A 45,409-nucleotide genomic window follows, 5' to 3' on the forward strand; every position below is an offset into this window, starting at 1 on the left:
TTATGAATGGAATTACGCTCGCCAAATGATTGAAATCCGCATGGCGGAAGCGGCCCATGATGTTGATCGAAAAGCTTTGGGCGCAAATATTTTTTCTGAAGACTTTCTCATAAAACGTCCGATTATGCAGGCACTCGAAAATACTGAGGTGGGCGCTCCGGTATTATTGATTGATGAGTTGGACAGAACCGACGAACCATTCGAGGCTTATCTGCTCGAAGTTTTATCTGATTTTCAGGTTACTATTCCTGAGATGGGGACAATTAAAGCTGCAGAGCCCCCTATTGTAATTATCACCTCGAACAGAACCCGTGAAATTCATGACGCCCTGAAGAGGAGATGCCTGTACCACTGGGTGGATTATCCAAGTGCCGAACGGGAAAAAGACATCATTTCTCGAAAACTGCCGAATGCAGACAAGCGTCTCTCCGATCAGATTGTAGCATTTGTCCAAAAACTGCGCGAAGACCCTTCTCTATTCAAGCTGCCGGGGGTTGCGGAAAGCCTTGATTGGACAAATGCACTGACAGAGTTAAATGTTGTGTCTCTCGATCCGGATGTCATCAATGATACACTAGGTGTATTGCTGAAATATCAAGATGATATCAGTAAGATACAGGGCCACGTAGCCGCAGAACTGATTTCGCAAATCAACGCGGAAATTGGGGATCGCAGTGACTGAGAAAGGTAATTCCAATAGAACAGTGACGGCCCCACCCGGAACATTCGCGGAAAATATTATCCATTTTGGCCGCACCTTGCGACGCGCTGGTTTACCTGTTGGTCCCGGCAAGGTGCTTGAGGCCATTAAAGCCGTGGAATGCGCGGGTCTTGAGCGGCGCGATGATTTTTATTGGACATTACACAGCATATTCGTCAATCGCCATGATCAATGGGCCCTCTTTGATCAGGCATTCCACATATTTTGGAAAAACCCTGACATCTTGAAAAAGATGATGGATATGATGCTGCCCACCACCTTTCTCGATCAGGTCAACAGTGATGCGGATGAGATTTCCAAAAGATTGTCTCAGGCCCTTGCTCCGGATGAAGCCCCATCATCTGATACGGAAACAGAAAAAGAGGAAATCGAGATCAACGCCGAACTGACAACCTCCTCCAATGAATTGCTTCAAACCAAAGATTTTGAGGATATGAGTGTCGAGGAAGCAGAAGAGGCAAAGAAGGCAATAAAGAGCCTTAAATTACCAATTCGCGACGTGAAAACCAGGCGATTAAAGCCTACCGGACGTAAAGAACGTGTTGATATGCGCCGGACACTTCGTGCATCGCAGCGCGCTGGCGGAGCCTCAATAGCGCTGAAATTCAAGGCGCCCGTGAAAAAGCATCCCCCACTTGTTATTCTGTGTGATATTTCAGGCTCCATGTCCCAGTATAGCAGAATGCTGTTGCATTTTATTCATGCACTTACGAACGATCGCGACCGGGTTCATACATTTGTTTTCGGAACGCGCCTTACAAATATTACTCGGGTTATGCGCTATAAAGATGTCGACGAAACTCTAAACGAGCTTGGCGAAAAAGTTGAAGATTGGTCAGGTGGAACCCGAATTGGCAGCACGATTTCAGATTTCAATAAAAACTGGTCAAGGCGTGTCCTCGGTCAGGGTGCCGTGGTTTTATTTATTTCCGATGGCCTCGACCGCGATGAGGCTGACGGATTAGATGTAGAGATGGACAGACTTCATAAATCCTGCAGGCAGCTCATATGGCTCAACCCTCTGCTACGCTATGACGGATTTGAGCCCAAGGCCAGAGGCATAAAAGCAATCCTGCCTCATGTTGATATTTTCAAATCCGTTCATAACTTAAAGAGTCTGCAAGACTTGGCCGATGTCCTGTCCGCCCCTGAAAATTCAGGTAACTCCATAAGAAGGCTTGCCGCATGAAAATCGATCTTGATAAAGCCGCAAAAGATGACGTAATCGCCCATGCAATTGACTGGAAGTCTGCCGGTAAAAAAGTCGCAATTGCGACAGTGATTCAAACATGGGGATCTGCCCCTCGCCCAGTTGGTAGCCAGCTTGCCATTGATGAGAGCGGAAATATGACCGGCTCAGTCAGTGGCGGATGTGTTGAAGGAGCTGTCATTCAGGAAGCTTTACAGATCATGGATACAAACGAGCATAAAATTCTGGAATTTGGTGTTTCAGATGACCAGGCTTGGGAGGTCGGTCTGGCTTGCGGCGGAAAAATTCGCGTACTGGTCGAGCGATTAAATTGAGGCGGTCATGAAACTTGAACAAATTCAAGAGCTGCAAATAGCCCGCTCTCAAAAGAAACAGGTAGCATTGGCAACCAACCTGACAAGCGGTGAGAGCAGTATCCTCTATCCATTTGATACAAATGATAAAAGTCAACTGGTTGACGCAGCAAGGCGAGCCCTAATTCAAGACAGGCCAACAGAAATCGAAACAGAAGATGGGCCGGTTTTTATCAATATATTTAACCCACCACTGCGCATGCTGATTGTAGGGGCTGTTCATATCGCCCAGAAATTATCGGAAATGGCGGCAAGCACGGGGTATGATGTCACCGTGATAGACCCGAGAAGCAGTTTCGCATCCGAATTTCGCTTTCCCAATGTTAAAATGGACACCCGCTGGCCAGATGAGGCGTTACCGGAGCATGCTGCTGATCGGCGTACTGCCATTGTGACGCTAACACATGATGCGAAACTGGATGATCCTGCCCTTGAATATGCACTCAATTCCAACGCTTTTTATATCGGTGCTTTGGGCAGCACACGAACCCGCGCCAAAAGACAGGAACGCCTTGAGCAAAAAGGATTTAATGTCGATCAGATATCACGAATTCATGGTCCCGTCGGCCTTGATATTGGCGCCCAGTCCCCCGCAGAAATCGCCATTTCAATCATGGCTGAGGTCACGCAAGTACTCCGTAAAGGCAAAGCAGCATGATTTTTGGACGGCTGGAGGTAACTAAAGCAGAGGGCGCCATTCTGGCGCACGCTGTGGATATGGGTGAATCTGGCCTACTGAAAAAAGGGACAATTCTGTCACAGGACATGATTTTAACTTTAAAGGATCATGGCATAACGCAAGTCCTTGCCGCACGTCTTGAGAATGAAGATATGGGCGAAGATCAGGCTGCCCATGAAATTTCGGCTGTCCTTGCGGGTCCTAACTGTAGCGCAGAAGCCCCTTTTACAGGCAGATCCAACCTTATTTCCAATGCGTCCGGTGTCGTCAGAATAAACCGGGATTTATTAAATAAAATCAACAATATAAATGCTGATATTACAGTCGCGACTCTAAAAGATATGGATGCTGTTGAAGCGGGCCAAATGATCGCGACGGTCAAGATCATCCCCTTTGCCACCAAATCAGATAATGTCAAATCCGTTATTGGGTACACGGAACTGGCGTCACAAAAACTGATCAGTGTCGCGCCGTTTAAAAAGAAAAAAATTGGGGTTATCTCAACTCTTCTTCCCCATACTCCCGAGAAAATACTCAAAAAATCTGAAAAGGTTTTGGAAGATCGCCTGAATAGCTGTGCGAACAGCATTAGCCATAGGGTTCAGACAATTCATCATGAAGAGGATCTAAGGAACGAAATTCAGGAAATGAAAGCAAAGGGTTGCGACCTTATTCTGATATTTGGTGCATCAGCGATTACTGACGTTCGCGATGTCATTCCAACCGCCCTTTGTCAAGCAGGGGGAAAGGTCCTGCATTTTGGTATGCCGGTTGATCCGGGAAATCTTTTGTTATTAGGATCTTTGGACGATACGGTGGTTATCGGCCTACCGGGATGTACAAGATCCCCCAAACTAAATGGCTTTGACTGGGTACTGCAGCGTATTCTGGCCGACATACCAGTTGAGGCAACCGATATCATGAATATGGGTGAAGGCGGACTGTTAAAAGAAATCAGCAGCAGACCACAACCGCGGGAAAGCCGAAAAACAACCGGCTCGCGACAGCCGGAAATTGCCGCTTTGTTGCTGGCAGCGGGTCGCTCACGGAGAATGGGTCCACAAAACAAACTGTTGGCGTTAATCAATGATACCCCAATGGTCAGACATGTGGCGCAAACCCTGATGCACAGCGATTTGAATGAAGTTCTGATGGTCACTGGTCACGAAGCTGAAGAAGTTTTGAAAACCGTCTGGGACCTTAATATACCCAGCGTACAAAATCCCAATTATTCTAAAGGCTTATCTACTTCACTGAAAGTAGGATTTGAAATACTTAAAGACAGGTCCGACGGCATTCTTGTCTGCCTGGGCGATATGCCATTTGTCTCAGAGCAGACAATCCAGAAGTTGATTGCGAAATTTGACCCGGCAAATGGCAAATCTATCGTTATTCCAACAACAAATGGAAAACGCGGAAATCCTGTCCTTATTTCCACACAATATTGGCCAGAGATTAAAAACATTGCTGGAGATATGGGCGCGAAAGCACTTATTTCGGCGAATGATCATGCGGTTGAAACAGTTGAAATTGACAGCCGTGAAATATTTATGGATATAGATACGCCTGATGTTCTCGCAACCGTCACAGATGCGAAGAAGAGTTCAGACAATAGTGAGTAAGTCGTGATCGAAGAATTATACCAAAAAAACCTTATGCGTCTTGCTGCAAACGCGACGGGATCACAAAAACTGGAAAATCCGCACTTCACGGAAACACTGGATAATCCGACCTGTGGTGATCGTATTACCCTCCAGGTAAAGCTGGAAGATGGCAGGATCACTGAACTGTCGCAAGATAACAGATCCTGCCTGTTATGTCAGGCTTCTGCTTCACTGCTCGCAGAAAATGCCGTGGGTCTGACAGCTGAGGATCTGCATAAAGTGATTGCTCAAATTCACAAGATCCTGAACGGCGAAGAAGAGCACGCAGAAACACCATGGGAGAAACTGGAATATTTCACACCCGTTCACGCCCATAAAAGCCGTCATCTTTGTGTTTTACTTCCCTTCCACGCCTTGAAAAAAATCCTCCAACAGGAATCTGCAGATGCACCGTAGAGTTATAACAAAAGCCCCAAAAGGGGTAACAATCCCCTCACCTTGTACCGGTGTCTGCACAATGGACATGAAAAACGAATATTGTATTGGCTGTTTTCGTACCCGTCTGGAAATTGGTGGCTGGATGCACCTGGGCAATGATGAAAAACTGAAAATCATCAAGGAACTGCGCGGCAGACGGGAAAAAGCGAAAGAAAGCTGAGCTCTTTCCATCCCCCTTTTATTCGGTCATTCAATTGGCTAGGGAATTCAAATCAGTCCACAGAATTTCTGCATCTGGCGCGTTCGTGATACGCATCACATACTTATCTTCATCGATCTTTAATATATAGGTTCGATATATATCGAGTGTGTATATGGTAATCGAGGGCGCTACCTCTCCTTAGTTAATACTGGAAACCTGATGGATGTTAGAACCCTGTGTCTGGGGATCCTTACTTTTGGCGATGCCACTGGCTATGAAATAAAGAAGGCGTTTGAAGACCGTCTTGGTCTTCTCTATGACGCCAGTTTTGGCTCAATCTATCCCGCCCTGAACAAGCTAACAGAACAGGGATTGATTTCCTGTCGGGAGGAAAGTCAGGACCATAGACCTGATAAAAAGGTGTATTCAGTCACTCAGGAAGGTCAGCTTGAATTTATCAAGCATCTGCAACGCAAACCAAAAGCAGATAAGTATCGCTCAGACACACTTGCGACGATGATGTTTGCCCATCTGCTTTCACCGGGAAAAGTCGCCACACTCTTGGATAATTATATCGAAACATGTGAGGAAAATATTGCAACGCTGTCTGAGGGTTGCGATATGAAATCTTCGCTTTCTGAAAAATTTTTATGTGGTTTTGGAATTGCGGTTAAAACGGCGTCCATAAACTATATCCGCGAAAACAGACATTTAATCGAAGCTGAGTCTCTGCTGGCTGACAGCGCCGCAGAGTAATGAGTTAAAATACCTTAGGGAAGAGGTGCCAAGTGAACCGCTCTATATTTATTGCAATCCTGATCGCGGTAGGCGTAACAGGATGGATTTTATCCGGCCAGTTTGAAGCAGATGGCGATGGCACTTCCGAAGCAGCACCAACGGCCGATGCGGCCAAAACACCCACGCAGGAAATTGCTGCCCCAAAAGCGGAAAAGAAAGTACCTCTGGTTCAGGTCGCTGTTCGAACTTTCAACGGAGAGCAGAAATCTGAACCTGTTGTTGTTCGCGGAACAACAGAAGCCATTCGTATGGTGGAGATAAAGGCCGAAACTCCCGGGCGTGTGTCAGAAATACTGGTCGAACGTGGTGATCGGGTGAAAAAAGGGGATGTGCTTGTTAAATTTGCTGTGAAAGACCGCAAAGCTCAACTTGCTGAAGCTGAAGCCCTCGTCCGCCAGAGGCAGATTGAATATGACGCCGCCAAATCACTGAATAAAAAGGGCTTTAGTGCCAAAACAACACTCGCTGGCACCAAAGCGTTGCTCGACAGTGCATTGGCTCAAGCGGAATCCGTTCGAATTAAGCTGGAGGATCTGGTGATCCGGGCTCCCTTTGATGGATATATCGAAGATCGGGCTGCGGAACTGGGCGCCTTTATCAAAGACGGAAATGTAGTCGCGACACTCGTTGATGAAAACCCAATCCTTATCGTTGGGCAGATATCCGAACTAAATGTCAATAAAATCAAAGTCGGTGATGAAGGATATGCCAAACTGATCACTGGTGAAGAAGTCTCTGGTAAAGTCCGATTCATTTCAAAAACTGCAGATCCATCAACCCGCACATTCCGAGTTGAACTTCTCATTAAAAATGATGAATTTCGCATTCGCTCTGGCGTGACGGCAGAAACAACATTCATGACTGACCAGATAATGGCACATTTTATCTCCCCGGCCATTCTGACGTTAAATGAAGCTGGCGTGCTTGGCGTTCGCTCCGTTGATGAAAATGATGTGGTGCAGTTTCATCCGGTACAGGTCCTTTCCGATACCAGCGAAGGAACATGGATAACCGGGCTTCCGAAACAAATTAATCTGATCACTGTTGGTCAGGAATTCGTCAAGGATGGTGAAAAAGTGCTGCCTCAGAAACTGACCGCAGGAGTGCAGTAATGAATGCAATTATCGATGCAGCCATCCACCGTTCGCGAACGGTAATCAGTGCGCTCATACTCATCCTTGTTGCTGGTTTTACCGCCTATGTGGACATTGCCAAAGAGGCTGATCCCGATGTAAATATCCCGATTATTTATGTGTCCATGACGCATGAGGGAATTTCCCCGGAAGACGCAGAAAGGCTTCTGGTCCGGCCCATGGAAGTGGAATTGCGCGGGATTGAGGGCGTGAAGGAAATGCGCTCAACCGCTGGCGAGGGACATGCATCCGTATTAATGGAGTTTGAAGCCGGTTTCGATGCGGATACGGCACTGGATGATGTCCGCGAAAAGGTCGACATTGCCAAAAAAGAACTTCCTGAGGAAACAGATGATCCAAGCGTTCATGAAGTGAATGTGGGTTTGTTCCCTGTTCTTGTGGTAACGCTGTCGGGTGATATTCCCATGCGTTCGATGATCCGAATTGCCAAAGATCTTCAAGACGATATCGAAGGGCTACCGGGGGTTCTGGCGGCTGATATTGGGGGGGATCGCGAAGAAGTTCTTGAAGTGATCATCGACCCTGTAAAACTAGAAAGCTACAAAATCTCTAATGCCGAACTGATTAATGCCGTTCAGCTTAACAACAAACTGGTGGCGGCGGGCTCGATGGATACCGGCAAAGGCCGTTTCTCCATCAAAGTGCCGGGCCTTTTTGAAAGTGCAAAGGACGTTTTTTCAATCCCGCTTAAAGTAAATGGAGACGCGGTCGTCACCCTTGGTGATGTCACAAGCATCAGAAGAACTTTCAAAGATGCTGACAGTTTTGCGCGCCTTGATGGCAAACCAGCCGTCGTTCTTGAGATAAAAAAACGCCTTGGTGAAAACATCATCGACACGATTGAGGATGTGAAAAACCTGGTCGCTGAGGAGCAGAAAATCTGGCCGGAAGGACTTGAAGTAACCTTCAGTCAGGACAAATCCAAAGACATCCGCACCATGCTCAAGGACTTGCAAAACAACATCATCAGCGCCATTATTCTGGTGATGATTGTTGTGATCAGTGCCCTTGGTATGCGAACTGCGGGTCTAGTCGGTCTTTCAATTCCCGGCTCTTTCCTGATCGGTATTCTGTATCTGTACCTATTTGGCTTTACGATTAACATTGTTGTCCTTTTCGGACTGATCCTTGCGGTTGGCATGCTTGTTGACGGTGCGATCGTTGTTACCGAATTTGCTGACCGTAAAATGGCGGAAGGTTATGACAAGGTTGAAGCCTACGGATTGGCTGCCAAAAGGATGGCATGGCCAATTATTGCCTCAACCGCGACAACACTTGCCGTATTCATGCCACTCTTGTTCTGGCCGGGTGTGGTTGGGGAGTTCATGAAATTCCTGCCCATCACGCTGATCACCACATTGACCGGCTCCCTGTTGATGGCCCTGATTTTTGTTCCAACCCTCGGATCAGTTTTTGGAAAAGCCGGTTCTGCCAACTCCAAAACTCTGGCGGCGCTTGCTGCAGCCGAAACGGGAGATGTTCGCGATATTGGTGGCTTCACAGGACGCTATGTGCGGGTGCTGTCTTTCTGTCTGCGTCATCCAGCCAAAATTGTGCTTGTAGCCGTAGCGGCATTAATAGGCGTACAGATGTATTACGCAACTCATGGTAATGGGGTCGAGTTTTTCCCTGATGTTGAACCTGAAATGGCACTTGTTCACGTTCATGCACGCGGAAATATGTCAACGCTCGAAAAAGATGAGCTGGTTCAGGCCGTTGAGCGCGAAGTTCTGAAACTGGATGATTTCTCCTCTGTCTATTCGAAGACGGGAGGCGCGGCAGACGGTCAGGATATTGCCGAAGACGTCATTGGGGTTATGCAACTTGAATTCAAGGACTGGTTTGAGCGTCGCCCAGCAGATGTCGTGTTTGAAGACATCCGGGCGCGAACCGCTCATATCGCCGGTATTACAGTTGAAACTCGTGAACCTGATGCAGGCCCGCCGACAGGTAAAGATGTCCAGATTGAACTTTCTTCGCGTTTTCCGGAAAACTGGAACCTGAGATTGCCAAAATCCGCGAATATCTTGAGAAAAATGTCGATGGACTGATTGATCTTGAAGATAGCCGCGCCATTCCCGGCATCGCATGGGAAATTGTCGTGGACAGAACTCAGGCTGGTAAATATGGCGCTGATGTCACCACGGTTGGTAAAACCATTCAGCTTGTAACCAATGGCATTAAAGCGCATGAATACAGGCCTGCTGAAGTGGATGATGAAGTAGAAATTCGGGTTCGTTATCCAGAAAGTTATCGAAGCCTTGAACAGCTTGATAATCTGCGTGTCAGTACTGACAAGGGAATGGTTCCATTATCCAACTTTGCAGTCCGCACCCCAGAGCAGAAAGTGGGAACAATCAAGCGAGTGGACTCTCGCCGGGTGATGACCATTAAAGCCAATGTAAAACCAGGTATTCTGGTTGATACAAAGGTGAAGGAAATCGAAGAATGGATCAAAAGCGAAGCAAATATTGATCCAGCGGTATCTTATCGGTTTAAAGGTGAGGATGAAGAGCAGAAAAAGGCCCAAGCCTTTTTGGGTAAAGCATTTGGCGTTGCCCTCTTCATGATGGCAATCATCCTGGTCACACAATTCAACAGCTTTTACCACGCCTTTTTGATCCTAACTGCCGTTATTATGTCCACAATCGGGGTCTTCGTCGGCCTGATCGTAACCGGCCAGCCATTTGGTATTGTGATGACCGGGATCGGTGTGATTTCACTGGCGGGTATCGTTGTGAATAACAATATTGTTCTGATCGATACCTTCGCTCACCTGCGAAAACAGGGAATGAATGCTATGGAAGCGGTACTGAGAACAGGTGCGCAACGTTTGCGTCCGGTCATGCTGACTACGATTACGACAATCTGTGGCCTGCTGCCAATGACATTGCAAATGAACATCGACTTCATTACCCGTGAGGTTCAGATGGGCGCTCCCTCCTCACAATGGTGGGTTCAATTGTCAACCGCTGTTGCCTTTGGACTGTCCTTTGCAACATTGCTGACACTCATCGTCACGCCTAGCCTGTTGATGATTGGTGCAAATGTTGGCAGTTTTTTCGAACGTCGCAAAGACAGAAAAAAGCAGAAAAAATTGAATGTATCCATTAAAGGGTCAACAGCAACTCCTGCTGAATAAAGAAAAAGGCGGCTCAACTGGCCGCCTTTTTTATTTTATGGAGAACCATCTTTCCCCTATTCCCTTAGGTATCCTCAGGATGATCTTCCTGATCAAGCGCTTTCGCTGCTTCTTCTCTTGCCAATTTACGATGTGTCGCAATAGCAAAGGGAATAGTCCCAAGATAGAATACCGCAATCACTGATAAAAGCTGCCAAGGATAGCTTGCCATTACAGCAGCCAAACCACCAACAACCAGCAGCATGGGAATGATAAATCTACGCGCGATACGAACGCGTTTGATTGAGAATGTTGGAATACGACTTGCCATCAGGAATGCCATAAAGAGCAACCATGCGGCATTTAAAATTCCAGACTTGAAGATTTCCGCATCTGAATAAAAGCTGACAACCATGAACAATAACGAAATAGAGGCACCCGCAGGCGCCGCAATCCCAGTGAAATAGCGGCCTTCCCATTCAGGAACATCATCATCCATCATTGCATTAAAACGGGCCAAACGCAGACCACAAGATACGGTAAAAGTCAGCGCAATGATCCAGCCAAGACTGCCAAGACCACTATCCAATGTCCACAGATACAAAACGAGACCTGGCGCCACACCAAAGCTCACAAAATCAGACAATGAATCCAGTTCCGCGCCAAATTTTGAACTTCCCTTCAACAAACGCGCCATGCGCCCGTCAAGTCCATCCAAAACCCCTGCAACCAATATCGCGGCCACAGACAGTTCCCATTTTTCTTCAAGTGCAAATCTGACAGATGTAAGCCCGGCACATAGCGCGAGCGTAGTCAGCATATTTGGTATCAGGGAATTGATGGGAAGTTCCCTGAATTTCCGCCGCCCCATAGGCATTAGCGCACCTCTACAGAGACACCAAGTTTATTGTCTGCGGCAAGATCCGCAATGACTGTCTCTCCGCCAATCATGCTTTGGCCAACGCCCACTTGAGCTCCACGCCATCAGGCAAATAAATATCTGTACGGCTGCCAAAACGGATCAGACCGAAACGCTCACCGGTGCGAACTTCCTGTCCATCAACCAGATCACACACAATCCGACGGGCAACCAGCCCTGCAATCTGGACGAAGACAATGTCACGTCCATCTTCGGTTTTCAAATGAACTGCATGCCGCTCATTTTCCTCTGACGCTTTGTCCAGAGCAGCATTTAAAAACTTGCCCGGACGATACACCTGCTTAACAACTGTGCCAGAGAGTGGAACCCTGTTTACATGAACATTAAACACGTTCAGAAAAACGCTTATGCGAAGCATCGGATCATTTCCCAGCCCCAATTCCTGCGGTGGAACAGCACGTTCGATCATCTGTACGACACCATCAGCCGGGCTTACCATCAATCCTTCGCGTGTGGGAACATATCTATCAGGGTCCCGGAAGAAATAAACGCACCACAAAGTCAGCACGACTCCTATCCACCCCAGAAAGGATCCCAGAAACAGAAACAGCAGCAGGGTTATCACCGCGAAAATTGCAATAAACCTGTAGCCTTCCTTATTAATCGGAACCAGGACTGACTTTAAAGTATCCATCGTATTTTTCTCTCAATCGAAATTGAATTAATGACAAAGCCCTATAGCGCATGCAGCACGGAAAAAGAACTATAAAGATAAATATTCCTGTATTTTACCTTACTCCTGCACTTGCAGCAATTTCTCTTGATAATTCGCAACTTCCTGCTGTCTTGTCCACATTTCACTATATTGCTTGCCCTGCTCCAGTAGTGCTTGGTGTGTTCCGCGCTCCACAATCTTACCGTTATCCAAAACCAGAATTTCGTCAGCGTCTACCACGGTTGACAGGCGATGAGCGATAACAAGCGTTGTTCTGTCTTTAGAGACCGCCTTTAAACTTTCCTGTATTTCACGTTCGGTGCGCGTATCAAGCGCCGAGGTTGCCTCATCAAATAGCAGAATGCGAGGCTGCTTTAAAATAGTTCTTGCAATAGCAACACGCTGTTTTTCCCCGCCGGAGAGCTTCAACCCACGTTCTCCAACAATGGTGTCAAAGCCATCCGGCAATTTTTCGATAAAGCTGTCAATGCTGGCCAGTCTGGCCGCTTCGCGTATTTCCTCTTTGCTCGCATCTGGACGTCCATAACCGATATTATATTCGATGGTGTCATTAAACAGCACCGTATCCTGCGGCACAATTCCAATAGATTTGCGAAGTGAAGACTGTGTCAGATCACGGATATCGTGCCCATCAATCGTTACAGCCCCATCGTTCACATCGTAAAACCGAAAAAGAATTCGCGAAATCGTCGATTTACCGGCGCCCGAAGGACCAACAATTGCAACTTTTTGACCGGCCCCCACCTTAAAACTGACGTCATGCAGAATTTGTCTGTTATCTTCATAGCCAAAATTGACATGAGAGAATTCAATCTCTCCCTGACCTTCAGGAAGATCAACGGCCCCCTCTTTGTCTCCGATTTCCTGATTGACACTCAGAAGCTCGAACATTTTCTCCATATCAACAAGGCTTTGCTTAATCTCCCGATAAACAAACCCCAGAAAGTTGAGGGGTTGTACCAACAGCATCAAAAACGCATGCGCAGCGACAAAATCCCCAACCGTCATGGCGCCAGACGCAACACCATTGATGGAAATAATCATCACAAGAACAAGGCCGGTTGCGATGATAAAGCCCTGCCCGACATTAAGATAGGCAAGCGATGTCTGGCTTCTAACCGCAGCTTTCTCGTAACCGGCTATCGCCTTGTCATACCGATTACTCTCATGCTCTTCATTGCCAAAATATTTAACCGTTTCAAAATTGAGCAGACTATCGATCGCCTTGGTATTGGCCTCGCTATCTTTATCATTCATTTTGCGGCGAAATTTCAGCCGCCACTCGGTAACCGCCAATGTAAAATAGATATACCCCACCAGTGTAACCGCTGTAACCGCGGACATGGCAAAACCATACTCAACCCACATAATCCCGCAGATAAACACGATTTTCAGCAACGTCGGAATGATATTGAACAACATGAAACGAAGCAGGAAATCTATACCTTGGTGCCACGCTCGATAACGCGGCTTAAGCCGCCTGTCTGGCGATCCAGATGAAACCTGAGCGAAAGACGATGCAGGTGACGAAATGTTTTCAGCGCTACCTGCCTGATGGCATTCTGACCGACTTTGGCAAAAATGGCGTCCCGTATCTCACCAAAGACCTGCTGGAATAACCTCGCCGCGCCATATGCTAGGGCAAGGGCCACTGGAACAATCGCCCAGCTTTGCAGACTGCTGGTATTGGATGTTAAGTGGTCAACCAAAAATTTAAGAATATAAGGCGAATAAATCAGAGAAATTTCGGCTGCCAGCAGACACCCAACCGCCAAGATGATCCGACGTTTTAAATCGGGTCTGTCCTTAGCCCAGATATAAGTGAGTAATGTAAATGCGGTTGATAGATGGTTACGTTTGTCGCTTTGACTATGGCTGTCAAATTTCTGAGCCGTCATGCAGTATTCCTGACATAATTGGTTTGCATCTGTATTTTATAAGAGTAATTACCCTTTTATTAACCTCTTGGTCAGCATACTGCTGGTCTCTGTTAGAGCATAAAAGCAAAAGTATGTAATTACATGTCCAGTTTCAAGACCACTGAACAAAGTGCCAGTTTTAACAGCCTCCTTGAAGAGGGAAGTGAAAAACTCGTCTGGATCACTCCAAAAGCCCCCCTGTCCTTCAGATTTACTTGGGAGAAAGTCCAATTTACGGGCAAGCTAAGCAAAACTGGAAGTGAACACAGGCTGCTTTTGTTGGGTGACATGGGCCCTTTGCCTTTCTCCGCTGAAGATCCTGGCTTTCGCGAGCGCCTCCTTAAACTTGTATCATGGAAACCAGCGGAAAGAATCAAGTTTGTTATGGAGCCTCAGCGACAACGCATTTACATGATGATCGATGATATCATTAAACGGGAATTAACTGGTCAGATTTTGATCGCATCCGCTGTAGCCTCGCTGTTTCATGCCCGTCCCTTCATGGAACTTGCAAAAGAAATTGGCTGGCAACATCCGGCGGACGATCCCAAGCTGTCTCCCAACATTGTTCCCAAGGCAGTTGTTGAACTGGACTAGTTGACCTTGTCTTTTGACGGCAGTGTAAAAATTTGTCCCGGATAAATTAAATCAGGGTCCTTTATCTGTTTTTCATTCGCCTGATAGATCACAGTGTAATGGGTCCCCTCGCCATACATTCGCCGGGCAATTCGCCATAAACTGTTTCCCGGCTGCACCACTGCGCGAATTTCCAGTCCTCCTTTGGCAAGGATCACATCTTCCGCAGATTCCCGCTGAAACGGAATTTCAACGCGCGAGATTACATCGCCGTCCCGGTCAAGCTGATCTGCACGCAAATCATATGTACCAGGTGCAATTTCTTCCTTGGGAACAAGTTTCCAGTTACCCTTGTCATCAACTTGCGCGGTTCCAATCGGTTTGTTTTTAAGATAGACTTGCACGTTGTTACCGGGCTTACCCTTACCAGACAACGCAACATTGCCTTTTTCATCATAATCAATACTGCCGACATTCAGATTTTCCGCAGCCTCAACATTTCCTTGAGGTTCAGGCATTTGCAGCAATTTGCTAACCCTTTCCTCAATCGCTGTTTTCTGATCAGACTCCTTTGGTGCCAAAACCGCAAGTGCCGGTGCACGCTCCTTTTCGTCCTTACTGCAATCGGGAACTTGCATAATCACCATACGGAGGGTTTCCAGCTCCTGTTTGTTGGGATTTACCGCAACAGCGTTAATCTGCTGCGAGCCTGCTGGTAAAGGCTCGGTTGACAAAAACACCCACTCTCCGCGCCGACTGGCATATGCGTGTCCCAGCTCTGCTTCATTGGCATAAATGGTCACTTTTGCGGCAGGCTCGGCTCTGCCCGCAACGAGGATGCCGCAATTCTTGTCTACGCGCACAACATCAAAGCTTGGAATTATGGCGGAATTTTCCGCGCTCTTACCACTTTCGCTATTGGGGGCCTGTTTCTCGACGATCACTGGCTTTTGGGCTGTAGACGTCGTAGTCGCCGCCGTTGATGAAGCATCAGTGGTATCCGCAGAAGAAGCAGAAGAGTTTAGGTCATTGGTAGTGCTGTTTTGCGTTTTGGGTGCTGCCTTCTTCGCGGAGGCGGCGGGTTCATCCTGGGTAGCTACTGTTCGCTCCTGCGGTTCATCGTCCCAAAGCAGGAACCAAAGCCCAACACTCACTAAAACCAACAAGACAAAAACGAATAATGCCCGCACGATAGATACTCCCATAACCCCAGTTGCCCATCAGTATGAACTCTCATACGTTTCGGTGCAAGCGACACAACTCAATAAGTCAGCCGCCACGCTTATCGGGAAGTTTTGTTATGGATTGGGTTTAACGATTTCAGGTATTTGGCCATTGCCTTCAAATCTTCATCGGTAAGCTTTGATGTGCCGTGATTGATCACATCAGCCATGGTCCCCTGCACATCGTCAAAATTCGGTTTCATGCCCGATTTCAGAAAGCTGACAATATCACTTTCGCTCCAGTCACCAATACCGGTTTGCATATCCGGTGTCAGGTTCGGAATTTCACCCGCTGTACTGTCATATGGCATACCCGCAAAAAGCGCATCCCGATCAAGACCACCCAACATATTTCTGGGAGTGTGGCACTCACCGCAATGACCTAGGGCATTGACCAGATAATCCCCGCGCTTCACAACTTCGTCATTCCCGCTATAGGGAGGCGCAGATCCATTTTCATCGAAAAACAGGATTTTCCAGCCAAACTGCAGCCATCGCCACGAAAAAGGCGGCGAAATCATGTGCTCACTAACTTCATTTCGCACGGGCTTTAAGGACATCAAGTAAGCATAGATTAGTTTGACATCCTCATCCGTCAGCCGCACATAGCTTGTATATGGAAATGCCGGAAAATAATGCGCCCCGTCTGGGCGAATACCCTGCTTCATCGCCTTGATAAGGTCATTGGAAGTCCAGCTCCCTATTCCGGTTTCCATGTCCGGTGTAATATTTGGCGTAAAAAACGTACCAAAAGGCGTTTTCAGTGCATGCCCACCCGCATAAGGTACAGCGTCACTCCCTTGCGCGGTATGGCAACTCATACATCCTGCCGCAGCCGCCAGATATTCTCCTTTACGGACATCTTCGACCTGCGCGAAAGAGAAACTGGTCACGGAGATACATGTGAAGATCACCGTAACCAGGATTTTCAATAACTTAACCGACAACTACTCGCCTTTTAGTCTTTAGGTTCACGGAATGGCTTATGACATCCACCACAGGTTTTTCCGGTAGCGCCCAACGCAGCACCAATTTTACCCTGATCACCTGTTTCAACCGCGGCTTTTAGTGCAGCAGATGCCTGTTCGAAATCTTTGGAAACAGCTGTAAACTCACCAGCCTTCGTCCAGATTTCAGGTTTAGCGCGGTCCACATCAGTATCTGATCCTGCTGGAAACAGATCAGGCATCATGACCGCAATTTCGTGAATACGTTTGGCATTTTCGTTCAACGCTGCGGAATAGGCCGCCTCTCCCTTGGCAACCGCTGCGATTGCTTTCATGTTGGCCCCAAGCTCCTTCATCATCTGAATACGCTTGTCAGCTTCCGCATTACCGGTACTTGTTGAGTGGGCCGTTACAACCGTTACCCCCATAACACCTGTTACCAAAACCGCAGACAGCACTGTTTTAAAACTGTTTTTCATATACCTCTCCTAGCTTTTTAAATGTTATCAGAGATAATTGTGGCAAAAATGCAGACAATCAATCCCCGATCTACATTGGCAAATCCACATCAATAATGGCTCCGCCATATCCGTGAACACTGTCATGTGCTCTGATCCGAACTCTTTTGATATGCATGGGAATGGAAATCTTCATGGAACGGGTGAAGGGTTGTTCATCCACATGTGGATGCATCAATACGCGCGCAGCCAGAACATTTCCCTGCAAATCCAGCACCTCCCATTTGTCTGCATAATGGTCCCAACCCGTATCCGTGTGTGAAACAGTCACAGAAAACCTGTACATATCGGCACCAGCCTCACGACCTTAACGTCCAGTACATCCGCCTCTCCCGCCAAAACAGGACTTGACGCCAGCAGCACAGTCCCGCAAATACACAGATACAAGCCAATACATACTCTTTTCACGAAAGTGGTCAGTTTCATCATGACAAACATTACTTCTCTTTGCGTTTACTGTGGCTCCAAAATGCCTGCGGACAAAGCCTTTGCCGAGGCCGCTCGTGAACTGGGACTGGAACTTGGCCGCAACAATATTCAGCTTGTATATGGCGGTGGCCATGTAGGGCTGATGGGCATTACGGCTGACGCGACACTTGAAGCTGGTGGTCAGGTTATCGGTATTATTCCCGGCCATCTACATGATATTGAAGTCAGTCACGAGAATTTGACAGAGCTCCATGTCGTTGACAGCATGCATACACGAAAAATGATGATGTTTGACCGGTCTGACGCCTTTGTTGTACTGCCCGGAGGGCTTGGAACACTGGACGAAACTTTCGAAATGATTACCTGGCGTCAGTTAAAACTTCATGACAAGCCCATTATCCTTGTTGACTACAAAGGTTACTGGACACCCTTTTTGCAACTGATTGATCATATGATTGAAGCCGGATTCGTCGAACCCGCTGCGAAAGAATATTTCACTGTGGTTCAACAACTGGACGAGGTGCTTCCGACCCTGAAAGCTGAACCATCGGGTTCAATCACCCCGGATATGAGCAAAATGTAGTCAAATACGGACTTTTTTACATCATAAACTTGCGCCTTTCGTCAGCAGTGCTATTTTGCGGCCACTGAATGAAATATGTTAGGCAAGAAGGATCTCGAAATGCCAAAGATTCAAGTCGCTAATCCGGTCGTTGAACTGGACGGAGACGAAATGACCCGGATCATCTGGGACTTTATCAAGAAGAAACTCATCCTTCCTTATTTGGACATTGATCTGAAATACTATGATCTGGGCATGGAATCCCGTGATGCCACCAATGACCAGATTACAGTTGATGCGGCAAATGCCATCAAGAAATATGGCGTTGGTGTAAAATGCGCGACCATCACCCCTGATGAGCAACGCGTAGAAGAATTTGACCTGAAAGAAATGTATCGCTCACCAAACGGAACCATCCGCAACATTCTGGGTGGTACTGTATTCCGTGAGCCAATCATCTGTGACAATGTCCCTCGCCTCGTTCCAGGTTGGACAGATCCGATTGTAATTGGCCGTCATGCTTTTGGTGATCAATATCGTGCAACAGATATGTTGATCCCTGGTCCTGGCAAACTGACCATGAAATACACACCGGCAGACGGCGGTGAAGAACAGGAATTTGAAATCTTTGATTTCCCAAGTTCCGGTGTTGCCATGGGCATGTACAATCTTGATGACTCCATCCGTGGTTTCGCACGCGCTTGCATGAACTATGGTCTGGCCCGTGGATGGCCTGTTTATCTATCGACTAAAAACACCATCATGAAAAAATACGATGGACGTTTTAAGGATCTGTTCGAAGAAGTTTTTGAAAATGAATTCAAGGCTGACTTTGACAAGGCCGGTATTACATATGAACACCGCCTGATTGACGACATGGTGGCCTGTGCAATGAAATGGTCCGGTAAATTTGTCTGGGCCTGCAAAAACTACGATGGCGATGTGCAGTCTGACACAGTGGCGCAGGGCTTCGGCTCTTTGGGCCTTATGACATCCGTATTGATGACGCCCGATGGACAGACAGTTGAAGCAGAAGCCGCGCATGGCACTGTGACACGTCACTATCGCGAACATCAAAAAGGCAATGAAACATCAACCAATCCTATTGCCTCCATTTTCGCTTGGACACGTGGCCTGCTGCACCGTGCGAAGCTGGATAACAATGCGGAACTGAAAAACTTTGCCGAAACTTTGGAAAAAGTCTGCGTGGCAACAGTTGAAGGCGGACAAATGACCAAAGATTTGGCATTGCTCGTCGGACCAGATCAGTCATGGTTGACCACAAACCAGTTCCTGGAAGCGATTGACAGCAATCTGCAAAAAGCTCTGGGCTAAATCTACCCAAGTCACAAATAAAAAAGGCCGGTTTCATTCCGGCCTTTTTTTGTCTCTTCCTCATAAGTCAAGCTGCCTCGAATAGCTCTCACTGCATATTTACCAATTTTTAACCTTTCCCATTGAAGCAGATTATTATATACTTGTTTTATCATGTAAAGGTTGTAGGGAGGAATTGAAATGGGCGCGATCAGGACCGGATTAAGTTCCTTTTTTGCGGTGATCACGCTGGCTGGTTTCGCCAACGCGGCCACACTTGATTTTTCAGAAATTACAAGTGATCCATCAACAGCAACTTCCATCACCCTCTCAAATGCGACCCTTACCCATTATGACACCAACGGCGGATATTTATATCTGCCTGATTTCGGCGCCTCCACAGACAGTACAAATGGCCATGGATCCATTTGCGCAATGGCGCAATCCAATTGCCTTGGCAGTATGACCATTACCTTTAATCAAGATATTCAGAATCTTGAAATAGGCTTTAGAGGAGCTGATGCCGGGGATGAGGTATTTGTCTCTGGCTGGAACAACGGAGCGCTCACCAACTTCACCAACATCACCAGTGACGGTATCGTCGACTTTTCCTTCTTTGGAATTATTGACGAAATAAAACTCTTTAACGATAGCGCCCATAGCGGTTTATTGTATCAGGACTTCACATTTGACTATGTGAATTCAGAGGACGTCATCGCAACCCCCCTCCCGGCAGCCTTTCCCATGTTCGCCGCCGCGCTGTTATTTGGTGTATATCTTCGTATCCGACGGTAAGTTTGATCGAATAGAAACTCTCTCAGTTTAAATTCTCTGGCAGTTCTGAATGCTCCCCCAGAAATTGTCGCATCCTGCCACCTTCATGTAAACGTGTGAGTTGGCTGTTCATTTCGCCCAAAAACTGCTCGGTCCTTGGCGATTTGTGACAAATAATGTGCGTTGTAAATCGAACCGGGTTTTTAAGAGGATATGATCGCAGCGAGTTTGCTGGTTATCCCAATTTTTCAAGGGCCAGCACAATATCAGGATGATATCCGATAAAACCGACGACCCGGCCCGCATCCAGCATTAGCGACAGGTCATTGTCAATATTTCATCGGAACACGCCCCCATAAAAGCGCATTGGAATACCCCTTCCCGTTGGCCGCAATTTGAGGATCGGTTTTCAGAAGCAGATCATCTCCCTTCCACTCAATAGAGCGAACCAGAGGACCGCCAATCCATTCCGGGATCGTGGACAGGCTGACATCATGGATGACATTTTCGCCCTCCAATCGGTAGGTTCCGGCATAAGAAAGACAGATTTCCGAACGAGCAGGAGTGCGCGGTGTATTTTGGGAATAATCATTGCGCATGAGAAAACCATTCATCATGCCCTCACGGGTATATATCAAAAGACCCTTGGCATCTTCACCCATCGGGAATTTATGAAATTCACCATCCGCGTAAACGCGCCAATCCTTTAACTCCCAGGTTCCGATTAAATCTGAAATTTGTGTCATTGCAGTTTTCCTGTTCTTGTTTTTCCAAAAGAGTAAGGGAATACCAACCGGCGGTGCAATAAAAAAAGCCGGCCCATTGGCCGACTTTTAACTACAGCGTCCTGAATGCTTTAAGCATCCATGTCAGCATCCTCTACAGGGTTACCCTGTAATGCTTCGCTCAGAATGCCTGCATTTTCACGGATTTTACGCTCAATCTCCGCTGTCATTTCAGGATTTTCCTTGAGGAACAGTTTCGCCTGCTCCCGCCCCTGACCAATCCGTTGACTGTCATAGGAGTACCAGGAGCCTGATTTTTCAACGATATCAGCTTTCACCCCAAGGTCGAGAATTTCACCCATCTTGGAGACACCTTCGCCATACATGATGTCAAATTCCACCACTTTAAACGGCGGGGCCACCTTGTTTTTGACCACTTTAACACGCGTCTGGTTACCGACAATCTCATCCTTGTTTTTCACCTGCCCGATCCGGCGAATATCCAGCCGAACGGATGCATAGAATTTCAACGCATTTCCGCCAGTTGTCGTTTCCGGGCTCCCAAACATCACGCCAATTTTCATGCGTATCTGGTTAATGAAAATCACCATGCAATTGGAACGTGAGATGGAACCGGTAAGCTTACGCAGCGCCTGACTCATCAACCGCGCCTGCAAGCCGACATGGGTATCCCCCATCTCCCCTTCCAGTTCTGCCTGCGGTACGAGCGCTGCCACACTATCCACCACCAGCACATCAACAGCCCCGGAGCGAACAAGTGTATCCGCAATTTCAAGTGATTGCTCCCCCGTGTCCGGTTGAGAGATCAGCAATTCATCAATATCCACACCAAGTTTGCGTGCGTAAACCGGGTCAAGGGCATGTTCCGCATCCACAAAGGCACAGGTTCCGCCCGCTTTCTGGGCTTCTGCAACCACATGCAGTGCTAGTGTCGTTTTACCAGAGCTTTCCGGACCATAAACCTCAATAATTCGGCCTTTGGGCAGACCACCAATTCCCAGAGCAATGTCCAATCCCAGGGATCCGGTTGAGATTGACGCGATATCGAGGGCTTCCTGCTGTCCCAGCTTCATAACCGAGCCCTTGCCGAAGGCACGCTCAATCTGCCCCATCGCTGCTTCTAACGCTTTTTTCTTGTCCATGCCACCTGCTTCAACGAGTTTGAGTGCTGACTGTACCATTGTGATCCCCTCTTATTTCATAGGACTGCCTCGGATGCAATATACTCAATGTACATGTTTTGTTCTCTTTCGCAAGTTTTTTTTAAGTCCTTGTTAAAAGTACAGGTTTCGCACCTGTTCTATTTTTGTTCAAACTCCGCATTCTTGGTTAAATTATATGATTAATTTTGGATGTGCCAGAATCGATCCAAATCGCACCCGACATAAATTACGTCCATGCAGATCATCTCGGCGCGCCGCAAAAAATGACGGATAAAGACCGGGTTGTCGTCTGGGATGCGTCCTTCCTGCCCTTCGGTGAAGAAGACAGCATCCTCGGCTCCGCGGTCAACGACAACCGCTTCCCGGGCCAACGCCTCTCCCCCGAGACAGGGCTGCACTACAACTACTGGCGCGATTATGATCCAACGACTGGACGCTATCTGCAATCTGATCCGATTGGGCTTGCCGGTGGTATCAACACTTACGGGTATGTTCATGGCAACCCCGTGAATTATGTGAATCCGGATGGGAAAATTGCTCTTGAAACAGTAGTTGTTGTTGGTGGAGGAGCAATTATTGTTGGAGAAGCAATTAGACAGCATTGTTTAAAGACGAAATGCGGTCAGAGAATGGCTGATTCATTGCAAGGTTTAGTCGATGAATTAAATACTTTGTTAAATGAAAGTTCTGATGATGATCAGGATGAAGAAGTTGCTCAATGCCCTCCGTTACAAGATGATCTTCTCGGTGATAATGTAAAGGAGGGATCAGGCAACCGGAAAGTTTCTGATTTACCTGGTGGACAAGAGGCAGCTGATGAGTTGTTCGATAAACTCACAGGTGGTACAGGTAAGCCTGATCCAAATAATCCGGATCATTCAGTCGGGGAAAATGGTGTTCGAAAAAGGCCAGGTAAACCTGGGCAAGGTCCAAGAGTTGACATTCCAGCTAAAAACGGGAAACCCCATGAAACCATTCATTTCTATGAGTAGGTGCCTTTGTTTGCGGGAGAGTCTCAATTGAAAAACTATAACTTTCACCTAGATAATCGAGATGTAGAGATATGCAGAAAGCTTGAGAGACCAATACTTGGTTATGGAATGGATGAAGTTGCCTCAAACATTTATAGCGCAATATATCTGTCTACAAAGGATACAGTTTTTAAGTTCAGTGCAACTCATTTTGAATTGGAAGATGATTCTGAATATTTCGGATTGAGTGTGAATCAGCTTAATGATGGTTGGGATAAAATTAGCTATCCAATTGATTGGGCAGAAGAACAAAATGAAATATTTGTTTTGGTGAGGTCTGAAGGGTTGTTTCCGGATGGCTCATTCAAAGATACTTCTACGATAGGTGTTCCGAGATCGATACAAAAAACTTTGATTGAAAAACATCCTTACGAAAAGCCTATATCAGTTTGTAATGTAGCATGTGGAATAAGAGTTGTGAACTCAGACAACTCCCAATTATTGCTCTACGCAGATACTCTTCCCTTTAGTTTATGCTTAGTGTTGGGAGAGACCGATGTGCAGGAGGATCTTAAGTTTTTCTCTCAAATCCCTCTTGAGAAATATAATTATTAGTGTTCCTGAGATTAGATCTTAGGAATGTGGTTAAGGCAATTATAAAGGATCAAGCTGGTCTCTAACGATGGGTAGGACATAAACTACGTCCATGCGGATCATCTGGGCGCGCCGCAAATAATGACAGACAAGGACCGGAGTGTCGTCTGGGATGCGTCCTTCCTGCCCTTCGGTGAAGAAGATAGCATCGCTTGGACTCTCTACCCCATTCCCAGCGTCTACGTGACCAGATTGAATATTAAAAAAATTGGATACCCGGCAGGCCGAAAAATATCCTGCTCATTGGATCAGAACCATTTAGGCAATTGGTTTCCATCGAACCCTTTGAGTCCATCCTTGCCTTAATGGCTGGAGAATATAAGCGAAGTATTAATGCCGCCGAATGCGAAATTGTTGCTCATGAACAGATCGAAATTAATATCCCGCCCCGCCCCGGTAATATGGTCAAGGCCTTGGCATTTCTCGTCAATCTCTTCCAGATTGGCAGTCCCTGGAACCCACGCATCTTTCATGGATTCAATACCCAACCATGCTTCAATCGCACCGCAGGCACCCAAAGTATGTCCAAAATACCCTTTCAGAGAATGAAACGGTGTGCCTTTATCGAATAACGCAGTTGTAGCTTCACATTCAGCCACATCGCCTTGATCAGTTGCTGTCCCATGACCGCTCACCATCTGTATATCCGATGGATCGAGGTTCGCATCCCTCAAAGCGAGCTCCAGCGCACGCTGCATGGTCGCCGATGTTGGCTGTGTAATATGCCGACCGTCAGAATTGGTGCCAAAGCCTCTTACCTCTGCCAAAATGGTAGCGCCGCGCGCAAGCGCATTCTCCCGCTCTTCCAAAATCAGTGTCGCGCTCCCCTCTCCAATAACCAGTCCATCACGATTTACATCATAAGGTCGCGGAGATAGATGGGGTTCCTGATTCCGTTGACTCGTGCAAAAAGCGTATCAAAAACGGCCGCCATTGTCGGACATAACTCTTCAGCGCCCCCGGCAATCATAAAATCCTGTTGCCCCGTTTTAATTGCCTCATAGGCGTAGCCAATCGCCATACTTCCTGATGTACATGCAGAAGACGTAGGAATGACGCGGCCCGTCAGACCGAAATGGACACCGATATTCACCGCCGAAGTATGGCTCATCATTTGAATATAACTTGTCGCAGTCAATCCTCTGGCTTCGCCTGTTTCCATTAACTTTGCGAAAGCTTTTACAGGTTCAGTGCTTCCAAATGATGATCCATAGGCCGTTCCAATTCGGCCGCTGGCGAGTAATTCCCTGTCTTCCAGCAAACCCGCGTTATCAAGGGCCTTCTCTGTCGCATAAACCGACAGCTGGGAAACTCGTCCCATGCTTCTCAGCATTTTTCGCGTGTAGTGTTTTGGCAGCTCAAATGTTTCAACAGGGCCTGCAAGTCTTGTGGCGATATCATGATACCGCTCCCAATCCTGCATATAGCGAATACCTGTTTCGCCTTTCTTCATTTTTGGTTTGATTTCCTCCCATGTCTCCCCAAGAGAGGTAACCCCAGCCATCCCAGTAACAACGACCCGCCTGCTCATACCATGCCCCCGTTTACCGAAATCACCTGCCTTGTAATGTAGGAAGCCTCACTTGAGCATAAAAATGCCACTACGCCCGCCACCTCTTCTACTTGACCAAATCTCTGCATGGGGATCTGATCTTTAACAAATTCAGGAATTTCACTCGTCATCTGAGTTTCGATCACTCCGGGGGCAACACAGTTCACTGTAATCTTGCGCTTGGCAAGCTCGATCGCCAGTGATTTGGCAGCTCCGATAATTCCGGCCTTCGTCGCAGAATAGTTCGTCTGCCCCCTATTTCCGGCAATTCCGGAAACTGACGTCATAACAACTATTCTACCAGCGCTACGTCGCCGGATCATAGGCATCGTCACCGGCTTCAGCACGTTGTAAAAACCGTTCAGATTAACGTTAACAACGCTATCCCAATCTTCATCAAGCAAAGCAGGAAAAGCGCCATCGCGTGTTATCCCCGCGTTCAATACGACACCATAATAAGCGCCATGGCTCTTCATATCGCTCTGTAATATTTCGGCGCACTGATCGCGGTTGGATATATCGAAACCAATCACTCGCCCTTTTGCTCCAGCAGCTTCAATTTGCGCTAAAGTCTCGTTTGCCCCGTCTTGGTCACTTCCGAAATGAACTGCTATTTCATAACCATCTCGTGCCAGCCGCAGCGCTATAGCACGCCCAATTCCCTTGCTTGCCCCTGTTACCAGAATCGTTTTTGAACTCATTTTATTATCATTCCAATGTTACTTGACGGGACTAGTTACGTTGCACAGATTTTATGAAAGCTATAGGATCTCTCGGCTGGAAAGCATTAATGCGTGCTTTTACAAAAACTGCATCACCCACTAAAACCTCTCCATCGAATACAGCCATTTCACCATCGTTAAAAGATGTTTGTACTCGAACTTGGGCGCATGTTCCAACAGCAATAAAATCTGAGAACAGCTCAACTTTTCGGCTCCCAAGTAAAAAACCGGGCTGTACATTTTTCCCTGATTGCCTATCCCGAAGGCCGTTGAAAGCGCTGACCGCTTGAGCAATATATTCAATACCAATGTATGCTGGAACACCGTTTAGAGGATCACAAAACTGACTATCAGTCGAATATCCACCTCCGCTATCAGTTGGATTTCATTCGAAGAAATAAAGCGATCCAGCAAAACCATGGACTGATCATGCGGCAAGAGGTCTTCAATTCGTATCTGTTCTGGCATACTCAGTCTGCCCCCATAAGAATACTCACATTGCTGCCACCAAAGGCGAAGGAATTACTCATCAGAATATGTCGCTCGCTCCCGTCGATTTTTTCAGCTTTTCCGGTTAGTCGTAATCTGGGCAAATCTTCATCTACAACACTATCCCACACATGTGGTGGTAAATAGCGTTGTGATTTTTCCTGAGAAAGGATAAGCCACATGCATGCCGCCTCGATCGCCCCCGCAGCCCCCAACGCATGCCCTGTTAATGGCTTGGTTGAACTGACAGGTACATGCTCTGGAAACAGGCTGGAGATTGCCAAACTTTCCATCTTATCATTAAGCTCTGTCGCAGTGCCATGCATGTTGATATAGGAGACTTGCTCTGGCGCGATGCCGGCTGACTGCAGAGCCAACTGCATCGCTTTCCTTGCTCCGCTGCCATTTGGATCAGGCGCGCTGATATGATGCGCATCAGAACTCTCACCACTGCCCAGATACTGAATTGCAGCTGGTTTCATCGACATTAAAAAGACAGCAGCCCCCTCACCGATATTTGTCCCGGACCGATTTTGGCTCATTGGATTGCAAATCTCATCTGAGATTGCCTGCAGACTTCGAAACCCGCCAACTGTCATATGGCAAAGACTATCAGCCCCGCCGACGATTACCGCATCGCAAATTCCCGCTTTGATTAACCTTGCACCCGCCGAAAAGGCTTTGCCACCAGATGCACAGGCGGAAGAAACTGTATAAACCGGCCCTTTCACACCCAAATAATGAGCCGCAAAGGCTGAAGGGGTTCCAATTTCCTGTTGGCTGAAGTGGTAGTTTTGCGGAAAACTTCCGTGCTTTTCGTGAAACTGTATTGCTTTTTCGCTCTCCTCCACACCGGAAGTGCTTGAGCCGAGAACCACTCCTACTCGATATTCACCAAATTGAGAAATTGCTTCATTAACTTCGTCAGAAATCTGATCCAATGCAGCCATCAAAATCTGATTGTTCCGTGACTGAAAAGCTGGCTCCTTGGATTTCAGAATGGGTAACGGCTCAGTTACCTGTCCAACAATTTCTTCAACGCCCGGTGTCCAATGATCGCTACGGATCATTCCGGACTGATCACCATCCAAAAGTAATCTCAGTGTCTCTTCACTCCCCAAACCCATGGGGCTCAGAATTCCCATCGCATTCAAATAAATAGACAAACCCATCAGTTCACGCCTTTCAGTTGCGAGGAAATTACCAAGCGGAATGCGGACCCAGGTTGATCGATCACAGTTCTGCTATTCCAAATGTCTTCTTCGCTATATTGGATTTTTATAAATGGCTGATCGGAATAAGTATAGAATCTGGATAGCGGTTTTTGTATCAATGCCATGTTATCAGTTAGGCCTGGTTCAACTTCGCGTGCTGGCCAATACGCCAAAACTATTCGGGCCAAGACGTCTGTTGCAGACACTTGTTCAGGTAACCATGCCGCCCTTTCTACAAGCAGATTCTGTTGTGTCCATATCAAATCCAGCACACGCTGCCCTGTCATATCCAAGAAAATGACTCTGACCTCTCCTTGCCTTAACCGCAGAGCAGCAGTTAATTGAATCTCCTTATCAGCAAAAGATAGGCTGACTTGCTGATGCGCGTTGATATCATCACCTTTCCACGGAACTTCGGGGAGTGTGTAAGTGAGGGTTTCATTCAGCTGAGCTTCATGTCGATTTGTCGCGGCGCAAGCGGTGAGCACGAACACAGAGGCAACTATGCAGAGGAAGATCTTCATTCGCAAAGCGCCTTTAATAAACGCAAATATCTTTTAGGTTTTTGAACCAAAGGATTGCTCATAGACCATGCATAGCCGCTAAGAATTGATACCATCATTTTACTTAAATCCAGATCACCTTCAGGATGACGGAGAATGATGTCTTGCAAAGTGCCTTCGTACCATGCCTCCACAAATACGCGGAACACATCCACTCCCCCCTTAAGAGGATCAGCAAATATACTTTGCCAATCAGGCTCTTCGCCCCGTAACTCTTTGACTACTGCAGGAACAGCCAAGTTTGCAGAATGCAGGGCAATGGTTACGCCAGAGGAAAAAACAGGATCAAGAAATTCAGCGGCATTACCCAAGAGCGCAAATCCAGGCCCATGCAACTTACTGACATTGCACGAATAACCTGACATCTTTCCAATATCGCGAATGGGTACAGCCTCATTAAGAAGCTCTCCCAAAGCAGTCTGGTTAATCAGCGTATGGAGTATCTGTTTGTCGGATTCAGCTTTTCTTTCCCTATCAGTTTCTAGATACACAACACCGACAGAGGAAGTACCGTTTGAAAACGGTATCAGCCAATACCACACATCCTTTCTCTCCGGGTGTACGGTAATCAATATTTTATCCCGGTCAAATTGAGGATCAGAAATATGATCCTCCACATGAGTAAAGACAACCGACCGCGCGGGCAATGAAGATGGCGTTTCAAGAGATAACAATCTCGATAGAACGCGTCCATAACCGCTAGCATCCAACACAAAACTAGAGGTCAGAGTTTGGACGCTTCCATCCGGCAACTCACAGTGCAACTCGCAGTACCCTTTTGATAAGACAGCCCCCTTCACAAAGCATTTGTATCGAATATCTGCACCGGCATCTGACGCACAATCTGCCAGCAACTGATCAAATAATGCCCTTTGAACCTGATAAGCAGTCCCCCATCCATCGTCAAAATTTTTTCTAAAGTCGATGCTACGCTTCTCGTCAGAACGCTCGAACACAGCACCGTCCTTAAATTGAAAGCCCGCATCCTCAACGGCCTGCAGCATTCCAGCTTTTTCAAGAACATTCAGACAATTCGGCAATAAACTTTCACCGATGCTAAATCTGGGAAACTGGGCACCTTCGACAATAGCTACAGAATACCCTTCATCACGAAGCATCTTCGCTGCAACCGTGCCGGCTGGCCCTGCACCAATAATTGCTACATCATACTTTTTGTTAAAATCAACAACGCCAGATTTTCTCACGCCCTCTCCCCCACAGAAAAATTACTGGCAAGCGGGGCAATTAACCAGGCAATCAAAACCCCGACCACGATTACACTCCCCATCATTTGCAGAACCGGTATCGGGGATATCGAAGCCAAAATAAAAACCAGCAAAGTACTCACAGTGGACATAGTAACTGCTTTATATGTTCGCCCACGATCATCGCTCTCCGCTGTTTGTTGAAAAAGCGCATAATCTGCACCCAAAGCATAAACAAGATAGGCTGCCATTACGGAAAACAACGAAAGGCCCCCTGTTAAAAGGCCGCAAATCAACAAACTAGCCAATGAAGAAAAAGCTGGAACCAGCGCTATCGATAATCCTTTGCGTGGTCCAAGCAAAACTGAAAACAACACCGATATTCCTGCAATCCCTATTAACAAGGCGTAAACTGCTTTTTCCCGGGTCGTCTGAAAACGTTGTGTAAAATCCTTTGCAATGTCTAGCTCACTTACATGTGCCGAACTCTTTAGTATTCGTTCCAAGTCGGCGTCAACAGGAGCAGATCTTACATGAGTGATGAGACCAATCGTCCCTTTATCTGATTTAAGCAAAATCAGATTTTTGACAAAAGGGGGTAAATCCTCAATCAAATCAACACTTGGTTCAATAAAATCGCAACCCGACGTGGAAACCGGTACCATCTGTTTTAAAGGCAGTGCTGCATTACTTTCAAACACAGCAGCACGGAGCTGACAAACTTCCCGCTGCCGCTTCAGCGACGGAAGAATTCTGGAAACTCCCCATACACCATAGAAGCGATCTTTACCTCTTATTGCATCAATAATGCGTTCTTCTTCTTGCAAGACTTCTTCAAGAGAGTTGCCCTCTATAAAGAAAGTCCTTCGCATGGCATTTCCACCATATTTTGCGATGTCCTGCTCGTGCGCACTAAGCTCTGGGCTTTTTATTCTTAAATTACGAACACTGTCATTCACAGGCACCAAGCCAAAGGCCAAAGCGATCACACAAATGCCTGTTCCAATTCCGAGACAAGGTTTGTACCAATATTTGTTGAACCTAAAATGCCAGCTTCGTAGGTTTCTACTAGGCTCATCCAAGCCTTTACCGGACATATGAAGCTTTGAAGCGGGGATCAGGAGCAGAACTGTAGTCATAGCGCCAATAACGCCAAATATTGCATAGACAGAAATCTGTTTCAGAATTCCGATATCTACAGTAAACAACGCCGCAAAGCCGATACAGGTTGTAAGCACAGCTAGAAGAAGTCCGCGACGTATTCTTTTAGCTGTTTTTGTAGCCACTTCACTGGCACGACGGGTAAAATAAAAATGAATGGCATAGTCGATTACAACGCCAACTAAAGACGAGCCGAAGGCAATCGCTATGACGTGAACAGTATCGAAAATAGCGATCACTGCCGCTGCCCCAAAAATGATACCGGAAGCAATCGTAACAGTTGCGCCGATAATTGACTGAACTGATCGGAAATTCCACAAAAATAGAAGCAAAATGCCTACCAATGCGAATGCGGTTATATTTACAGCGGCAACTTTCGAAGTTTTTGCAATCTGAGATGAGTAAAAAATCGATCCCGTGTAAGAAACCTGAAGACCTGTAAACTTAGCTTCCAGATCCTTGGCAGCAGATTGCAGAACAAAAGCAAGATCGTCTCCATTTATTTCTGCATCATCCTTCACATTCAGCAATATCTGCAGATAAAACTCACCATTTTCCCCAAAATTTACGTGGTTTCCGTTGAGTTGACTCAGTTCGGCTATATAGCTCTGCTGAAACCCCAAAAGATCCTTTGTCAGGTCGCGTCCATTCACAGAACTACTGGGCGAGTACAAATTCATCAAAGCTTGATTTATCAGTGTTTGATACTGACCTGATCTGAGGTTGTGTAGATTTTGTTGGCTGACCACCAAACCCAATATTGGGCGCTGAAGGTTAAACACACTTTCAAGATCCTGAGCGTTAATCTCCTTTTTATTAAGAGAAGGGATTTCTTGAATAATTGCTTCAAAGTGTGACTGAGTTTCCAAGAGTGTCTGTTCCGAGACGTGCCTCAATTGGAAGACAATGTTTTTTTCCAGTTGTTGTTGAGAATGCTTCTTGCCGTTGAGCGAAGATCATCTTCAGAGTTACTTGGAAAAATATGGTAAATATCTGATGCTAAGGAAGCTTGCCCAACCAAGATCCCGTATGCTGCATACCCAAAAGCCAAAATTAAGGCCACCAACCATATGATCGCGTACTTATTCAAACTTTTTACTCTTTATTCAAAATAAACAACGCTTCAATATTGGATGGCACTTGGGTCACTAATTGTTGTTGAGTAAGTGTAATCTCATCCTTATCACCAGTCGTTTTTAGAACTTTAATTTCACTGGTAAACTCCTTGCCAGAGACAGAAATCTGTTTCACAAATTTTCTCATGACTTCGGACTTTGGCTCAAGTTGATACGACCAGACTAGTCCTTCTGCTTTGTCCACATTTTCAGTGACCATAAAGTCTTTTGATATTCTCTTATGATCATTGGCCAGCACAGGTATAAATAACTTGGTTACCAATTCTGCAATCAAATGGCCCCGCTCGAGCTCCGCGAGGCTGCCGTTGACGTCCTGATAGACACTTCCTTTTGTAACAATCAAACGGCTGGGAAATGGATCTACCGTCTTCCACACAAAACCGGCCTCGGAATTTATTGCAAATATACCGCTAGAAATTAAAGGGTGTTCAAAACCATCCAAAAAGCGCTTTTGAATGAATTTCCCTAAAAGCGTTTCCGTTTGTTTCTCCAAGGAGAACACTTCCATTGGAAACAACAATAAAAAAGTGCAAATCAGCGTGGTTAATTTTATCGAAAACAACCTCATAGGAGTGCTTCAACCTTATCTACAAATATCCTTGGGGATTCAAACTGCATCTCGTTCTTTATGATATCGAGCGCGACCATTTTTGTTTGCGCCTTTGTAAGGATCTCCCCATTTTCGCGATCGGAAATCTTGTAATCAATTACCATGCGATTTTCGTATTCAACCAGTTCAGCGGTAATCGTAATAATTTGTTTAAAGGACACTGACTTGACGTATTTAATACGCATATCAACTATCGGCCAGGCATAGCCAGAAGCACGCATTTCTTCGTAATTATATCCAATCTTGTCGAGTAACGCACAGCGCGCTTTTTCAAGAAATCTTGGATAATTGCCATGCCAGACAATTTCCATTGGATCCAGATGGTAAAACTGTATTGCAACATCAACACTGGCTGAAAGCCTGCTCTTATTTGGCATGATCCAACTCCACTGGTTTAGACCAGAAATCAAAAAAATTGTACCACTGCTCTGGGTATTCTTGGGCCAGCTCTTCTAGCCATGAGGAATACTTCACCGCCCAATAGAAGACTTCCTCTTCTCTATTTTTCCTTGATAGCTTAATCTGGTCAGCCATTTTTTCCCAGATCACGTTATAAACCCCGTGTTTCAAAAGGCAGGCCACTGTATAGACAGGACATTCCAAAATATGAGCCAGAATGTACGGCCCTATAGCAAAAGGCGCTCTATTCCCCAAAAATGGAACTTGAACCACATTGTGTCGGTCTCGCACCGGCGGCCGATCAGCAGCAATAACAACCCACTCCCCTCGATCGATTTTACTTTTCAAATCAGCAGCAACAGCGGGATTTACCTCAGTGACCTCGATTAGTTTCAACTGAGAACCGGGATTAAACTTCTTCAGTATGTTATTAAATTTTCCGGCATGCTTTGTGTGCACCAATACATTCACAACTCGATCAAAATTGAGGCCAGCCACAGCCCGAATAACTTCTACATTTCCAAGATGTGAGACAAAAAGCAACACACCCTTTTCATCGGGATCCAGATCAAAAAGGCTGTCTATACCACCAGTCGTATTGACATCTTCAACTCTTATGTCGCCGTTCCAAGCAGCCAGTTTATCCAAAGCAGCTGTCCCAAAATTCAAGAAATTTGAAAACCCTGACCAAAAACTCACAGTTTTTGTCGGCGCAGCATCACAAAGCTTTTCGTAAAAACTCAGGATGGATGATCTTTGGTTAGTTAGAAATATGTAAAAAAATACCAGTACGGGAAACATAGCGATTTGGCATATCAATCGCCCAAACAGTCGGTAAATCCAGGCAAGGAATTTCAATCCCCAGTAAGCACCTGCCTCCTCGATATCGGCCCAATGGGATTGACCTTCAACCTTTTGCTCCCCCCTACTCATTTATCTCGACGACCTTTTAAGGTGAGTAGTCGGAATATGAGGCCAAAAACCAACTTAGTATGCATCCAGCTAATACGGACATTGTCACGTAAAACATCAAAATTTGAAGTATTTCCTTCTGGATAAACAACTTTAGAAGGAATTTCTATAACATCCACGCCACGCCAATAGAGATGCACCATGACCGAGGTGTCAAAGTCCATTCTACGGCCAATCGAATTCTCTTTCAGAACTTCCAATGTCTTAGAGAGCGGGTAGATACGATATCCGCACATACTATCAGTGATATCGAATGATAAAGTTTCAATCCACACCCAAACATGGGTAATCCAGCGTCCTATTTTTCGGCCCATTGGGATGCTATGATCATAGACAGGTTTCGCAGTAACCAAGGCATTATTATTTCTATTTGCGGCATCAACTAGTTTTAGAATGTCTGTCAAAGCATGCTGCCCATCCGCGTCAATTTGCAGCGCATGTGTATAACCGTTTTTCACGGCTATTTGCGCACCATAATGAAATGCTGCCCCCTTACCCACATTTCGATTCAGGCGAATAACGAGCACATTTTTCTCTGGCGCGTGAAGGTTACTGATATGCTTTGCCGCAACTTCTTCAGAACCATCATCTATCACAAATACATCAAGACCATTGGCTTTAACTGCATCGATAACTTTTGAGATTGCCTTATAGTGATTAAGCGTCGGGATTATTGCACAGCATTTGAAATTCACGATGCAAATTCCTCAAATTTCAAAACGCCAGAACTGTGCTCTACATTTTTTCCATCGGTCTGTTCACTCAGATACCTGAAACTGACCTGATCCTGTTTCATCTTCTTTAGCTCAAGTATTGTTTGCACTTCAGGAAAAATAAATTGCTTGAACTTGAGTTTTTCAACGAACTTGGGAGAGCCGGACATATTGAATTCTTCTTGTGCCTGCCGAACTGCCCAGTGTATTTGCACCACGCCTGGAAGAATAGGCTCCTCTGTGAAATGACCTTTGAAATATTCAAGATCAGCAGGAGCGACAAATAATGTACGAATAAAATCCTCGCTACATTCTTTGTCAATAATGTCGAAAACTATTTTACGCGCTTTTTCAGGTTCGCTCTTAAAAACCTGCTCCATTTCATATGCACTCAGCTTACCTTGTGCGTTCCTCGGTAATTGCTTAAGAAACTTCCAACGCCGCGGCGCAACAACCGCATCCTCAAATTCCGCAAGGTAACGTTTTAAGCTCCGACCAATTCTAAAGGAACCGACAGAGTTTATTTCATGTTTTCCAACCTCATTGAGTTCAATTGCAGCACCCAGAATTGCTGGTGGACCTTCCAATGCTCGGACATGTACATCCTGAACCCATTCATGCTTGCGTAACAATTCTTCAATTCTCGGCAAAGAGACGCGCTTGCCTTCAATTTTTACTATTCTGTCAGCGCGGCCGCCCAATGAAAATAATCCATTTTCATCTATGATCGCCAAGTCCTCGGTCTGAAAATTTGGCCGATCCATTTCCAAAAATTGCGAAGAAACCGATAGGCAACCCCGATCATCCAATTGTATATTAACCGTCGGCAATGGATGCCACTTTCCGTTTCCACCGTTACTAAAACGGCGCGCAATACCGCCTGTTTCAGTGCTTCCATATATTTCCTGAACAGCTGTGCCCAGCAACTCAGACGCCTTTTTAGCGTCATCGGGAGGAAGAATTCCACCGGAGGAAAATACGAAAATCGGTTTCAGTTGTGTATTGGATGCCGCCAAAGCGTCCAAACGACATAAGTGGGTTGGGCTTGAGAACAAAATATATGTCTGGCAGCGTGACGTCGTTTTAATGACCTCATCCCAATTCTGACAAATCTGATCCGCAAAAACCCTTTTTGTGCACAATGGCCACAAAATCCTAAATAATAGTCCGTATATGTGCTGATGACCGACGGTGGCATGGACCTCAGCATTCTCGGCCTCCTCACCGATCAAGCTTTCCCACTCGCGCACTTCGTTATCTAGCTGGTATAGATATTTCGGGACTTCTTTTGGTTTGCCTGATGATCCTGATGTAAAAAAGACCATCTTTTTGTTCAGATCTACTTCACCCGACAAATCAATTGTTCTGTACTCTTGCAATCCCTTATCAAGCACTTTTTCCAAGTTAAGCGAGGGTATTCCTGATATTTTCAAATCGGTTAGAAGTATATCGAAACAGCCTTGGATCTCTTCAAGCGCCTTGGGTTGAGCATTAGATGGCAATACGATTTTATGTGCCCAACGCATCGCTGCCAATAAAGCTACTGTTTCATATTTCGTTGACTGGCAGAACACCGCAACTGTCTTACCCTTAACGTAACCAGAAAGTTGTGAAGCTAATGCAAACAGGTCTCGCCGGCTGATACATGAACCATCCTCATGAACGATGGCAGCGCTATCCTCCAAAGCGCTATTCCAAATATTTTGTAAACTCAGAAATCGTTTACTCTGCATTACCTGTTCCTTGACTTCATAAATCGCCGCACAATCATTTCCATAGAAAAAAGTAACCCGATAAAGCAGTAGGATATCAATCCGTTATAGAGTGTCCATTGCTCCAAACTGCCAAAGCAAACCGTCCAATATGCAACGCTTCCATTGAACAGAAAAAAAACAATCCAGAGTATTGTTACGTTCCGAGTATAAAGAATTCCACTTTGTCCAAGATCCGGTTCTTTCAGCCTGGCAATCATTTCAACTATTGTCGGAGGGAACAAAACTGACCAGAGAAATACCGCGGCAAATGTATAGCTGATTGCGACAGGGTAAAGTCGAACCGCAAACTCTGCCTCAATGAAAAACGCACTCGCTCCCATCGCAATTAATGCAACAATAGGCGGAATAAACTGAAATGGGCGAAGTCTCAGCCCACTCACCTCAATTTTGGAAAAAAATGCAGCTCTGTAAATCATCAAACGAATAACAAAAGCTAGAATTATTCCCATCAATAAAACACCTGGCGAGACCGCCCCCAGACCCAGATAAACAAGGAATGGATAGCTGATACCTATCAACACCGAAATCAAGAGTAAGAATTGACGGTTACTTTGAAACGACATTGTAAATCTGATCAATCACATCAGAAACTGTTTGAACAGATTTAAAATCTTCCGCTTTAATTTTTTTCCCGATCAGATCCTGAAAATTTACAATGAGATCAACAGCATCAATACTATCTAGATCTAAATCATCGGCAAGCTTCGCGTCGGGTGTAATTAATTGTTCGTCTACTTCAAACAGCTCGACGAGAAACTCTCTGAGTTTGATTGCAATTTCATCCCGTGTCATGCGCTCTTCCCCTGCATTTGCAAATTGTGAATAAAATCGGCCAATGCTTTAACATTTGCAAAATGATCCGTCAGATCATTTTTCTGGCTATCGATTTTAACACCATATTTTTTTTGCAGTGCAACTCCCAGCTCAAGCGCATCGATTGAATCCAATCCCAGCCCTTCACCAAACAGTGTTTCTTCGTCGCCGATTTCATCAGCTGTTATGTCTTCCAACTCAAGCGAGCTGATGATTAACTCTTTAATTTCTCTGTACAACTTCTTCACCTAATATATTTGTTTCCAACAAGTGTTTTATTGCCGCCGTCATCCTTCTGGTATTCAGAGAATGATGCTCTGTTTTTTCTGTTACCAAATCAACTGACTCACATTGCTTTGAAAATCTGATCGTAAATGCCAATCGAGTCGGGGGTATACGATACCACGGCTCCCCTTTTGCCAAGGTTCGATGATTACAATGGATAGTAACCGGTAAAATTGGGGCCGTGCTGCTCACAATAATATTGGCGACGCCTCTTTGCAGTTTACCAAGAACTGACCCCGGAGGCGTGCGTGTTCCTTCCGGAAAAACAATCAAATTGTCACCGCGCTCCAACACATTTACACAGTCACGAATAAGCTTCTCTGGGTCCTCGTCATTGCGAATATAATTCGCAGCCCTCATTACGCCCCCAAGAAAAAAGTTGTTCCAGAGTTCGTGTTTCACGATACATTGAGCGCGGTTCATTTGCCCCATCAGGATCACTGTATCCAACAAGGATGGATGGTTGGCAATGATGACTGTTCCTTTTACACCTTTTAAATATTCTTTATTCTCAACAGTGATATCGCAAACACCAATAAACTCAATAATAGACAAATAGTAACCAAAAGATCGATGGATTGTTGCCTGAACAACATTTGCTTTTCGATCTTTATCCCGAATAATTATTTTCAGGATCGGAAAATAAAATATGGTCATGAACAAACCACCCAATCCAAATAGAGAAAATGCAAATCCGGTTACCAGAAGGCGCCAGAACCAATCTAATTTACGCAACATTTCCTATCACTTCCCAACCTATCCCAGTTCCCCCAAACTGGATCTTGTTCCGCTTACCTAACAAGACCTCCTCAAACGCCTTTACTTTTTCATCTTCAATATCAGCCTCACCTACCTCGTATGTTTGCAGATCAAGGCAAAGTGAAGAATGAGTTCCTCCACTAACTTCCAGTAAAAAAACACCAACTGTTGGCGCGTTCACCGGGTCTTCAAACTTCTCGAAAATCTCAGGCAGAGGATAGTCGGCGTAAACGTACAAAACCTGTTTTTGAGGAAACTCACATAACAAAGACGCAGCTTCGACCAATCCCATTTCGAAAGTTTTCTCGCCAGCAGAAATGACGCTTTGCATTTCTGTCAGCCCCCAACCTATGGACAACACACCCGGTACAGCATTATGGACAGACAAACTGAAATGCATCGGTGAAATAGGCTCGCCTGAGGCAATTTCCTTCAGAATATTCACGGAACGAGCTGCGTCACCGTAGCGAGAGGCAAACACGATTAGAGGCTCACCCTGATTAATCGGAGCAGCAACATTTCCGATACTTTTTCCAAAATTATTTAGCCTTCGCTTAAGTGAAGCGGGGAGATGATTTATGGCTGCGGGTGCCGCCGAACTATTATTATCTCCACGCCAGACAGACCAATTTACTACACCGAACTGCATCAAACTGGCTCTTTTCAGCTTCTTACCAAGCCAATTTTTGTAACCAGATCACGCTCCAGCATTTCAATCCAGCGGTTATATCTATGGTGAATTGTGCTATCGGTCGCTTTCAAATTGTAGCTTTCCTTGTATTTAATCGAAAAGGTTTTTTGATTAAAATACAGGTCTACCTTTGCGTTGTGTTTATACGTCCCAACCCTACCAATCATATGGCCGGGGGCCACATCCTCAAAGGACCAACCGCGCTCGGCTCCAACAAGCTTGATGCGACGCTGGATGTCGTCCAAAGGAATAATTTCCTCAGTACTAAAAGCTCTGTTCTCGACATTATAAATTGGTTTTACAACGCAGCCTGCCAAAGTCACTAACGCAACCATCAAAACTAGGCATTTGCCCACAATGGCTCTATAAGAAGTGATGGAAATCATCTCTTACCCCCCAGGTAATCACACCGAATAGTTGACTAATTACTAATACTTTTGTCACAAACAATAAACATGTTATGCCATTGAGACAAGATTATATCTTTATTGCAGAAACCAAAACGTTGCTTTCGAAGGCTGAGCTTCTTAAGGTTTGGAAAGAGGAAGACGCTGAATACATTTCCAAATTCAAAGCCCGTCACAGACGAAACACTTCACTCGCAATGCGAAATTTAAGCAGAAAGATCATTTCAAACTACACTCAAACTCCAATACAGGACTGGAAAATAAAGATAAATCAAAACAACAAAAGATCCCTCTGTTCCAATTTTGGAATTGAGTATTGTGTGAGTTATTCACATTCAAAAAATTGGATGGGAATTGCTTTAAGCACAGATGCAATAGGAATTGACATAGAAGAAACCCGCCACCGTAGAGATTGGAAATCAATGAGCGCCTCTTTCTTTAGCAATGCAAAGCCGGCTCAAAGTGAAACTGAATTTCTGCACCAATGGACAAGTTATGAGGCAAACCTCAAATTCGACAGCGCCTCTCCACACTCTCCAGCCAAAAATATTCACCACAAAATTATAAATAACAACACGATCCTTTGCGTTGCCTCAAACAAAAATACGTTTGAATTCCTTAGGGATGAAGATATTGCTTTCTAGTTAAATTTGGACTGGCGCACGAGTTGAAATAAAAAGGGTGACCCTTTTATGGCCACCCTTCTCGTTTCTTAAACCACAGAAATTACACCACTCGGCGTAGCTGTCCTCCTTGCGAATTTTCAGCATCAGATGAACGGAAGAAGCTAATCAAGTCGTTTAACGAGCGAGCCTCGGCACTTAATTTTTCTGCTGAGGTCAAGCTTTCCATAACCAAAGAAGAATTCTGCTGTGTCATTTGATCCATATCGGCAATGGCCGTACTTGTCTCTTGGATACCTTGGGCTTGCTCCTTGCTCGCAACGGAAATTTCTCCAATAATATCAGTGGCTTTCTTAATGGCGTCCACTATCTCTTTCAAAGTGTCGCCAGTTTGATTTGTCAAAGCCACCCCTCCTTTGATCTGTTTTTCACTATTAGTGATGAGGCTTTTGACGTCTTTTGCTGCGGTTGCGGTGCGCTGCGCAAGGGTTCCAACCTCTGCGGCTACAACTGCAAAGCCTTTTCCAGCTTCACCCGCCCGCGCGGCTTCCACTGAGGCATTTAACGCCAGAAGGTTTGTCTGGAAGGCGATTTCATCGATAACACCAATAATTTCAAAGACCTTTCTCGAAGACTCTTCAATATCTGCCATGGCGGTAATCGATTTTTCAACAACTTCCCCGCCGCTTTCCGCCACATTATAGGCTTCGATGGAAAGGTCGTTTGCACTTCGCGCATTCTCAGCATTTTGTTTGACAATCGCTGACAGCTCTTCCATGGAAGCCGCCGACTCTTCAAGGTTTGCCGCTTGTGTCTCTGTGCGTTCATTCAATCCGCGACTTCCCGTTGTAATTCGGTCAGCTGCGGTCCCAATGGAATGGGCTGACTCAATGATTTTGGCGACGATGTCATTCAGTTGCTCTGCGGTTCGGTTGCTATCTGTTTTCAATTGATTGAAGGTGCCTTGATATTCTTTCGACACCCGGTAACTCAGGTCCCCATCCGCAAGCGCAGCAAGAGACGCCCCTACCTCGGTGATGACACTATCAACGGTGTCATTCAACTCATTCATGGCTACGGCCAATCGTTTCATGAAGCCTGTCTTCCCTTCAATGGAAACGGACTGAGTGAAATCACCGGCAACCACGGCGGTCACCATTTTGTCTATCTCTTCGCGAACAGAAAGCTCTTCGGTCACATCGTTCCATTCCAATGTTGTCCCAATGACTTCCCCTGCCTCATTTTTAACAGCGGAAAAGATGACATCAAACGTCACACCACCAAAAACAAGTCGACCTTCTTGGTTGCTCGTAGCGGCATTCATCAGATTGGTTTTAAAATCCGCTGCCTGAAGTATCGGCTGTACCGAACTGCCAACAAGCTTCTGAACATCAAAGCGAGAGTAGGCCTTCTGGATCTGAGACTGAGATTTACCAAGCAGAGAATATAACGCGTTATTTAGATAGAGTATGTCTCCGTTGGTATCCGTTAGTAGGATACAGGCTGCACAGTTATCCAAGGCAATCTTGATCCGCATATTTTCCGCAGCGACCTCCAACTGTTTGGCCACTTTGATCTTTTCTTCTTCCTGCCTGGCTTTTTCCTCGTCTTCTTTTTGCAATCTCTCCTGTTCCATAACAGCCATTTCAAGGGCATTATCCTGAAAGACTTTTATGGCGCGGGCCATATCGCCGACTTCATCTTGCGACTCCTGCAGCGGTATCGGGGTTTGCGTATCACCATCCGCCAACTGTTTTGCTGAATTGGTTATGGCGATGAGACCATTGACAAGGCGGCGAGAGAAAAATAAGCCAACCGCACCCACAACCAACAATAAAACCAATCCAACGATCAGCATGTTGTTTCTAACATCGGCAATGGGCGCACTATATTCAGCTTCATCTATTTCAGAGAGAATAGCCCAGCGAGCCCCCATAAATTCCATTGGCCCATATATCGACTTCACGTTGACGTCACGATAATCCGTGGCGATCATTGCGCCCGTCTCTCCTTTGAGGGCAAGTCGGACCGGCTCAGTATCCACGGTGCGTTCCAAAATAGTAGATGTTTCGGAAAATCTGGAATCGCTGCGCATCAATAAATCCTGCCCGACGATATAACTCTCACCAGTTTCACCGAGACCGGTAGCATCCTGCATGAGTGCATTAATACGGCTAATGGGCATTTGAAAAACCAGGATGCCTACGGGAACCTCACCGTCCATAACGGGCATACCGACAAAACTTGCAGGCGCATCAAAACTTGGGGCGTATGGCGCAAAATCAACAAAGACTGGTTCAGAGTTAGACTTTGCGGCCCGATAGACTTCGCCAAGCCCACTGTTTTTCCATTTGCCTGTTTCCAGATTTGTCGCGTAATCCAGTTCCTTAAACACGCTATAAGTGAGGTTTCCCTCTAGGTCCAAAAGGAAAATGTCATAATATTCGTTGGTATATAACTTTTGCCGAAACCATGGATGGTAGCGTTTATGCACATCGCTGTAAAAAGATCCATCCTCTGCGTAATCGAGCTTTTCCTTCTCTCCCGTAGGATGTTCATTTTCGGTAATATAAAGATTTTGAAGTATCTCGGTCTGGTTTCCCGGCAACGCTTCCCAAGACGTGGAAAATAACTTGGCTGCTTCCACAACGGCCGGGTTAGAAGCTGTTTCAAGTAGATCTTCCTTAATGCTAACCAGATAGTTCATTAGGGCATTTGTACGTGCCTGCTGCGCGACCTGTAATTTTTTCCTAACTTCACTATCAATGGTCGATGCGCTCTGAATATAGCTTAAACTTCCAAGACTAACGCCCAGCAGCAGTGACGAGACGATTATCAGGAGCGGAAGTTTTTGCGAAATTCGTAGATTCTGGACACTCATGGGGGGAATATCTCCAAAACATTTTAAATTTTTGTAATATGGATACGCAGACGAGAACTTGTACTAAGACTGATTTTAGAAGAAATTACTTAAGCCTTTTTTCCTATAAAAAGCAGCCAATACAATCGATATATAAATTAGTATAATTAATAATCTCTAAACTGATGCGCACGCCTCTTCTCGCCAGCTCCAAACGCTGTATTGCAGGCCCCAAGCGTCAAAAGCAGTTTAAAATTTTGGCTTAATAATATTGCTGTGACTTTTGTTGCGGATGTAAACTCGCACAAAAAAACAGGCGCCGAAATCAGCGCCTGTTTTTATAAAGATCGGAAACTTATTTAGGCAGCACGAATATCGTCTAGGAATTTATCGATATCGGCCTTCAAATCCATCGCCAGTTTATCAAGAGCCTGTGAAGCATTCAGGACCTCACCAGCGCTGTCTCCGGTTTGCACGGATTGGGTTGAAACATCACGGATCCTGTCATTGACAAGTTGGGTACCACGAGCCGCTTCCTGCACACTGCGGGAAATTTCACCTGTGGCAGAATTTTGCTCTTCCACAGCGGACGCAATATTGACCGTGGCTTCCTTGATGGTTTTAATCACAGATCCGATATTGGAAATATTGGCAACGGCGCTGTCGGTCGCTCCCTGTATGCCGTTGATATGGCTCGTGATTTCATCGGTTGCTTTAGCTGTCTGAGTGGCTAGACTTTTCACCTCTGAGGCTACGACAGCAAAGCCCTTGCCAGCTTCTCCGGCGCGGGCAGCTTCAATCGTTGCGTTCAACGCAAGCAGGTTTGTCTGTCCAGCGATATCACTGATCATGCCAACAACTTCACTGATTTTCTTGGCTGCATCTGCAAGATCCCCAACCGAATGGCTGGTTTGATCGGCTTCGGTTACCGCAGTTTCAGACACAGTTGTCGCCTGTTGAACCTGCCGACTGATTTCCCGAATGGAAGAAGAAAGCTCTTCCGTTGCGGACGCTACAGTCTGGACATTGGCGGATGCCTGATCGGACGCCGAAGACACATCGGTAGCAAGGGTGCGTGTCCCATCTGCTGTTTGCACCAGACTGTTTGCTGTTGCCTGCATTTCTGTCGCGGCGCCTGTCAGGGTGCTCATCATCTCGGAAATCCTGGCCTCGAAACCGGCAATCAAATCCTTAACCAGTTTGGCGCGCGCTTCAACTTTCCGGCTTTCTTCGCGCTCACGTTCTCTTTCAGCGGCCTCTTGCTCGGCGGCGCGTGCACGCTCCTCCTCTTTCAGGCGCGCAGCTTCTTCCTCACTCTTGCGGGCCTCTTCCTCAAGGCGCAACCGCTCAAGTGCATTCTCTTTAAAGATATTGAGTGAATTGGCCATATCACCAATTTCATCGCCCCGCTCAGTATAGGGACATCGGTTTCATTCTCACCGTTGGCAAGCTTCGTCATCGCGGATGTGATACCGCCAAGCGCTTTAGTAATGCTGCGAGAGAACGTTATGCCGACGAACCCGGCAAGTAGCAGCATAACAACAGTCGCAATGGCCAGATCGTTGCGCAGTGCGTTATTGGGCGCGAGATATTCAGCCTCTGACATTTCCGCCATAATACCCCATTTTGTTCCCAAAAAACCAAGCGGGGCATATACTTTCTTGACCAGCTCGCCACTTTGGTTCTCTGTGACTTTATTACCGCTGTCACCTGCAATCGCCGCGCGACTGGCGGAGCTATCAACATTTTTCTTCAAAATCGTGGATTCTTCTGAAAAGCGGGAACTGCTGCGCATCAGGAAATCTTCACCAAAAATGTAAGTCTCTCCCGTCTCACCAAGGCCGGTTGCATCATTCATCACAGTGTCAATTCGGGTAATGGGCATTTGATATGCCAGAACGCCAACTTTCTTCCCACCGGCATCGACAATCGGCAACCCCATAAAACTGGCGGGTGCATCATAGCTTGGGGCGTAAGGAGCAAAATCAATGAAGGCCGGCTTTGATCCTGCTGGAAGCGCCGCCGCAGCCCTGAAAACCTGACCAAGGCCGGACTCTTTCCATTTTCCGGTAACAAGGTTGGTTGCGTAATCCAATTCCTTGAACACGGAATAGACAAGGTTTCCCTTCAGATCGAAAATAAAGATGTCATAATATTCACGCGTATTCAGATTTGTACGGAACCAGTCATGAAACTGTCCGTGTACTTTGCTGTAAGCGCTGCCATCTCCTGCAGCATCCAGCTTTTCTTTCTCTCCCGTAGGATGGGGATTGTCTGTGATATAGGCTTTTTGCAAATATCCGCTCGCGCCTTCCCCAAGTTCAGCAAACGCAGCTGTAAATTCATTGGCCGCCTGAACGGTAAAAGGGTTCACGCTGATTACGGTCAGGTCTTCTTCTATGCCTTGAAGATAATTCAACAGCGTTGCTTTACGGGACTGAAGGGTCACTTCCAGCTTTTTAACAACTTCAGCGTTCAGTGCGCTAGAGCTGTCTTTATAAGCGAGAACACCTAATCCCACTGATATCGCCAGTGCGATCGACAGGATAAGAACTGGCAGTTTCCGGGAAATCTTCATTTTGGATAACATAAGCAACACTCCAGATTTCTATAATTACTGCCAATTCTGCGGATAAATGGTTCATATTTTATTAATTTTTAAGTCAAAATTAGATGCACACATATAATTTTAAATAATCATTAAACAAAAAACCAAAAACGGAGCTCGAAACATTAACTAAAAACGGATTATTGAACTTTAATTGTAG

46 protein-coding genes and 4 pseudogenes (1 of these 50 only partly in view) are annotated in these 45,409 nt (G+C 46.1%); 19 read left to right on the top strand and 31 right to left on the bottom strand.

The genetic code is table 11. The features are described 5' to 3' along the window. The 11 genes from JCM23214_RS11965 to JCM23214_RS26280 form a co-directional block, all read left to right on the top strand. Positions 1-682 carry the 3' portion of an AAA family ATPase gene (locus tag JCM23214_RS11965; protein ID WP_025899146.1) on the top strand. 248 nt of this gene lie to the left of the window's left edge, so only the last 682 of its 930 coding nucleotides appear in the window; its start codon lies beyond the left edge, outside the window; the stop codon is at positions 680-682. Further along, positions 675-1,910: a vWA domain-containing protein gene (locus JCM23214_RS20510; protein WP_199899549.1), complete on the top strand. Its 1,236-nt coding sequence runs from the start codon at positions 675-677 to the stop codon at positions 1,908-1,910. The genes JCM23214_RS11965 and JCM23214_RS20510 overlap by 8 nt, the downstream gene beginning before the upstream one ends. Beyond that, complete coding sequence (locus JCM23214_RS20515) at positions 1,907-2,245, top strand: XdhC family protein (RefSeq protein WP_037493272.1); 339 nt, start codon at positions 1,907-1,909, stop codon at positions 2,243-2,245. The genes JCM23214_RS20510 and JCM23214_RS20515 overlap by 4 nt, the downstream gene beginning before the upstream one ends. A gap of 7 nt (positions 2,246-2,252) precedes the next feature. Continuing rightward, the gene (locus tag JCM23214_RS11980; RefSeq protein WP_025899148.1) at positions 2,253-2,942 is read left to right on the top strand and encodes an XdhC family protein; all 690 of its coding nucleotides are present in this window, start codon (positions 2,253-2,255) and stop codon (positions 2,940-2,942) included. Continuing rightward, positions 2,939-4,585, top strand: a complete 1,647-nt coding sequence (locus JCM23214_RS11985; RefSeq protein ID WP_025899149.1) for an NTP transferase domain-containing protein — start codon at positions 2,939-2,941, stop codon at positions 4,583-4,585. Before JCM23214_RS11980 ends, JCM23214_RS11985 begins: the two co-directional genes overlap by 4 nt. Positions 4,586-4,588: 3 nt before the next feature. Then, positions 4,589-5,023: an iron-sulfur cluster assembly scaffold protein gene (locus JCM23214_RS11990; protein WP_025899150.1), complete on the top strand. Its 435-nt coding sequence runs from the start codon at positions 4,589-4,591 to the stop codon at positions 5,021-5,023. Then, positions 5,013-5,225, top strand: a complete 213-nt coding sequence (locus JCM23214_RS11995; protein ID WP_025899151.1) for a DUF1289 domain-containing protein — start codon at positions 5,013-5,015, stop codon at positions 5,223-5,225. The genes JCM23214_RS11990 and JCM23214_RS11995 overlap by 11 nt, the downstream gene beginning before the upstream one ends. Positions 5,226-5,426: 201 nt before the next feature. Next, positions 5,427-5,963 carry a PadR family transcriptional regulator gene (locus JCM23214_RS12000; RefSeq protein ID WP_025899152.1) on the top strand — a complete coding sequence of 179 codons (537 nt, stop codon included), beginning with the start codon at positions 5,427-5,429 and terminating at the stop codon, positions 5,961-5,963. A 32-nt stretch (positions 5,964-5,995) separates the two neighbouring features. Beyond that, complete coding sequence (locus tag JCM23214_RS12005; RefSeq protein ID WP_025899153.1) at positions 5,996-7,117, top strand: efflux RND transporter periplasmic adaptor subunit; 1,122 nt, start codon at positions 5,996-5,998, stop codon at positions 7,115-7,117. After that, on the top strand, positions 7,117-9,210 hold the full coding sequence (locus JCM23214_RS20520; protein ID WP_304945145.1) for an efflux RND transporter permease subunit: 2,094 nt from the start codon (positions 7,117-7,119) through the stop codon (positions 9,208-9,210). Before JCM23214_RS12005 ends, JCM23214_RS20520 begins: the two co-directional genes overlap by 1 nt. Continuing rightward, positions 9,210-10,301 carry an efflux RND transporter permease subunit gene (locus tag JCM23214_RS26280; protein WP_304945147.1) on the top strand — a complete coding sequence of 364 codons (1,092 nt, stop codon included), beginning with the start codon at positions 9,210-9,212 and terminating at the stop codon, positions 10,299-10,301. Before JCM23214_RS20520 ends, JCM23214_RS26280 begins: the two co-directional genes overlap by 1 nt. 64 nt (positions 10,302-10,365) lie before the next feature. Here the strand turns inward: JCM23214_RS26280 and JCM23214_RS12015 are convergent, their stop codons facing one another. The 3 genes and pseudogenes from JCM23214_RS12015 to JCM23214_RS26025 all read right to left on the bottom strand — a co-directional run bounded on the left by JCM23214_RS12015 (position 10,366) and on the right by JCM23214_RS26025 (position 13,794). Continuing rightward, a complete protein-coding gene (locus JCM23214_RS12015; protein ID WP_025899154.1) occupies positions 10,366-11,157 on the bottom strand; it encodes a CDP-alcohol phosphatidyltransferase family protein in 792 nt (263 codons plus the stop codon). Further along, positions 11,157-11,854: pseudogene (locus tag JCM23214_RS20525) on the bottom strand (phosphatidylserine decarboxylase). The gene JCM23214_RS12015 and the pseudogene JCM23214_RS20525 overlap by 1 nt, the downstream one beginning before the upstream one ends. A 99-nt stretch (positions 11,855-11,953) precedes the next feature. Continuing rightward, a pseudogene (locus JCM23214_RS26025) lies at positions 11,954-13,794 on the bottom strand (ABCB family ABC transporter ATP-binding protein/permease). Between the two features lie 123 nt (positions 13,795-13,917). Here JCM23214_RS26025 and JCM23214_RS12030 point away from each other — a divergent pair. Further along, on the top strand, positions 13,918-14,412 hold the full coding sequence (locus JCM23214_RS12030) for a hypothetical protein (RefSeq protein ID WP_025899155.1): 495 nt from the start codon (positions 13,918-13,920) through the stop codon (positions 14,410-14,412). On the opposite strand, the gene JCM23214_RS20535 is transcribed toward JCM23214_RS12030, so the two are convergent. The 5 genes from JCM23214_RS20535 to JCM23214_RS24610 form a co-directional block, all read right to left on the bottom strand. Then, positions 14,409-15,581, bottom strand: coding sequence for a LysM peptidoglycan-binding domain-containing protein (locus tag JCM23214_RS20535; RefSeq protein ID WP_159104353.1), 1,173 nt, complete (start codon positions 15,579-15,581; stop codon positions 14,409-14,411). The two genes, JCM23214_RS12030 and JCM23214_RS20535, sit on opposite strands and share 4 nt — an antisense overlap. 92 nt (positions 15,582-15,673) lie before the next feature. Then, positions 15,674-16,546, bottom strand: a complete 873-nt coding sequence (locus JCM23214_RS12040) for a cytochrome c (protein ID WP_159104354.1) — start codon at positions 16,544-16,546, stop codon at positions 15,674-15,676. A 26-nt stretch (positions 16,547-16,572) separates the two neighbouring features. Further along, positions 16,573-17,040, bottom strand: coding sequence for a c-type cytochrome (locus tag JCM23214_RS12045; protein WP_025899158.1), 468 nt, complete (start codon positions 17,038-17,040; stop codon positions 16,573-16,575). Positions 17,041-17,110: 70 nt separating this feature from the next. Next, positions 17,111-17,365: a hypothetical protein gene (locus JCM23214_RS20540; protein WP_199899553.1), complete on the bottom strand. Its 255-nt coding sequence runs from the start codon at positions 17,363-17,365 to the stop codon at positions 17,111-17,113. Further along, positions 17,347-17,508 carry a hypothetical protein gene (locus JCM23214_RS24610; protein ID WP_199899554.1) on the bottom strand — a complete coding sequence of 54 codons (162 nt, stop codon included), beginning with the start codon at positions 17,506-17,508 and terminating at the stop codon, positions 17,347-17,349. The genes JCM23214_RS20540 and JCM23214_RS24610 overlap by 19 nt, the downstream gene beginning before the upstream one ends. Between JCM23214_RS24610 and JCM23214_RS12055 the strand changes: the two genes are divergently transcribed. From JCM23214_RS12055 to JCM23214_RS23360, 3 genes are all read left to right on the top strand, one after another. Then, entirely contained in the window at positions 17,507-18,091 is a 585-nt protein-coding gene (locus JCM23214_RS12055; protein ID WP_025899159.1) for an LOG family protein, read from the top strand. The genes JCM23214_RS24610 and JCM23214_RS12055 overlap by 2 nt on opposite strands. Before the next feature lie 99 nt (positions 18,092-18,190). After that, the gene (locus JCM23214_RS12060) at positions 18,191-19,405 is read left to right on the top strand and encodes an NADP-dependent isocitrate dehydrogenase (protein ID WP_025899160.1); all 1,215 of its coding nucleotides are present in this window, start codon (positions 18,191-18,193) and stop codon (positions 19,403-19,405) included. 180 nt (positions 19,406-19,585) lie between these two features. Then, a complete protein-coding gene (locus JCM23214_RS23360) occupies positions 19,586-20,179 on the top strand; it encodes a hypothetical protein (RefSeq protein WP_148301864.1) in 594 nt (197 codons plus the stop codon). 308 nt (positions 20,180-20,487) lie between these two features. On the opposite strand, the gene JCM23214_RS12075 is transcribed toward JCM23214_RS23360, so the two are convergent. Then, positions 20,488-20,904 carry a lipocalin-like domain-containing protein gene (locus JCM23214_RS12075; RefSeq protein WP_025899163.1) on the bottom strand — a complete coding sequence of 139 codons (417 nt, stop codon included), beginning with the start codon at positions 20,902-20,904 and terminating at the stop codon, positions 20,488-20,490. Between the two features lie 110 nt (positions 20,905-21,014). Further along, a complete protein-coding gene (recA, locus tag JCM23214_RS12080; protein ID WP_025899164.1) occupies positions 21,015-22,085 on the bottom strand; it encodes a recombinase RecA in 1,071 nt (356 codons plus the stop codon). A gap of 173 nt (positions 22,086-22,258) precedes the next feature. Here recA and JCM23214_RS12085 point away from each other — a divergent pair, with 173 nt between their 5' ends. The 3 genes from JCM23214_RS12085 (at position 22,259) to JCM23214_RS23130 (ending at position 23,998) form a co-directional block, all read left to right on the top strand. Beyond that, positions 22,259-23,059, top strand: a complete 801-nt coding sequence (locus JCM23214_RS12085; protein WP_159104355.1) for an RHS repeat domain-containing protein — start codon at positions 22,259-22,261, stop codon at positions 23,057-23,059. Positions 23,060-23,086: 27 nt separating this feature from the next. After that, positions 23,087-23,653, top strand: coding sequence for a hypothetical protein (locus JCM23214_RS12090; protein WP_148301865.1), 567 nt, complete (start codon positions 23,087-23,089; stop codon positions 23,651-23,653). 78 nt (positions 23,654-23,731) lie between these two features. Then, positions 23,732-23,998 (top strand): RHS domain-containing protein, encoded by a 267-nt coding sequence (locus JCM23214_RS23130; protein ID WP_148301866.1) that lies wholly within the window; start codon positions 23,732-23,734, stop codon positions 23,996-23,998. Here the strand turns inward: JCM23214_RS23130 and JCM23214_RS26710 are convergent. The 18 genes and pseudogenes from JCM23214_RS26710 to JCM23214_RS20560 all read right to left on the bottom strand — a co-directional run bounded on the left by JCM23214_RS26710 (position 23,995) and on the right by JCM23214_RS20560 (position 39,137). After that, positions 23,995-25,223, bottom strand: a pseudogene (locus JCM23214_RS26710) (beta-ketoacyl-ACP synthase). The gene JCM23214_RS23130 and the pseudogene JCM23214_RS26710 sit on opposite strands and share 4 nt — an antisense overlap. Continuing rightward, positions 25,220-25,945: a 3-oxoacyl-ACP reductase FabG gene (gene fabG / locus JCM23214_RS12105; protein ID WP_025899168.1), complete on the bottom strand. Its 726-nt coding sequence runs from the start codon at positions 25,943-25,945 to the stop codon at positions 25,220-25,222. Before fabG ends, JCM23214_RS26710 begins: the two are co-directional and overlap by 4 nt. Before the next feature lie 31 nt (positions 25,946-25,976). Further along, positions 25,977-26,434: pseudogene (locus JCM23214_RS26960) on the bottom strand (hotdog family protein). A 2-nt stretch (positions 26,435-26,436) separates the two neighbouring features. Next, on the bottom strand, positions 26,437-27,627 hold the full coding sequence (locus JCM23214_RS12115) for a beta-ketoacyl-[acyl-carrier-protein] synthase family protein (RefSeq protein ID WP_199899555.1): 1,191 nt from the start codon (positions 27,625-27,627) through the stop codon (positions 26,437-26,439). Beyond that, entirely contained in the window at positions 27,627-28,193 is a 567-nt protein-coding gene (locus tag JCM23214_RS12120; protein WP_025899170.1) for a DUF3261 domain-containing protein, read from the bottom strand. The genes JCM23214_RS12115 and JCM23214_RS12120 overlap by 1 nt, the downstream gene beginning before the upstream one ends. After that, on the bottom strand, positions 28,190-29,437 hold the full coding sequence (locus JCM23214_RS12125) for an NAD(P)/FAD-dependent oxidoreductase (RefSeq protein ID WP_025899171.1): 1,248 nt from the start codon (positions 29,435-29,437) through the stop codon (positions 28,190-28,192). The genes JCM23214_RS12120 and JCM23214_RS12125 overlap by 4 nt, the downstream gene beginning before the upstream one ends. Continuing rightward, complete coding sequence (locus JCM23214_RS12130) at positions 29,434-31,278, bottom strand: MMPL family transporter (protein WP_148301867.1); 1,845 nt, start codon at positions 31,276-31,278, stop codon at positions 29,434-29,436. The genes JCM23214_RS12125 and JCM23214_RS12130 overlap by 4 nt, the downstream gene beginning before the upstream one ends. Before the next feature lie 415 nt (positions 31,279-31,693). Continuing rightward, positions 31,694-32,302: a LolA family protein gene (locus JCM23214_RS12140; RefSeq protein WP_025899174.1), complete on the bottom strand. Its 609-nt coding sequence runs from the start codon at positions 32,300-32,302 to the stop codon at positions 31,694-31,696. Continuing rightward, positions 32,299-32,721: an acyl-CoA thioesterase gene (locus JCM23214_RS12145; RefSeq protein ID WP_025899175.1), complete on the bottom strand. Its 423-nt coding sequence runs from the start codon at positions 32,719-32,721 to the stop codon at positions 32,299-32,301. The genes JCM23214_RS12140 and JCM23214_RS12145 overlap by 4 nt, the downstream gene beginning before the upstream one ends. Then, the gene (locus JCM23214_RS22525; RefSeq protein ID WP_159104358.1) at positions 32,711-33,391 is read right to left on the bottom strand and encodes a lysophospholipid acyltransferase family protein; all 681 of its coding nucleotides are present in this window, start codon (positions 33,389-33,391) and stop codon (positions 32,711-32,713) included. Before JCM23214_RS22525 ends, JCM23214_RS12145 begins: the two co-directional genes overlap by 11 nt. Positions 33,392-33,672: 281 nt before the next feature. Then, complete coding sequence (locus tag JCM23214_RS22530; RefSeq protein ID WP_025899177.1) at positions 33,673-34,410, bottom strand: glycosyltransferase family 2 protein; 738 nt, start codon at positions 34,408-34,410, stop codon at positions 33,673-33,675. Continuing rightward, a complete protein-coding gene (locus JCM23214_RS12160; protein WP_025899178.1) occupies positions 34,407-36,161 on the bottom strand; it encodes an ApeI family dehydratase in 1,755 nt (584 codons plus the stop codon). The genes JCM23214_RS22530 and JCM23214_RS12160 overlap by 4 nt, the downstream gene beginning before the upstream one ends. Next, positions 36,161-36,652, bottom strand: a complete 492-nt coding sequence (locus tag JCM23214_RS12165; RefSeq protein WP_148301868.1) for a COG4648 family protein — start codon at positions 36,650-36,652, stop codon at positions 36,161-36,163. Before JCM23214_RS12165 ends, JCM23214_RS12160 begins: the two co-directional genes overlap by 1 nt. 97 nt (positions 36,653-36,749) lie before the next feature. Next, positions 36,750-36,995: an acyl carrier protein gene (locus JCM23214_RS12170; protein ID WP_025899180.1), complete on the bottom strand. Its 246-nt coding sequence runs from the start codon at positions 36,993-36,995 to the stop codon at positions 36,750-36,752. Continuing rightward, entirely contained in the window at positions 36,992-37,264 is a 273-nt protein-coding gene (locus JCM23214_RS12175) for a phosphopantetheine-binding protein (protein ID WP_025899181.1), read from the bottom strand. Before JCM23214_RS12175 ends, JCM23214_RS12170 begins: the two co-directional genes overlap by 4 nt. Next, positions 37,239-38,039, bottom strand: a complete 801-nt coding sequence (locus JCM23214_RS12180) for a lysophospholipid acyltransferase family protein (RefSeq protein WP_025899182.1) — start codon at positions 38,037-38,039, stop codon at positions 37,239-37,241. The genes JCM23214_RS12175 and JCM23214_RS12180 overlap by 26 nt, the downstream gene beginning before the upstream one ends. Continuing rightward, entirely contained in the window at positions 38,029-38,709 is a 681-nt protein-coding gene (locus tag JCM23214_RS22535; protein ID WP_025899183.1) for a beta-ketoacyl synthase chain length factor, read from the bottom strand. The genes JCM23214_RS12180 and JCM23214_RS22535 overlap by 11 nt, the downstream gene beginning before the upstream one ends. 14 nt (positions 38,710-38,723) lie before the next feature. Continuing rightward, positions 38,724-39,137: a hypothetical protein gene (locus JCM23214_RS20560; RefSeq protein WP_025899184.1), complete on the bottom strand. Its 414-nt coding sequence runs from the start codon at positions 39,135-39,137 to the stop codon at positions 38,724-38,726. 80 nt (positions 39,138-39,217) lie between these two features. On the opposite strand from JCM23214_RS20560, the gene JCM23214_RS12195 reads away from it, so the two are divergent. Next, positions 39,218-39,802: a 4'-phosphopantetheinyl transferase family protein gene (locus tag JCM23214_RS12195; protein ID WP_148301869.1), complete on the top strand. Its 585-nt coding sequence runs from the start codon at positions 39,218-39,220 to the stop codon at positions 39,800-39,802. Positions 39,803-39,884: 82 nt separating this feature from the next. Here JCM23214_RS12195 and JCM23214_RS22540 read toward each other — a convergent pair whose 3' ends face one another. The 3 genes from JCM23214_RS22540 to JCM23214_RS22545 all read right to left on the bottom strand — a co-directional run bounded on the left by JCM23214_RS22540 (position 39,885) and on the right by JCM23214_RS22545 (position 45,231). Further along, on the bottom strand, positions 39,885-42,662 hold the full coding sequence (locus JCM23214_RS22540) for a methyl-accepting chemotaxis protein (protein WP_051548143.1): 2,778 nt from the start codon (positions 42,660-42,662) through the stop codon (positions 39,885-39,887). A 338-nt stretch (positions 42,663-43,000) separates the two neighbouring features. After that, positions 43,001-44,029, bottom strand: a complete 1,029-nt coding sequence (locus tag JCM23214_RS20570; RefSeq protein ID WP_084264770.1) for a methyl-accepting chemotaxis protein — start codon at positions 44,027-44,029, stop codon at positions 43,001-43,003. After that, entirely contained in the window at positions 43,933-45,231 is a 1,299-nt protein-coding gene (locus JCM23214_RS22545) for a cache domain-containing protein (RefSeq protein WP_051548145.1), read from the bottom strand. The genes JCM23214_RS20570 and JCM23214_RS22545 overlap by 97 nt, the downstream gene beginning before the upstream one ends. Positions 45,232-45,409 lie beyond the last annotated feature (178 nt).

The organism is Sneathiella glossodoripedis JCM 23214, from assembly GCF_000616095.1.
Lineage (GTDB): Bacteria > Pseudomonadota > Alphaproteobacteria > Sneathiellales > Sneathiellaceae > Sneathiella > Sneathiella glossodoripedis.

What these genes read in the sequence shown, in the direction of transcription:
- JCM23214_RS20515 (WP_037493272.1), top strand. Translation starts at nt 1,907, where the DNA reads ATGAAAATCGATCTTGATAAAGCCGCAAAAGATGACGTAATCGCCCAT.
- JCM23214_RS11980 (WP_025899148.1), top strand. Translation starts at nt 2,253, where the DNA reads ATGAAACTTGAACAAATTCAAGAGCTGCAAATAGCCCGCTCTCAAAAG.
- JCM23214_RS11985 (WP_025899149.1), top strand. Translation starts at nt 2,939, where the DNA reads ATGATTTTTGGACGGCTGGAGGTAACTAAAGCAGAGGGCGCCATTCTG.
- JCM23214_RS11995 (WP_025899151.1), top strand. Translation starts at nt 5,013, where the DNA reads ATGCACCGTAGAGTTATAACAAAAGCCCCAAAAGGGGTAACAATCCCC.
- JCM23214_RS12000 (WP_025899152.1), top strand. Translation starts at nt 5,427, where the DNA reads ATGGATGTTAGAACCCTGTGTCTGGGGATCCTTACTTTTGGCGATGCC.
- JCM23214_RS20520 (WP_304945145.1), top strand. Translation starts at nt 7,117, where the DNA reads ATGAATGCAATTATCGATGCAGCCATCCACCGTTCGCGAACGGTAATC.
- JCM23214_RS12015 (WP_025899154.1), bottom strand. Translation starts at nt 11,157, where the DNA reads ATGCCTATGGGGCGGCGGAAATTCAGGGAACTTCCCATCAATTCCCTG.
- JCM23214_RS12030 (WP_025899155.1), top strand. Translation starts at nt 13,918, where the DNA reads ATGTCCAGTTTCAAGACCACTGAACAAAGTGCCAGTTTTAACAGCCTC.
- JCM23214_RS12045 (WP_025899158.1), bottom strand. Translation starts at nt 17,040, where the DNA reads ATGAAAAACAGTTTTAAAACAGTGCTGTCTGCGGTTTTGGTAACAGGT.
- JCM23214_RS20540 (WP_199899553.1), bottom strand. Translation starts at nt 17,365, where the DNA reads ATGTACAGGTTTTCTGTGACTGTTTCACACACGGATACGGGTTGGGAC.
- JCM23214_RS12055 (WP_025899159.1), top strand. Translation starts at nt 17,507, where the DNA reads ATGACAAACATTACTTCTCTTTGCGTTTACTGTGGCTCCAAAATGCCT.
- JCM23214_RS24610 (WP_199899554.1), bottom strand. Translation starts at nt 17,508, where the DNA reads ATGATGAAACTGACCACTTTCGTGAAAAGAGTATGTATTGGCTTGTAT.
- JCM23214_RS12060 (WP_025899160.1), top strand. Translation starts at nt 18,191, where the DNA reads ATGCCAAAGATTCAAGTCGCTAATCCGGTCGTTGAACTGGACGGAGAC.
- JCM23214_RS23360 (WP_148301864.1), top strand. Translation starts at nt 19,586, where the DNA reads ATGGGCGCGATCAGGACCGGATTAAGTTCCTTTTTTGCGGTGATCACG.
- JCM23214_RS12075 (WP_025899163.1), bottom strand. Translation starts at nt 20,904, where the DNA reads ATGACACAAATTTCAGATTTAATCGGAACCTGGGAGTTAAAGGATTGG.
- recA (WP_025899164.1), bottom strand. Translation starts at nt 22,085, where the DNA reads ATGGTACAGTCAGCACTCAAACTCGTTGAAGCAGGTGGCATGGACAAG.
- fabG (WP_025899168.1), bottom strand. Translation starts at nt 25,945, where the DNA reads ATGAGTTCAAAAACGATTCTGGTAACAGGGGCAAGCAAGGGAATTGGG.
- JCM23214_RS12115 (WP_199899555.1), bottom strand. Translation starts at nt 27,627, where the DNA reads ATGGGTTTGTCTATTTATTTGAATGCGATGGGAATTCTGAGCCCCATG.
- JCM23214_RS12120 (WP_025899170.1), bottom strand. Translation starts at nt 28,193, where the DNA reads ATGAAGATCTTCCTCTGCATAGTTGCCTCTGTGTTCGTGCTCACCGCT.
- JCM23214_RS12130 (WP_148301867.1), bottom strand. Translation starts at nt 31,278, where the DNA reads ATGAATTTGTACTCGCCCAGTAGTTCTGTGAATGGACGCGACCTGACA.
- JCM23214_RS12140 (WP_025899174.1), bottom strand. Translation starts at nt 32,302, where the DNA reads ATGAGGTTGTTTTCGATAAAATTAACCACGCTGATTTGCACTTTTTTA.
- JCM23214_RS12145 (WP_025899175.1), bottom strand. Translation starts at nt 32,721, where the DNA reads ATGCCAAATAAGAGCAGGCTTTCAGCCAGTGTTGATGTTGCAATACAG.
- JCM23214_RS12160 (WP_025899178.1), bottom strand. Translation starts at nt 36,161, where the DNA reads ATGCAGAGTAAACGATTTCTGAGTTTACAAAATATTTGGAATAGCGCT.
- JCM23214_RS12165 (WP_148301868.1), bottom strand. Translation starts at nt 36,652, where the DNA reads ATGGGAATAATTCTAGCTTTTGTTATTCGTTTGATGATTTACAGAGCT.
- JCM23214_RS12170 (WP_025899180.1), bottom strand. Translation starts at nt 36,995, where the DNA reads ATGACACGGGATGAAATTGCAATCAAACTCAGAGAGTTTCTCGTCGAG.
- JCM23214_RS12180 (WP_025899182.1), bottom strand. Translation starts at nt 38,039, where the DNA reads ATGTTGCGTAAATTAGATTGGTTCTGGCGCCTTCTGGTAACCGGATTT.
- JCM23214_RS22535 (WP_025899183.1), bottom strand. Translation starts at nt 38,709, where the DNA reads ATGCAGTTCGGTGTAGTAAATTGGTCTGTCTGGCGTGGAGATAATAAT.
- JCM23214_RS20560 (WP_025899184.1), bottom strand. Translation starts at nt 39,137, where the DNA reads ATGATTTCCATCACTTCTTATAGAGCCATTGTGGGCAAATGCCTAGTT.
- JCM23214_RS22540 (WP_051548143.1), bottom strand. Translation starts at nt 42,662, where the DNA reads ATGAGTGTCCAGAATCTACGAATTTCGCAAAAACTTCCGCTCCTGATA.
- JCM23214_RS20570 (WP_084264770.1), bottom strand. Translation starts at nt 44,029, where the DNA reads ATGGCCAATTCACTCAATATCTTTAAAGAGAATGCACTTGAGCGGTTG.
- JCM23214_RS22545 (WP_051548145.1), bottom strand. Translation starts at nt 45,231, where the DNA reads ATGTTATCCAAAATGAAGATTTCCCGGAAACTGCCAGTTCTTATCCTG.